This window comes from Pseudomonas sp. 8_5_2 (assembly GCF_059295255.1).
On the sequence record NZ_CM181238.1, the window covers coordinates 2,624,613 to 2,681,482 of the forward strand.

Here is a 56,870-nt window from a genome sequence, read left to right on the forward strand (position 1 = left end):
CGGCAAACAGGGGTTGGACGGTGATGTCCTGCGGCAGGTCGGGGAACAGCCCCAATGCCAGGTCCAGTTCACCGTCGAGCAACTGGGCCAGCATGCTGTCGCGGCTCGCCTGGCTGATGGCCAGGTCCACCCCTGGGGCAACCTGGCGCAGGTGGCGCAGCAGGGGTGGCAGGATGATGCGCGAGGAGTAGTCCGAAAGCGACAGCCTGAAACGGCGCTGGGCCTTGGCGGGTTCGAACTGCGGGGTGGCCAGCAGGCCGTTGAGGTTGCCCAGAGCGTCCTGCAGCGGTGTGGCCAGGGACTGTGCACGGGCGGTGAGTGCCATGCGGCCATTCTGACGCACCAGCAAAGGGTCGTCGAAATGTTTGCGCAACTGTGCCAGGGCGTGGCTTACCGCCGGTTGGCTGCGATGCAGGCGCAGGGCGGCGCGGGTCACATGCTTTTCGCTGAGCAGCGCGTGCAGGGCGAGCAGCAGGTTGAGGTCGATCTTGCGCAGTTCATCCATAGGGTGAATGGCCTTGGTCAGTTCTGGCTGGCTTGATCAGCTTATCAAATACCTCGGCTGCGCGCGGTCCTGCAACGACCGAGGCCGCCACAGGCGTTATACTCCCCACCCGTTTCACTGTTATCCGAGTACACCGATGGGTCTTTCCGCAACCGCCACACCCGAACCGCGTCGCCTGGGCGCACCCGTAATTGCCCTGGCCCTGCTGTTGGCCGGTGCCTGGTTTCTCAATCTCAACGCCGGCTTCAAACAGGTGTTGCTGCTACTTGTCGGCGCCGCGCTTGGCCTGACGTTGTATCACGCGGCTTTCGGCTTCACCTCGGCCTGGCGGGTGTTCATCAACGAGCGCCGTGGCGCGGGTCTGCGGGCGCAAATGGTCATGCTGGCCGTGGCGGTGCTGCTGTTCTTCCCGGCGCTGTCGGCTGGCAGCCTGTTCGGCAACCCGGTCACCGGCCTGGTGGCCCCGGCCGGGGTCTCGGTAGTGTTCGGCGCCTTCATCTTCGGCATCGGCATGCAACTGGGCGGCGGCTGCGCGTCCGGCACGTTGTTCACGGTAGGTGGCGGCAATGCACGCATGCTGGTGACTTTGCTGTTCTTCATCATCGGTTCGGTCACTGCCACCCACCACGCCGACTGGTGGTTTGCCTTGCCGTCGTTGCCGGCAACCTCGATTGTGCAGGCCTGGGGTGTCGGGCCGGCGCTGCTGGTCAGCCTGGCGGTGTTCGGGTTGATAGCCTGGGCCACCGTATTGCTGGAAAAACGCCGCCATGGCGCGCTGGAGGCACCCGTTGCCAGCAAGTACCAGGGCCTGCGTCGCTTCCTGCGCGGCCCGTGGCCTTTGCTGTGGGGTGCCATCGCGCTGGCCCTGCTCAACTACGCCACCCTGGCACTGGCCGGACGGCCGTGGGGTATTACCTCGGCCTTCGCCTTGTGGGGCGCCAAAGCCCTCGACGGCCTTGGCGTGGATGTCGGCAGCTGGGTGTTCTGGCAGGCCCCGGCCAATGCCAAGGCGCTGGCCTCGCCGCTGTGGCAGGACGTCACCACGGTCATGGACCTGGGCATCGTGCTGGGTGCCTTGCTGGCGGCTGGCCTGGCCGGGCGCTTTGCCCCAAGCCTGAAGATCCCGCTTGCGTCGCTGGTTGCTGCGGTAATCGGTGGCCTGCTGCTGGGCTACGGTTCGCGCCTGGCCTATGGCTGCAACATCGGTGCGTATTTCAGCGGCATCGCCTCGGGCAGCGTGCATGGCTGGCTGTGGCTGGTGGCGGCGTATACCGGCAACCTGATCGGCGTGCGCCTGCGCCCGTTGTTCTTCGCCGGCGAACGGCGCCCTGCGGTGCTGACCGGGTGCTGATGCACTGAGCGATCGCTGCAAGGGGTGCAGAAATCATCTGCACCCCGCCTGATTGTTCAATTTTGCCTGACCCAATAGCCTGACTCGAACTTCCATCCAACAGGATTCGATCATGGCTACCCGCATCATGCTCGACAGCACCGGCCCGGCCGATGTCATGCAGCTCGAACACTTGAACGTGCTACCACCAGCGGCAGGCGAGGTCTGGCTGGAACACAGTCAGGTGCGCGAGCTGACCCACGGGCAAGGCGTGGACGTGGCCTCGCAGCACGCGGCAGTTGCGCTTTACCGATGAGGGTGAGCGGCTGGTGGCCAAGGTGCGCGAGGCCAACCATCTGATTGCCGAGGCGGAACAGCAGGCTGCCGAAGGCGCGGCAAGCGTGCGTGGTCGCCTGCGCCTGGCGTTGCCGGCAGCCATGGGCCGGCGTTGGTTGAGCGCGATGGTGGCCGACTTTGTGCTGACGTATCCGCAGGTAATGGTCGAGGCCGAGTACGCCGACCGCTTCGTCGACCTGATCGGCGAGGGTTTCGACGCTGCCATCCGCATTGGGGAACTGGCGGACAATCGCCTGGTGGCGAGAAAACTGTGCGATCACCAGCGCATCCTGTGCGCATCACCCGACTATCTGGCGCGCCAGGGTGCGCCAGTGAATCCGCATCAGTTGACGGACCACAATTGTTTAGGTTTCAGTGGCTTGCGCTCATTTCCTGAATGGAGACTGATGAGTGGTGAACAGCAAGTAAGCGTGAAGGTCACCGGCAGCCTGCGCAGCAACGATAACGAAGCGCTGCTGCAAGCGGCTCGGCGTGGCGTGGGCATTCTTGCTGGCGGTGACTGGCTGATGGGCGAAGACCTGGCCAGCGGGCGCCTGGTGCGGGTGCTGCCGGATTGGCAGCTGGACGTGGCGGGCGCCAGTGAATTATTTCTCCTAAATAGCTTTATATTTATTTATTAACTAATTGATAAATATCAATTTATCTTTTTGCTACAGCATGCTGTACGCATTGCTCATAGTATGTCTGTTTGATCGCCGCAGGCTTCAGCCGAGAACGGCTGTTGTAGGTCTGCTCGGTAATGCCAAATGCGGTCATACGCATCCAGGGTTTGGCAAACTTACGCACCTGCAGCTTCTTGCGCGTGGCATACAGGGTTACCCCGGAAAGTTTGGCCTGCTGCGCCTCGGCGGCAATCTGTGCACCCCAGCCGCAGGTGTGGCGATCATTCTGGCTCAGGGCCCGCGCCTGGGCGCCCGAAGCGAGCGTGGCCAGCAGGCAGCCGGCCATCGTTGCTAGAAGTACTCGCATGTTGCTGTCCTAAGCATCTGAAGAAAAACGAAGTTTGCCTTCGCTTTCGGCAGTCGGGGGCCAGCAATTTGCCGTCAGATGACCGCCAGGCGCAACGGGTTGGCAGCTGGCTTGCGCAGGCTGGCCGATGCCAGGCCCACTACCCATAGCACCGACACAGCGTAGTTCAGGCGCTGGTACAGGCCGAACAGCTGGCCGCTCTCGACCGCCTGGCCCATCAACCCGGCAGTGACGATGGCAAGCACCAGACACGCCAGGGAAAACAACGCCAAGGCCCGCGAGCCGGCAAGCCGATTGCCCAGCCAGGCCCACAGGGCGCTGGCCAGGGTCAGCGAGAGAAACATCAGCAACCCGGACAGGTTGTGCAGTTGCTGGGAGGTGGACGGCTGCGCGGCTGCGCAACCCTGGTCGCAGGGGAACCAGCCGGTGCCGAGGCTGCCAACGCCATGCAGCAACACCAGGCCGGCGCTCAGCAGCGCAAGCTTCGAGCCACGCCAGCGCCGCGCCAGGCCCCAGGCGAACAGTGCAAACAGCGCGGCCAACGGGAAGTTGTTGACCAGCGGCGACCAGCTGCTGGTAGGCGAGCCAGCGGCGCCGAGCTGGCTCATGGCCTGTTGCAGGTGGTCGTAGCCGGGATACGCGCGTGCCGTGAGCCATACACCTGTCAGCAGCCACAAGGGGATCAGCAGGCCACTGGCGAGTAAAGCGCGGTCGACAGATTTCATGCTGCGTTTCCTTCCATGGATAAGTGAGCGTGAAGGCACACAGTACCGCGCAGTGCAGGCTCGGGGCCAGCACTTGTGCCGGGTTACCCAAACCGTGATCCCAAGGCTTGAGCAATAAATACCGCACCCGGTGTATGTGATCGTACAACTGCTTGCGCTATGATGAGCGCTGTCTTTCAAGGTGAAACACAGGGCAATGACAGAGCAGCAGGTACAGGCAAGGACCCGGCGCAAGCCGCGCAGTCTGGCCCAGGAACTGGTCACGGTGCTGACCGAGCGTATTCGCAGCGGCCAGCTCAAGCGCGGCGACAAGCTGCCGACCGAATCGCAGATCATGGCCGAAGAGGGCGTCAGCCGCACCGTGGTGCGTGAGGCGATCTCGCGGCTGCAGGCTGCCGGGCAGGTGGAGACCCGCCATGGCATCGGCACCTTTGTGCTGGACGCGCCATCCACCGGGGGCTTTCGTATCGACCCGGCGACCGTGGTGACCCTGCGCGAAGTGCTGGCGGTGCTGGAACTGCGCATCGCCCTGGAAATCGAGTCGGCAGGCCTGGCGGCGCAGCGGCGCAGCGATGAGGCGTTGGCGGGCATGCGTGCGGCGCTGGATGAACTCAACGAGGGGGCAGCCAATGCCACGGATGCCGTGTCGGCGGACTTCCAGTTCCACCTGCGCATTGCCCAGGCCAGCGGCAACCATTACTTCGCCGACATCATCAACCACCTGGGCACCAGCATCATCCCGCGGACCCGCCTGAATTCGGCGCGGCTGGCCCATGATGACCAGGCGCACTACATGAGCCGGCTGATGCACGAGCACGAGGCGATCTACGAAGCCATCGCCCGGCGTGACAGCGAAGGGGCCAAGATGGCGATGCGCATGCACCTGAGCAATAGCCGCGAACGCTTGCGCCAGGCGCATGAAGAGGCTGAGGCGCAAGGGGCTTGAGGCCCTATTCGCGGGTTAGCCCGCGAATAGGTCACAACCTCCAGTACAAAAGCCCTGCCTTGCGCAGGGCTTTGTGCTTTCAGGCAATCAATCAGACCGCCTCGTCACTCCACTGTCCATTCACCAGCCGGCGCAGCCCCAGCGGGTTGCCGTCGCGCAGCGCCTCGGGCAGCAGCGCCTGCGGGTAGTTCTGGTAGCACACCGGGCGCAGGAAGCGGTCGATGGCCAGGGTGCCCACAGACGTGCCGCGCGCATCGGAAGTGGCCGGGTATGGCCCGCCGTGCACCATTGCGTCACACACTTCGACACCGGTCGGGTAGCCGTTGACCAGTATCCGCCCGACTTTCTCTTCCAGCAGCGGCACCAGCCAGGCAAAGGCCTCGAAATCCTCGGGCTCGCCGATCAGGGTCGCGGTCAGCTGGCCGCGCAGGCCCAGCAGGGCAGCACGCAGCTGCTCGGTGTCCTGCACTTCCACGGCCACGGTGGTAGGGCCGAACACTTCTTCTTGCAGCAGCGGGTCGGACTCGACCAGCAGGCGGGCGTCGGCCTTGAACAGCTGGGCGCGAGCCTGGCTGCCTTCCTGCGGTTGCCCGGCCAGGTGCTGGATTCCGGCATGGGCGTGCAGGTGTTCCAGGCCGCCCGCGTAGCTGCGCAGGCCGCCCGCATTGAGCAGGGTCTGGCCGGCCTGCTGGCCGAGGTGTTGGCCAAGGTCCGTCAGCAGCTGGCTGTACTGCGGCGACTGCAGGCCGATCACCAGGCCTGGGTTGGTGCAGAACTGGCCGGCGCCAAGGCACACGGAACCCGCCAGCTCACGGGCGATGGCGTCGCCGCGCTTGGCCAGGGCGCCCGGTAGCACGATCACCGGGTTGATGCTGGACATTTCGGCGAACACCGGAATCGGCTGCGGGCGCTCGGCGGCCATGCGGCACAGGGCATCGCCGCCTTTCAGCGAACCGGTGAAGCCCACGGCCTGGATGGCCGGGTGCTTGACCAGCCACTCGCCCACGCCGCCACCGAAGACCATGTTGAACACACCCTTGGGCATGCCGGTGCGCTCTGCGGCGCGGACGATGGCGCAGCCGACCAGGTCGGCAGTGGCCATGTGGCCGCTGTGCGCCTTGAACACCACCGGGCAGCCGGCGGCAAGTGCAGCCGCGGTGTCGCCGCCCGCGGTGGAGAAGGCCAGCGGGAAGTTGCTGGCGCCGAACACGGCGACCGGCCCGACACCGATGCGCATCTGGCGCAGGTCTACCCGCGGCAGTGGCTGGCGCTCTGGCAGAGCCAGGTCGATGCGGGCACCGAGGAAGTCGCCGCGACGCAGCACCTGGGCGAACAGACGCATCTGGCCGCTGGTGCGGCCACGCTCACCCTGGATGCGGGCGGCGGGCAGGGCGGTTTCACGGCAGACGATGGCGACGAAGGCGTCGTCCAGTTCATCCAGTTCGGCGGCGATGGCATCAAGGAACTCGGCGCGGCGCGCCGGGGCCAGCTGGCGGAACTCGGCGAACGCGGCAGCAGCAGCGTTGGCCGCCTGGTCCACTTCGCTTTCGGTGGCCTGGGCAAAGCTGTAGGGCAGGGCCTCGCCGCTGCTGGCGTCCAGGCTCTGCAGGCGCTGTGAGCCAGCGGCGCTGCGCTGGCCGGCGATGAAGTTGTGGCCGAGGATTTCAGGCATGGGGTGCTCCTGTAGATAATAGTGAGGGAAGAGAACGTGCTTGAGGCGTTTGCTCCCACAGGGACGGCGTTGCAATGTTGAATTGGGCAAACCCGAACCATCAGGTGATGGGCGCCGGGTTGAACAGGGTGATGTCGTTGTGCAGGCGGTGCTGTTCGGCCCAGGTCTGCTTGCGGCCGCTGGCCACGTCCAGGTAGTAGTGGAACAGTTGCCATCCCAGCTCCTCGATGCTCGAGCGGCCCGTGGCGATACGCCCGGCGTCGATGTCGATCAGGTCGGGCCAGCGCTGCGCCAGTTCACTGCGGGTGCACACCTTCACCACTGGGGCCATGGCCAGGCCGTACGGGGTGCCGCGGCCGGTGGTGAACACGTGCAGGTTCATGCCGGCAGCCAGCTGCAGGGTGCCGCAGACAAAGTCGCTGGCCGGGGTGGCGCAGAAAATCAGGCCCTTGCGCTCAACCCGCTCGCCCGGGCCCAGCACGCCCTGGATGGCACCGCTGCCCGACTTGACGATCGAGCCCAGGGATTTCTCGACAATGTTGGACAGGCCGCCTTTCTTGTTGCCGGGTGTGGTATTGGCGCTGCGGTCGGCGGCGCCTTGCTGCAGGTAGCGGTCGTACCAGTCCATTTCACGTATCAGGGCATCGGCAACCTGCTGGTTTTCTGCCCGCGAGGTCAGCATGTAGATGGCATCACGCACCTCGGTCACTTCCGAGAACAGCACCGTGGCACCGGCGCGCACCAGCAGGTCGGATGCGTAGCCCAGCGCCGGGTTGGCAGTAACGCCCGAGAAGGCATCGCTGCCACCGCACTGCATGCCCAGGATCAGCTCGCTGGCCGGCACGGTTTCGCGGCGGCGTTGGTCGAGTTTCTTCAGGCGCGTTTCGGCCAGCGCCATGATCTGTTCGATCATTTCCACGAAGCCCAGGCTGGCGTCCTGCAAGCGGTACAGCCAAGGGTCGCTTAGGTCGACCGACGGGTCGTTGTCGTGCATCACCTGGCCGGCCTGGAGCTTTTCGCAACCCAGGCTGATGACCAGTGCCTCGCCGCCCAGGTTGGGGTTACGCGCCAGGTTGCGCACGGTACGGATCGGGATATAGGCGTCGCGGGCATTGATGGCTACGCCACAGCCATAGCTGTGGGTGATGGCCACTACATCATCGACGTTGGGGTACTTTGGCAGCAGCTCGTCACGAATGCGCTTGACGGCATGTTCCAGCACGCCGGTCACGCACTGCACGGTGGTGGTGATGCCGAGGATGTTGCGGGTGCCGACGGTGCCATCGGCATTGCGGTAGCCTTCGAAGGTGAAACCGTCGAGCGGCGGCAGCGGTTGCGGCACAGCATCGCAGCGCGGCAGGCTGTCCAGCGCTGGCGCGGCAGGCATGGCCAGTTGGCTTTCCTGTACCCAGCTGCCTTGGCGCAGGTCTTCCAGTGCGTAGCCGATGATTTGCCCGTAACGGCGTACCGGCTCGCCTTTGGCGATAGCCACGGCGGCCACCTTGTGGCTCTGCGGTACGCCTTCGACCAGGGTCAGGCCGTCGGCAAAGCGGGCACCTTCGCCCAGGCCGCCGTCGTTGACCACTACCACGACATTGTCGTCGTCGTGCAGGCGGACGTAGCGGGGCGAGTCGGAATGTTCGATCAACTGCATGTTTTGGCCCTACGTGTCAGGTTCTCAGGCTTTTTGTACAGCCGCCCGCACCGGTGTCCGGCGCGGGCGTGTTCACTCAGTGACGCGAGCTGGCCAGTTCGCCATTGGCGCCAGGCTCAGCCTGTGGCTTGGGGGCATCGTCGCGCAGTTCGATACGCTTGATCGGGCCGACGATCACCAGGTAGCTGAATACCGCCACCAAGGCATTGGCGCCCACATAGACCAGCGCCCATTTGAACGAGCCGGTGGCGCTGATGATGTAGCCAATGACGATGGGCGTGGTGATCGAGGCGATGTTGCCGAAGGTGTTGAACAGGCCGCCCGACAGCCCGGCAATCTGCTTGGGCGAGGTGTCGGCCACCACCGCCCAGCCCAGCGCGCCGATGCCTTTGCCAAAGAAGGCCAGGGTCATGAAACCGACCACCATCCACTCGGCGTCGACATAATTGCAGAACACCATGGTGGTCGACAGCAGCAGGCCACACACGATCGGCAGTTTGCGCGAGAAGGTCAGCGAGTTGCCACGGCGCAGCAGCCAGTCCGAGATCACCCCACCCAGTACACCGCCGATAAAGCCGCATACCGCCGGCAGCGAGGCGATGAAGCCGGCCTTGAGGATGGTCATGCCACGCTCCTGCACCAGGTACACCGGGAACCAGGTGAGGAAGAAGTAGGTGATGGCGTTGATGCAATACTGGCCCAGGTACACGCCCAGCAGCATGCGGCTGGTCAGCAGCTGCTTGATATAGCCCCATTTCGGGCCAGCGTTACCGCGCTTCTGGTCCATGTCCACCAGGCCGCCGTTCTGCTCGATGTGTGCAAGCTCGGCCGGGCTGATGCGGGGGTGCTGGCGTGGGTTGTAGATGGTCTTCAGCCACACCATCGAGAACACGATACCTAGCGCGCCCATGACCACGAACACGTGCTCCCAGCCGAAGCTGAACACGATCCAGCCCATGATCGGTGCGAACAACGCGGTAGCGAAGTATTGCGCCGAGTTGAAGATCGCCGAGGCGGTGCCGCGTTCCTGGGTCGGGAACCAGGCCGCGACGATGCGGGCGTTGCCCGGAAACGACGGGGCTTCGGCGAAGCCGACCAGAAAGCGCAGGGTGAACAGGGTGACCACTGCCCAGGCAACCGGCAGGCCGCCGACAAAACCCTGCAGCAGGGTGAACAGCGACCAGGTGAAAATGCTGAAGGCGTAGACGTTCTTGGAGCCGAAGCGATCGAGCAGCCAGCCACCAGGAATCTGGCCAGCCACGTAAGCCCATCCAAAGGCGGAAAAAACATAACCGAGGGTTACGGCGTCAATGCCGAGGTCTTTCTGCAGGCTGGAGCCTGCGATGGCGATGGTAGCGCGGTCGGCATAGTTGATCGTGGTCACCAGGAACAGCATGAACAGGATCAGGTAGCGCACATGCGTCTTCTTAGTCGCTTGCATGCTGGCAATACTCCCACTAGTTATTTTTGTGCGGGCTCACGAATTGTAACCGGAGTGGGCTTTTCCCACTCCGGATGCGGCAAGGGCAGGCCGCAGGGTCGCTTATTGCGGGCCCATCTTGTCCATCAGCGCGGCGAGCATTTCGTACTCTTCGCCGGTCAGGTCGGTCAGCGGCGTGCGCACCGGGCCTGCGTCGTAACCGGCGATTTTGGCACCGGCCTTGACGATACTCACGGCGTAACCGGCCTTGCGGTTGCGGATATCCAGGTACGGCAGGAAGAAGTCATCGATCAGCTTGCCAACGGCGGCGTGGTCGTCGCGGGCGATGGCGTTGTAGAAGTCCATGGCGGTTTTCGGCACGAAGTTGAACACGGCCGAGGAATACACCGGTACGCCCAATGCCTTGTAGGCGGCAGCATACACTTCGGCGGTCGGCAGGCCACCCAGGTAGCTGAAGCGGTCGCCCAGGCGGCGACGGATCGACACCATCAGCTCGATATCACCCAGGCCGTCCTTGTAGCCGATCAGGTTAGGGCAGCGCTCGGCCAGTTTTTCCAGGAGGTCGGCGTTCAGGCGGCAGACGTTGCGGTTGTACACCACCACACCGATGTTTACCGATTTGCACACGGCTTCGACGTGGGCGGCAACGCCGTCCTGGCTGGCTTCGGTCAGGTAGTGCGGCAGCAGCAGCAGGCCCTTGGCACCCAGGCGTTCGGCTTCCTGGGCGTATTCGATGGCCTGGCGGGTAGAACCACCGACGCCGGCGAGGATAGGTACCGAAGTGGCGCAGGTATCCACGGCGGTCTTGATCACCTGGCTGTATTCGCTGGCGGCCAGGGAGAAGAACTCACCGGTGCCACCGGCAGCGAACAGGGCGCTGGCGCCATACGGGGCCAGCCATTCCAGGCGCTTGATGTAGCCAGCCTGGTGGAAGTCGCCCTGGGCGTTGAAGTCGGTGACCGGGAAAGACAGCAGGCCGTGGGAGAGGATGGATTTGAGTTCTTGGGGATTCATTGTTGTTGGCATCCTGTGGCGCTTGGGTGATGGGTGTTGTGCTGCGTTAGAGGTAAGTTATCGTACAACCTGTTCGATGACTAGCCCCCTCGCAGGAAATTTTTTGTCAGGGCGCACAGGTGATCGGTTTAGGGTTTGTGTTGGTGCAGATATCGCGCGCCGCCCGCACGGCGCTCGATCTCACAGGCGCAGAAAATCTGAAGACTACCACTTGGCAGTCATCGTATCTCTTGGAGGAAAGGCAAAAAACGATCGCGGAGACAAGCACAAGCCCGCCGCCCGCATCCACGGGAAGTGTTCTGGGACCAGCAGAGGGTGACCGGGGAAGCGAGGGCGGCCTTGCGCCGCCCCGCGATCAAAGCAGAGGAAACTGAAGGTCAGGCAGCGTGCTGGCGCTTGATCTGCGCCTTGCGTACCTGGGCGCGGCAAGCATCGCCGAACGCCTGGAACATCTTGATCGAATCAGGGTTCTTCGCCGCTTGCCACTCCGGGTGCCATTGCACGGCGAACAGGAACGGCGAGATGCTCGGGCCATGAATGGCCTCGACCAGGCCATCTTCGGCGTGGGCGATGGCTTCGAGGCCGCTGCCAAGCGTGCGCAGGCCCTGACCATGCAGCGAGTTGACGCGAATCTCGTCGGTACCCAGGGTATCGCGCAACCAGCTGCCCGGCTGGACCTTCACGCTGTGCACCTGGGCGTACTGAACCTCGACCGGGTCTTCGGGGTTTTCCCGATGGTCGTTGAAACCAGGCTCGGCATAGACCTTCTGGTAGATGTCGCCGCCCAGGGCCACGTTGATTTCCTGCATGCCACGGCAGATGCCGAAGATAGGCAGGCCGCGCTTGAGCGCCGCCTTGACCAGCGGGATGTCGAACAGGTCGCGGTTCTGGTCCTGGCCCTTGCCCGGGGTCTGGTTTTCCTGGCCGTACAGGGCTGGGTCGATGTTGCTGCCAGCGCCGGTCAGGTACACGCCGTCGGCCATGTCCAGATAAGTCTCGAGGTCTTCGGTGCCGCAGCAGGTGGGCACAAGTACCGGGACGCAATCTGAAAACTCGACCAGCGGGGTGATGTATTTGTGGGTCATGACCTGGTAGTCATGGCCTTTGCGCTCTTGGCTGCCCATGGTCATCAGGACGACGGGTTTGCGCAGGGAAGGTTGCTTGTTGCCAATGTTGCTGTTGGACATATGTCACCTTGGGACAGGTTCGACCTGTCGTTGTTGTGCAGGCGCACGGCCCGGGGCCTTGAGTGCTGCCTGAAGCCCCGAGCACTGCCGGCTCGTCAGAGGCGACGATTCCGGTCGGGGCTTGTCTGTAGCTTGCCAGAGCCGTTCGATATGTCAAACGACAGCAGAGGGCTTTAACGCGGGGAATGCACCGGTTTTTGGGGGCTGAAACCGATGCGGGCCTGTGCCGGCGTGGGTTTGCCGGGGGTGGAGGTCAATAATATTTAACGATGCAGTTGGGTCTTTGCAGCGCTGCAATGAAGGTGGTTCTGTGGTTGTGCTACTGGGCCTCTCGCCGGCAAGCCAGCTCCCACAGGGTATCTGCAGCTTTCAAACCCGGTGCAGTACCCGTGGGAGCTGGCTTGCCGGCGACAGGGCCAACTCAATTTGCTCAGTGCAGAATCTGCGCCAGGAACCCCTTGGCCCGCTCGGTACGTGGCTGGTTGAAGAACACCTGCGGCGGGCTGTCCTCGAGGATCTGCCCGCCCTCCAGGAACAGCACCCGCTCGGCCACCTGCCGGGCAAAGCCCATTTCATGGGTCACGCACAACATGGTCATGCCGGTACCTGCCAGCTGCACCAGCACATCCAGCACCTCGGCGACCATTTCCGGGTCCAGCGCCGAGGTGGGCTCGTCGAACAGCATGATCCGCGGCTTCATGCACAGCGCCCGGGCAATCGCCACGCGCTGCTGCTGGCCGCCAGACAACTGGCTGGGGTATTTGTGCGCCTGGCTCTCGATGCCGACCTTGCTCAGGTACATGCGCGCCCGCTCTTCGGCCTCCTTGCGCGACAGACCGCGCACGCTGGTGGGGGCCAGCAGGCAGTTGTCGAGCACGCTCATGTGCGGGAACAGGTTGAAGTGCTGGAACACCATGCCAATTTCACTGCGCACCTGGGCAGCAGCGCGGGTGGTGGCGGCAAGGTCGGTACCGTCGACGTGGATGCTGCCCTGCTGGGCGATTTCAAGGCGGTTGATACAGCGGATCAGGGTCGACTTGCCCGAGCCGGACGGCCCGCACAGCACGATGCGTTCGCCTTCGCGCACCTGCAGGTCGATGTCGCGCAGCACGTGAAACGCGCCGTAGTGCTTGTTCAGGCCTTCGATGCGGATGAGCACCGGGCGCGGGTCGGGTTCAGGGGCAATGCTGGCAAGGCTCAGTGGTGCGGTCATCTTGTTGTTCTCCCGCGTGGGTTCAGTCGAAACGGGTCGCGCTGTAAGGCGCGGGGTCGGTGAAGGGGCGCTCGCCGGTGACCAGCTCTGCCACCAGCCTGCCGCTCACCGGGCCCAGGGTGAGGCCGTGGTGAGCGTGGCCGAAGTTGAACCACAGCCCCGGGTGGCGCGACGCCGGGCCGATCACCGGGCGCATGTCGGGCAGGCACGGGCGACGGCCCAGCCAGGGGCTGTCGTCGAGGCGCTCACCCAGGGCCGGGAACAGCTTGCGCGCCAGGGCTTCGCAGCGGCCCAGCTGGATCTGGTTGCCCGGGGCGCTGCTGGCGTCGAATTCGATGCCGGTGGTCAGGCGCACGCCGCGCGCCATTGGCGCCAGTACGTAGCCGCCCTGGGTGTCGCAGATGGAATGCTCCAGCTGCGCGCCGTCGCGGGTGCCGTAGTGCATGTGGTAGCCGCGCTTGATCGCCAGCGGGATCTGGTAGCCCAGCCCGCTGAACAGATCGGCCGACTGCGGCCCCAGGCAAGCCACCACTTCGTCGGCCGTGATCGGGCCGCGGCGGCTGTCCACGCGCCACTGGCCGTTGGCCTGGCGCAGGCTGCGCGCATCGCCATGCAGGAACTGCCCGCCGCGCTGCATGAACAGCGCCGCGTAGCCGCGGGTGAGGGCGCCGGGGTTGTTCACGGTCTTCGGGTCGAGCCAGTGAATACCGCCCACCACGGTGGCGTCCAGCTGGTGCTCACGGGCCTGCAGCTGGCCACATTCGAGGATCTCGAATTGCAGGCCGTAACGGCTCAACCCTTTGGCATCGGCCTTGGCCTGCTCGAACAGCGCCGGATCGCGGAATACCTCGATCCAGCCTTTGGCCTGCACCAGCCCTTCCAGGCCGGCGGCGGCAATCAGCGCGTCATGTTCTTCGACGCAGCGCTGCACCAGCGGCAGCATGTCGGCGGCGGCGCTGGCCAGGCGCCCAGGCGCCGACTGGCGCCAGTAACGCCACAGCCACGGCGCCACCTTGGGCAGGTGCGCCAGGCTGTAGCGCACATCAGGCTGGCGGTTCAGGCCGTAGCGCAGCAGCGCGCCCAGTTGCCGAGGGAAGGCGTAGGGGATGACGCTGGAGCGCTCGATCAGCCCGGCATTGCCGTGGCTGGTGCCGCTGCCCGGTTCGTCGCGGTCGATCAGGATCACCTGGCGCCCGCGGGCCTGCAGATGCAGGGCGGTGCTGACGCCGACGATGCCGGCGCCGAGGACAAGGGTCTGGCAATGCATGGAACGTATCCTTCGGTCAGTTCAGGTGGCGGCCCAGGCGGCCTTCCAGGTGTTTCAGCAAGCGGCGCACCACCTCGACGATCACCAGGTAGAGCACGGCAGCCCACAGGTAGATCTGGAAGTCGAAACTGCGCGAGAAGGCCAGTTTGGTCACGCCCATCAGGTCGTAGATGGTCACCAGCGAGGCGATTGCGCTGGCCTTGATCATCAGGATCAGCTCGTTGCCCAGCGGGCCGATGGCCACCAGCAGCGATTGCGGCAGGATCACCTTGAAGAAGGTGGTCGAGCGCTTCAGGTTCAGTGCCCGCGCCGCTTCGTGCTGGCCGGGTGCGACCGCCATCAGGCTGCCGCGGAAGATCTCTGCCTGGTATGCCGCCGTGTTCAGGGTGAACGCCAGCAAGGTGCAGAACCACGCCTCGCGGAAGAACCACCACAGGCCTACGTCCTGCCAGAAGCCCTTGAACGAGCCCAGGCCGTAGTAAAGCAGGAACAACTGGGCCAGCAGCGGCGAACCGCGGAAGAAGTACACGTAGCCTGCGGCCATGCGCTGCAGCAGCTGGCTGCGCGACATCCGCGCCAGGGCCAGCAGCAAGCCCAGCAAGGCGCCCAGGCTGAAGGAAATGGCCACCAGCTTGGCGGTGACCAGCAGGCCATCGATAAAGCGCGGCCCGTAGCGCTCCAGCAAATCAGGGTCGACAACCAGTGCCAGCAGTTGATCGAGGCTCATGCCCGTGCTCCTTGCAGGTGGCGGTTACTGCGTCGTTCGATGAAGGCGAACACCCGCCCGGACAGCGCCGCGAACAGCAGGTAGCCCAGACAGGCGACGCCATAGAAGAACATCGGCTCCTTGGTCACGCTGACCGCCAGGTTGGTCTGGCGCATCAGGTCGACCAGCGAGATGGTCGACACCAGCGAAGTATCCTTGAGCAGCGACAGCCAGTTGTTGGACAAACCGGGCAGGGCGATGCGGGTGAGTTGCGGCAGTACCACCTTGAAGAAGCCGGTGCGCTTGCTCAGGCCCAGCGCCGAGCAGGCCTCGAGTTGGCCTTTGGGCAAGGTCTTGAAGGCTGCCAGCCAGATCTCGCTGGAAAATGCGGCAAACACCAGGCTGAAGGCAATCATCGCAGCCAGGAAGGTGTTGATCAGGAACTCTCCCTCGTAGCCCATGGCCGCAAGGATTTTCTGCGCCGCGATCTGGCAGCCGTAATAGATGATCAGCAGTGTCAGCAGCTCGGGCAGGCCGCGGAATACTGTGGAAAAGGTCGTGGCCCAAGCCCGGGGCAGGCGCTTGCGCGAGCGCGCCGCCAAGGCTACCACCAGGCCCAGCGGCAGGCCGATGGGCAGGCAGGCCAGGGCCAGGGAAACGGTGACCAGCGCGCCGGCCAGCAGCGCCTGGCCCCAGCCTCCGCTGGCGAAGGACAGCAAGGACAATTGATCGAGCATGACGAACACCTTGTGTTGACCTGACCGGCCTCATCGCCGGCAAGCCAGCTCCCACAAGGGGCTGCGCATCCCTCAGGCCTTGTGCGGTCCTGTGGGAGCTGGCTTGCCGGCGATGGGGCCCGATCAGGCGAGACGGGCTCTGAGATCAGTTGTAGATATCGAAAGCAAAGTACTTGCTGGCGATCTTCTGGTAGGTGCCGTTGGCCACCAGCTGTTGCAGCGCGGTGTTCAGGCGCTGGCGCAGGGCCTCGTCATCCTTGCGCACGGCAATGGCGGCATCGGCCTTGGTATCGGCAACGTCTCCGAGGATCTTGCAGCAATCCCCACCGTTTTTGGTCATCCACTCGTGCAGCGGGAACTTGTCGGCAATCACCCCGTCCAGGCGCCCGGCGGCCAGGTCGGCGTTGGCTTCGTCCATGGTCGGGTACAGCTTCACATCGGCACCGGCCTTGCCGTACACGTCCTCGGCGTAGATAGCCTGGGTGGACGACGACTGGGCACCGACTGTGTAACCGACGAAGTCGGTCTGGGCGCTGTCGATCTTGCTGTCCTTGGCTACCGCGACAGTGAGCGGAGTGCGGTAGTAGTGGTCGGTGAAGGCAATTTTCTTGCGTCGCTCCTCGGTGTTGATCATCGACGCGACGACGGCGTCATACTTGCGCGCCATCAGGGCGGGGATAATGCCTTCCCAATCCTGGGCCACCAGCGTGCACTCGACTTTCATCTGTTCGCACAGGGCATGGGTGATGTCGATATCGAAGCCATGCAGCTTGTTATCGGCGTCTACATAGTTGAAGGGCGGGTAGGCACCCTCGGTGGCGAAGCGCAGGGTTTCGGCACTGGCGGCACCGGTCAGCAGCAGGGCGCACGCACCCACCAAGGCCATGGTCTTGTTCATCTCGCACCTCATTGCACTCTTGCTATTGTTGTTTGCTCGGCGGCCACGAGGTGTAGCCGACGAATTCGTTATGTAGAGCGGCAGTCGCTTCCAAGCGTTTTTCAACATCAGGTCCGAGCTTCTTGCAGACCTCGTTGACCATCAGGTGCACCCACGACAGCATTGTCGAGGTGGATTCCCAGAACAGGTTGAACTCCGTGGGGATGCGGAACACCTCGTCGGCGTTGGCATCGGCCCAGTCACAGAAAGTGTCGGTCACCAGCGTGACCGCGATGCCGGCCGCGCGCGCCTTCTGGCACAGCAGCAGGGCGTGGCGGGAATAACGGCGCGCCTCGAACACCACCAGGGCGCTGTCTTCGGCACGGCCCAGCAGCACTTCGCCGAAGTGCCCGGCGCTGATGTCTACCAGTTGCACGCCATCGCGCAGGTATTGCAGCAGGTGGCTCATGCACATGGCGATGCCGCGCTCGGTCTGGAAACCGGCGACGAACACCCGCGGCTTGGCCGCCAGGCGTTGCGCTACGCTGTGCCACGCCGGGCTCTGGCGGTACTCGTGCACACGCATCAGTGCGGCGATTTCCAGTTCCAGGCTGCCGGCGTTGTCGCTGGCGTCCTGGTTGTGGCGGTAATCCTGCAAACGGTCACCCACCAGCCAGGGGCCATCGCCCAGGTCGTTCTGCAGGTCTTGCTTAAGTGCCTTGAGGTGGGCATAACCCAAGGAGCGGCAGAAGCGCCCGACGCTGGATTCGCTGACGCCCAGCTTGGCAGCGATGCTGGCCGAGGTCTGGAACGGCAGTTCGTGCAGGTTGGCGAGCATGTAGGTGGCGATCTTGCGGCCCGAGGCAGCGGCCCCTTCCAGGCTGTTTTCCAGGCGTTGCTTGATCGGTTGGCTCATGCTGCGGCTCCAGGGGTGAGGCTTGCGACAGAAAATGAATGTTTTCTGTCATCAAGTCAACATTTGACAGATAGCTGTCACATGCAGGAAAGTTTTTGTCGTTGCAACGCTGTAGCCATTCCAATACCAACAAGGAGCTTCAGATGTCCGCACCTTCCACCGGCACCGACGTGCGTGTGCCTTTTACCGAGTTGCAGGACCTGTTGCAGGCCATTTTCCAGCGTCATGGCTGCAGCGAGAGGGTGGCCCGTGTGCTGGCCCACAACTGCGCCAGCGCCCAGCGCGATGGCGCGCACAGCCATGGGGTGTTCCGCATGCCGGGCTATGTTTCGACCCTGGCCAGCGGCTGGGTCGACGGCCAGGCCACGCCAGAGGTCAGTGATGTGGCGCCCGGTTATGTCAGCGTCGATGCGGCGGGGGGCTTCGCCCAGCCTGCGCTTGCAGCGGCCCGTGAGTTGTTGGTGGCCAAGGCGCGCACCGCCGGTATCGCCGTGCTGGCGATTCACAACTCGCACCACTTTGCCGCGCTATGGCCGGATGTGGAGCCATTCGCTGACGAGGGCCTGGTGGCCCTGAGCGTGGTCAACAGCATGACCTGCGTGGTGCCGCATGGCGCGCGCCAGCCCCTGTTCGGGACCAACCCCATCGCCTTTGCCGCGCCTTGCGCCGAACACGACCCGATCGTCTTCGACATGGCCACCAGCGCCATGGCCCATGGCGACGTGCAGATTGCCGCGCGTGCCGGGCAGCAATTGCCCGAGGGCATGGGCGTGGATGCCAGTGGCGAGCCGACTACCGAACCCAAGGCGATCCTCGAAGGTGGCGCCTTGCTGCCATTCGGCGGGCACAAGGGTTCGGCGCTGTCGATGATGGTCGAGTTGCTGGCGGCGGCGCTGACCGGCGGGAATTTCTCGTGGGAATTCGACTGGTCGGGGCACCCGGGGGCGAAAACGCCGTGGACCGGGCAGGTGATCATCGTGATCGACCCGAGCAAGACCGAGGGCGAGCGCTTCGCCCAGCGCAGTCGCGAACTGGTGGAGCAGATGAAGCACGCTGGGCTGACGCGCATGCCGGGTGAGCGACGTTACCGCGAGCGCGAGGTGGCCGAGGAGGAGGGGGTGGCAGTGACCGGGCAGGAGTTGCAAAGCCTGAGAGAGTTGCTTGGCTGATCCGGCCCTTTCGCCGGCAAGCCAGCTCCCACAGATACACCGCTAACCCTGAGCGTTGTGAAGTACCTGTGGGCGCTGGCTTGCTGGCGACAGGGACATCACCGCCAGCACAAATCCCCAGCCATGCAATGTTGCATAGACAACCTTGCACATTAGTGGATGTTCCTGAGCCTGCACTCCGGGTATGCTCAGGTCTGCCTTTTCGAACTGTCCTGATCCAAGGAGCTGCACGCTGTGTTCAAACATGTCGATGCCTATGCCGGCGACCCGATCCTCTCGTTGATGGAAACCTTCAAGGCCGACCCGCGCGCCGACAAGGTCAACCTGAGCATCGGCCTGTATTACGATGAGGCCGGTGTAGTGCCGCAACTGGCAGCGGTGGATGCGGTGGAAAAACGCATGGCCGGCCAGGACCACGAAGCCTCGCTTTACCTGCCGATGGAAGGCCTGGCCAGCTACCGCCAGGCCATCCAGGCGCTGCTGTTCGGGGCCGATCACCCCGCCGTGACCGGCAAGCGCGTAGCCACCGTCCAGACGGTTGGCGGTTCCGGCGCGCTGAAAGTCGGCGCCGACTTCCTCAAGCGCTACTTCCCGCAGTCCGAAGTCTGGGTCAGCAACCCGACCTGGGACAACCACCGCGCCATCTTCGAAGGCGCCGGTTTCAAGGTGAACACCTACCCGTACTTCGACCAGGCCACCCGTGGCGTGGACTTCGACGGCATGCTGGCCACCCTGCGCAACCTGCCGGCCAACAGCGTGGTCCTGCTGCACCCATGCTGCCACAACCCCACCGGTGCCGACCTTACGCAAAACCAGTGGCAACAAGTGGTCGAGGTGGTCAAGGCCCAGCAACTGATCCCGTTCCTCGATATCGCTTACCAGGGCTTCGCCGAAGGCCTGGTGGAAGACGCCTACGCCATCCGTGAAATGGCGCGTGCCGGCGTGCCGTGCCTGGTCAGCAACTCGTTCTCGAAAATCTTCTCGCTGTATGGCGAGCGGGTAGGGGGCCTGTCGGTGGTGTGCGATGACGCCGACACCACCCTGAGCGTGCTGGGCCAGCTCAAGGCCACCGTGCGCCGCAACTACTCCAGCCCGCCCAACTTCGGTGCCCAGCTGGTGGCTGGCGTGCTCGGCGATGCCGGCCTGAATGCCCAGTGGGCTGCCGAAGTCGAAGTGATGCGCAAGCGCATCCTCGACATGCGCCAGGCGCTGGTCGATGCCCTGGCCGTGCTGCTGCCAGGCCAGGACTTCCAGTTCTTCCTCCGCCAGCGCGGCATGTTCAGCTACACCGGCTTCAGCGTCGAGCAGGTACGCCGCCTGCGTGACGAGTTCGGCGTGTACCTGATCGACAGCGGCCGGGTTTGCATGTCCGGCCTGCGCCCCGCCAACCTGCAACGGGTTGCCGAAGCGTTCGCTGCCGTCCAGAAGTAACACCGCACGGGGCCGCTTTGCGGCCCGAGCGCCGGCAAGCAGGCTCCCACTGGTACAGCGCATGGCTGGGAGCCGGCTTGGCGGCAATCGGGCTGCAAAGCAGCCCTTGCTACAACCTGCTTGTAAAGACAAGTGCAACCGCTCCTCGGAAAAGGGCTTCGCAAGTGCAACCTTTGCGTGCACAATCGCGCCCCTCTTTCCCGGTTGAGTTGGGCGAATCGTCTATTTCGCCATTCTCAGCCTGTTGCAGTCTTGCGAGTGGAGCTTCACCCGGATGAATGAGCAGGCCCCAAGCGTTGAACAACGCTTTGCAGAATCGACCCCCGCCACCCTCGGCAGCTGGGCGCGTCAAGACACCACCTGGATGCTGGGCCTGTTCGGCACAGCCATCGGCGCCGGGACTCTGTTCCTGCCGATCAACGCCGGCCTCGGCGGCTTCTGGCCGCTGCTGATCCTGGCCGTGCTGGCCTTCCCGATGACCTACTACGCCCACCGCGGGCTGACCCGTTTCGTGCTGTCGGGGCGCAACGGCGGCGACATCACCGAGGTGGTCAAGGAGCACTTCGGCATCAGCGCCGGTGCGTCGATCACCGTGCTGTACTTCTTCGCCATCTTCCCCATCCTGCTTATCTATAGCGTGGCACTGACCAATACCGTTTCCAGCTTCATGGAACACCAGCTGCACATGGCGCCGCCACCACGGGCCATTTTGTCGTTCGTGCTGATCCTCGGCCTGCTGGCCATCGTGCGCTGTGGCGAGCAGGCCACGGTCAAGGTCATGAGCCTGCTGGTGTACCCGTTCATCGTCGCCCTGGCGCTGCTCGGCCTGTACCTGGTCCCGCACTGGACCGGCGGCATCCTCGACAGCGCCACCCAGGTACCGCCGCCTTCGGCCTTCCTGCACACCCTGTGGTTGGCCATCCCGGTGATGGTGTTCTCGTTCAACCACTCGCCGATCATCTCGGCCTTCGCGGTTGACCAGAAGCGCCGCTACGGCGAGCACGCCGATGAGCGCAGCGGCCAGATCCTGCGCCGTGCCCACCTGCTGATGGTGGTGATGGTGCTGTTCTTCGTGTTCAGCTGCGTGCTGACCCTGAGCAGCGCCCAGCTGGCCGAGGCCAAGGCTCAGAACCTGTCGATCCTGTCGTACCTGGCCAACCACTTCAGCAACCCCGCCATCGCCTTCGCTGCGCCGCTGATCGCCTTCGTGGCCATCGCCAAGTCGTTCCTCGGCCACTACATCGGTGCCAGCGAAGGCCTGAAGGGCATCATTGCCAAGACCGGCGCGCGCCCAGGTGCCAAGGCACTCGACCGCGTGGTTGCCGGGCTGATGCTGGTGGTGTGCTGGATCGTCGCCACCCTGAACCCGAGCATCCTCGGCATGATCGAGTCGCTGGGCGGCCCGATCCTGGCGGTGCTGCTGTTCCTGATGCCGATGTACGCGATTCGCCGGGTACCGTCCATGCGCAAGTACAGCGGCGCGGCCTCCAATGTGTTCGTCGTGGTGATCGGCCTGGTTGCGCTGACCTCGGTGGTCTACGGCCTGCTGAGCTGATTCGCTGCTTGCAGTAAAGGCTGCCCGGGTCGGCTATCGCCACCCGGGCATTTTTTTAAGCCTGACCAAGGTTTCAGCAGCGTTGCATTTCATCGTCCTTGGTGCACGCAAGCAGCCACCATCCACAGAGGCTGGCCACCACGAACAGCAGTCCCAAGCCTACCGGAAGTGTACTTTCGAAGCTTGCGACCACGCTGCCAGTCAAACCCGCCCAAGCGAACAGCAGTGTCGTGTTGAGCGAGGCTGCCGCACCTGCCTGGCGCGAATAGCGTGCCAGGGCCTGGGTCGTCGCAGCCGGGCGCACCAGGGTTGTCCCGGTGGTACAGACAATCATCGGTAGCAGAACACCCACCACAGACAACCCTGCTAGCTGCTCCCATATCAAAAGGGTGGCGCCCGCAGCACTTATCAGCAGGAAACCCGCTTTTATTTGAGCCTGCGGGCTTACGCGATGGTTCAAATAAGTTGCAGCTACTCCGCCAGCGATATAGGCCAACCCATAGCCGATAAATACAATGGAGAATTGATAGGTCGTCAGCTCCAGCCTGCCCATCAGCAGCAATGGCGCTATGACGATAAAGGAAAAATGGCAGGCAAAGGCGAGGCTGGACTGCATGGAATAGGCGAGATAGGGCGTGTCGCGCAGCATCATCAGATAACTGGAGAAGCCTGACGCCCGGTGGTGCAGCCCAGGTGCGTCCTGAAGCAGCACATACGACAAAAGTGAAACGATCGCAGCGATGCCCACGAATACTGTGAAGCTTGCCTCCCAGCCAAAGAGCTGCTGGAGAAAGGCACCTGCCAGCGGTGACAGAGAGATGAATAACCCACTTGCGCTGGTTAACAGGATTCGCATGCCATTGCGTTGTTTACCCCTATACAGATCCTGCACAAGCGCCTGACCGAGCACGAGGCTGCCGCAACCCAGGGCCTGCATTAAACGAAACGCCATGAACGTTTCATAGGTGGTTGAAAATATGCAACCGAGCGCCCCAGCAATGGCTACTCCCAACCCGGCGAGCAGCAAACGCTTGCGCCCGATGCTATCCGACAATGGGCCGATCACTAGTTGCGCCATGGCAACGCCAATAGCAAAAAAGCTCACGGAGTACGCTATCTGCTTTGAGTCGACCCGAAACTCATCTGAGAGCGCAGGGAATGATGGGAGGATCACATCCAGCGGAAATACACCTAACAGACACAACAGAATCAGCAACGTCGAGCACAGATGGCGCCGGAGCGAATCCGGTGGGCGGTTCATGCTACTAACCCCGCCGATTGGAAATGCAAGAAATAGCGTTCGTCATCCAGTAAATCAGTGCACTCAACTGCCCGAAGCGTCGGCCCGCAAATTTCCATCATTCGTACCGCCTGGTTCGCCAGTGCATGAGCGGAAACTTCGTCTCTGAGGGTTGGCCGAGTTTTGAAAACCATTCGCAAGAAGGGTAGATCGGGTTGGAAGATGTACAAGATTAACTTGGTGGCGAAACGTCCGATAAAGTTGTAGGTTTTTTTACCTTGATACTTGTCAGGGGTGGCTCAACTTTATCGTAAAGCGCTCTAGCTCAAGCCATGCAGCCATTATGAGGGTAGTATTGTGCAGCTCATATCAATCAAGAAACCAACTTTGTAGCAGGCTCGGAGTGGGAGGTCGGGATGGGCTCGGCAACTGGCCGTCACGGCAGGTATCGGCATTTTGTCCACAAAAATTCGTCTGTGATTAGAACAATTTCACTTGCCCCCATAGGCACCCGGTCGCCTTCATGCTTAACTCAGTGTCCTTTTCAAACCTCGCATAAGGATTTCGTCATGGCTCAAGTGACTCTCAAAGGCAACCCGGTCCAGGTCAACGGCAACCTGCCACAGGCCGGCGCCCAGGCTCCGGCTTTCTCCCTGGTAGGTGAAGGCCTGGCTGACAAGTCGCTGAAAGACTTCGCCGGCAAGCGCAAGGTGCTGAACATCTTCCCAAGCGTCGACACCCCGACCTGCGCCACCTCGGTGCGCAAGTTCAACGCCCAGGCCAACGACGTGGCCAACACCGTGGTGCTGTGCATCTCGGCTGACCTGCCGTTCGCCCAGGCCCGCTTCTGCGGCGCCGAAGGCCTGGAAAACGTGAAGAACCTGTCGACCCTGCGTGGCCGCGAGTTCCTCGAAAACTACGGCGTTGCCATCGCCGACGGCCCGCTGGCCGGCCTGGCCGCCCGCGCCGTGGTGGTGCTGGATGAAAACGACAAGGTGCTGCACAGCGAGCTGGTTGGCGAAATTGCTGACGAGCCGAACTACGATGCGGCACTGGCTGTACTGAAGTAAGGGTTGCGGGGGGGGCAGGGCAGGCATTTGTAGCCTGTACCGGCCCTATCGCCGGCAAGCCAGCTCCCACAGGTACAAGGCTGTTCTCAATGCCTGTGATGTGCTTGTGGGAGCTGGCTTGCCGGCGATAGGGCCAGCAAAGGCAACGGAAACCTTCAGGCCCATCTCCACTCCAAGCAAAACCCTGTAACGGCCCGGAACACGTTCCGGGCCGTTTTCATTTAAAATTCCGCGTTTTGGCAACGTCAGGCAAAGGTAAACCTCTGGTAAAGGGCCTTTGCTAAAACGATGCCAGTGCTTATCGTTCACCCTCCCAAGTCGTCATTCCGAACAAGGTTCGTTCAACCCATGCAAGCGTCCAATTCCCGTTCCCCCCGTCGCTGGCTCGTCGGCCTGCTGATCCTGCTGCTGGTGGCGGCCCTCGCCTGGTGGCTGTGGCCCGCAGCGGCGCCTGTGCATCAAGAAGCCGGCGGCGGGCGCGGTGGCAAGGGCATGGGCATGGGCGGCCGGCCGGGCTTCGGCGGCTCCACCGACCCGGTGCCGGTCCGTGTCGAACCGGTACGTGTGGGCGACTTCCCGCTGTACTACAAGGCACTGGGCACGGTCACTGCGACCAATACCGTGAACGTGCGCAGCCGCGTGGCGGGCGAGCTGGTGAAAATCCACTTCAAGGAAGGCCAGCAGGTCAAGGCCGGCGATCTGCTCGCCGAGATCGACCCGCGTTCCTACCGCATCGCCCTGCAGCAGGCCGAAGGCACCCTGGCCCAGAACCAGGCGCAGCTGAAAAATGCCCAGGTCGACGTGGCCCGTTATAAAGGCCTGTACGCCGAAGACAGCATCGCCAAGCAAACCCTCGATACCGCCGAAGCGCAGGTGGCGCAGTTCCAGGGGCTGGTCAAGACCAACCAGGCGCAGGTCAATGACGCCCGCCTGAACCTCGATTTCACCCAGATCCGCTCGCCAATCAACGGCCGGGTGGGCCTGCGCCAGCTCGACCTGGGCAACCTGGTGGCAGCCAACGATGCCACCGCGCTGGTGGTCATTACCCAGACCGAGCCGATCAACGTCGCCTTCACCCTGCCGGAAACCGAGCTGAGCACGGTGCTGGAGCGCTATCGCAGCGGCGCCAGCCTGCCGGTCGAGGCCTGGGACCGCAGTGACAGCAAGCTGCAGTCCACCGGCGTGCTAGGCAGCATCGACAACCAGATCGACACCACCACCGGCACCCTGAAGTTCAAAGGCCGCTTCGAGAACAAGGACCTGGCGCTATTCCCCAATCAGTTCGTCAACGTGCGCCTGCTGGCCGACACCCTCAAGCAGGTGGTCATGGCTCCGGCAGCGGCGATCCAGTTCGGCAACGACGGTACCTTCGCCTATGTGGTCAACGCCGAGAACACCGTGAACGTGCGCAAGCTCAAGGTCGGCGCCAGCGACGGCGACAACAGCGTCATCCTTGAAGGCCTGGCCGCTGGCGACCGCCTGGTGCTGGAAGGCACCGATCGCCTGCGCGAAGGCACCAAGGTCGAGGTGGTCGAAGACAGCTCGCAAGTGCCGACCACGCCTGGTCAGCACCTGCAGGGCCAGGACGCCAAAGGCTCGGCGCAAAGCGGTGCGCCGCAGCTTCCGCAACAGCCGGTTAAAGCAGCAGGCAAGGCGGGCGCATGAACCTCTCGCGCCTGTTCATCCTGCGGCCGGTCGCCACCACGCTGAGCATGCTGGCCATCGTCCTGGCCGGCCTGATCGCCTACAAGCTGCTGCCGGTGTCGGCGTTGCCGCAGGTGGATTACCCGACCATCCGGGTCATGACCCTGTACCCCGGCGCCAGTCCGCAGGTGATGACCAGCGCGGTAACCGCGCCACTGGAACGTCAGTTCGGGCAGATGCCGGGCCTGGAGCAAATGGCCTCGACCAGCTCCGGCGGTGCTTCGGTGCTGACCCTGCGCTTCAACCTCGACATGAACATGGACGTCGCCGAGCAACAGGTGCAGGCCGCGATCAACGCCGCCAGCAACCTCCTGCCCAGCGACCTGCCGGCACCACCGGTGTACAACAAGGTCAACCCGGCCGACACCCCGGTGCTGACCCTGGCCATCTCGTCCAAAACCATGCCGCTGCCCAAGCTCAATGACCTGGTCGACACTCGCGTGGCACAGAAGCTCGCGCAAATCAGTGGTGTGGGCATGGTCAGCATTGCTGGCGGCCAGCGTCAGGCGGTGCGGATCAAGGTCAACGTCGATGCGTTGGCGGCCAATGGCCTGAACCTGGAAGATGTGCGGACCCTTATCGGCGCTTCCAACGTCAACCAGCCCAAGGGCAACTTCGACGGCCCGACCCGGGTGTCGATGCTCGATGCCAACGACCAGCTGCGCACCCCGGCGGAGTACGCCAACCTGATCCTGGCCTACAACAATGGCGCGCCCCTACGGCTCAAGGATGTCGCTGAGATTGTCGATGGCGCCGAAAACGAGCGTCTGGCAGCCTGGGCCAACCAGAACCAGGCAGTGCTGCTGAATATCCAGCGCCAGCCCGGCGCCAACGTGATCAAGGTGGTCGACCGCATCAAGGAGCTGCTGCCGTCGATCACCGACAACCTGCCGGCCGGCCTTGATGTATCGGTGCTCACCGACCGTACCCAGACCATCCGCGCTGCGGTCAAGGACGTGCAGCATGAGTTGCTGATCGCCATCGTGCTGGTGGTGATGGTCACCTTCGTCTTCCTGCGTCGCTTCAGCGCCACCCTCATTCCCTCGATTGCCGTGCCGCTGTCGCTGATCGGCACCTTCGGCGTGATGTACCTGGCCGGCTTCTCGGTGAACAACCTGACCTTGATGGCCCTGACCATCGCTACCGGTTTCGTGGTCGATGATGCCATCGTCATGCTGGAGAACATTTCCCGGCACATCGAGGAGGGCGAGACCCCTTTGCAGGCGGCGCTCAAGGGTGCCCGGCAAATCGGCTTCACCCTGATCTCGCTGACCTTCTCGCTGATTGCGGTGTTGATCCCGCTGCTGTTCATGGCCGATGTGGTCGGCCGGCTGTTCCGCGAGTTCGCCATCACCCTGGCGGTGGCGATCCTGATCTCCCTGGTGGTTTCGCTGACACTGACGCCGATGATGTGCGCACGGCTGCTCAAGCGTGAGCCCAAGGAAGAGGAGCAGGGCCGCTTCTACCGCGCCAGTGGCGCCTGGATCGACTGGCTGATCAAGCACTATGGCCGCGGCTTGCAGTGGGTTCTGCGGCACCAGCCGCTGACCCTGCTGGTGGCAGTGGCTAGCCTGGTGCTGACCGTGTTCCTGTACATGATCGTACCCAAGGGATTCTTCCCGCTGCAGGACACCGGGGTGATCCAGGGTATTTCCGAAGCCCCGCAATCCACTTCGTTCGCCGCCATGAGCGACCGCCAGCAGGCCTTGAGCAAGGTGATCCTGCAGGACCCGGCGGTGCAGAGCCTGTCCTCGTACATTGGCGTGGACGGCGACAACGCCACGCTCAACAGTGGCCGCCTGCTGATCAACCTCAAGCCGCATGGCGAGCGCGATGCCACCGCCGCCGAGGTGATCAGCCGCCTGCAGCCGCAGGTCGACAAGCTGGTCGGTATCCGCCTGTTCATGCAGCCGGTGCAGGACCTGAGCATCGAAGACCGGGTCAGCCGTACCCAGTACCAGTTCAGCCTGTCTTCGCCGGATGCCGACCTGCTCGCGCTGTGGAGCGGCAAGCTGACCAATGCCCTGCAGCAGCGGCCCGAACTGCAGGACGTGGCCAGCGACCTGCAGGACAAGGGGCTGCAGGTGTACCTGGTGATTGACCGCGACATGGCCAGCCGCCTGGGGATCAACGTTTCGCAGATCACCAACGCCCTGTACGACGCCTTCGGCCAGCGGCAGATCTCGACCATCTACACCCAGGCCAGCCAGTACCGGGTGGTGCTGCAGTCGCGCGATGCGGCAAGCATCGGCCCGCAGGCGCTGGAGGCGGTCCACGTCAAGGCCAGCGACGGCGGCCAGGTGCGCCTGTCTGCGCTGGCACGTGTCGAGCAGCGCCAGGCGCAACTGGCGATCTCGCACATCGGCCAGTTCCCGGCGGTGATGATGTCGTTCAACCTGGCGCACGGCGCTTCGCTGGGCGAGGCGGTGAAGGTGATCGAGCAGGTGCAGCAGGACATCGGCATGCCGATTGGCGTGCAGACCAAATTCCAGGGCGCCGCCGAGGCGTTCCAGGCATCCTTGTCGAGCACCTTGCTGCTGATTCTGGCCGCTGTGGTGACCATGTACATCGTGCTGGGCGTGCTGTACGAGAGCTATATCCACCCGGTGACCATCCTCTCGACCCTGCCATCGGCAGCGGTCGGCGCATTGCTGGCGTTGATCCTCAGTGGCAACGACCTGGGCATGATCGCCATCATCGGCATCATCCTGCTGATCGGCATCGTCAAGAAAAACGCCATCATGATGATCGACTTCGCCCTGGAGGCCGAGCGACACCAGGGCATGAGCCCGCAGGATGCGATCTACCAGGCGGCGCTGCTGCGCTTCCGGCCGATCCTGATGACCACCCTGGCGGCGCTGTTCGGCGCTGTGCCGCTGATGCTGGCCACCGGTTCCGGTGCCGAACTGCGCCAGCCGCTGGGCCTGGTGATGGTCGGCGGGCTGCTGGTCAGCCAGGTGCTGACGCTGTTCACCACACCGGTCATCTACCTGTACTTCGACCGCCTGGCCCAGCGCTGGCGCCCGGCCACTGACGCGAAGCAGGCCGAGGCATGAACCTGTCCGCACCTTTTATTCGCCGGCCGGTGGCGACCATGCTGCTGAGCCTGGCGATCATGCTGCTGGGTGGCGTCAGCTTCGGCCTGCTGCCGGTGGCGCCGTTGCCGCAGATGGACTTCCCGGTGATCGTGGTGCAGGCCAACCTGGCGGGGGCCAGCCCGGAGGTCATGGCCTCTACCGTGGCCACGCCGCTGGAGCGCAAGCTTGGCAGCATCGCCGGCGTTACCACCCTGACCAGCAGCTCGAACCAGGGCTCGACGCGGGTCATCATCGGCTTCGAGCAGGGCCGGGACATCGACGGCGCTGCGCGTGAAGTGCAGGCGGCCATCAATGCTACCCGCAATCTGTTGCCCAGTGGCATGCGCAGCATGCCCACCTACAAGAAGATCAACCCGGCGCAGGCACCGATCATGGTGCTGTCACTGACTTCGGATGTGTTGCAGAAGGGTCAGCTGTACGACCTGGCCGATACCATCCTGTCGCAGAGCCTGGCCCAGGTGAGCGGGGTAGGGGAAGTGCAGATCGGTGGCAGTTCGTTGCCGGCGGTGCGCATTGCCGTCGAGCCGCAACTGCTCAACCAGTACAGCCTGTCGCTGGACGAAGTTCGCACCGCCGTGGCCAATGCCAACCAGCGCCGGCCCATGGGCTTTGTAGAGGACGGCGAGCGCAACTGGCAAGTGCGCGCCAACGACCAGCTGGAAAAGGCCAAGGACTACGAACCGATCGTGATCCGCCAGCAAAATGGCACCATCTTGCGTCTGGCCGATGTGGCGACCGTGACCGACGGCGTCGAAAACCGCTACAACAGCGGTTTCTTCAACGACCAGAGTGCGGTGCTGCTGGTGGTCAACCGCCAGACCGGCGCCAACATCATCGAGACCGTCGACCAGATCCACGCACAGCTGCCGGCCCTGCAGTCGCTGCTGCCGGCCAGCGTCCAGCTGAACGTGGCGATGGACCGCTCGCCAGTGATCAAGGCCACCCTGAAAGAGGCCGAGCACACCCTGCTGGTCGCCGTGGTGCTTGTGATTCTGGTGGTCTACCTGTTCCTCGGCAGTTTCCGTGCTTCGTTGATCCCCAGCCTGGCGGTGCCGGTGTCGCTGGTCGGCACCTTCGCGGTGATGTACCTGTGCGGGTTTTCCCTCAACAACCTGTCGCTGATGGCGCTGATTCTCGCCACCGGCCTGGTGGTGGACGATGCCATTGTGGTGCTGGAGAACATTTCGCGGCATATCGAGGACGGCCAGCCGCCGATGCGCGCGGCGTTTCTCGGCGCCAGGGAAGTCGGCTTCACCTTGCTGTCCATGAACGTCTCGCTGGTGGCAGTGTTCGTCTCGATCCTGTTCATGGGCGGCATCGTGCGCAACCTGTTCCAGGAATTCTCGATCACCCTGGCGGCGGCCATCATCGTCTCGCTTGTGGTCTCGCTGACCCTCACGCCGATGCTCTGCGCCCGCTGGCTGAAGCCGCACCGCGCCCAGCCGACGCGTCTGCAGCGCTACAGCGACAAACTGCACGAGCGCATGGTCGATGGCTATGACCGCAGCCTGGGCTGGGTGCTGCGCCACCGGCGCCTGACCTTGATCAGCCTGCTGGCGACCATCGGCCTGAACGTCGCCCTGTATGTGGTGGTGCCGAAAACGCTCATCCCGCAGCAGGATACCGGGCAGTTGATGGGCTTCATCCGTGGCGATGACGGGCTGTCGTTCGGGGTGATGCAGCCGAAGATGGAAATTTACCGCCGGGCGCTGCTGGCGGACCCGGCCGTGCAGAGCGTGGCCGGTTTCATCGGCGGCAACAGCGGTACCAACAACGCTATGGTACTTGTGCGCCTGAAGCCGATCAGCGAGCGCAAGATCGACGCGCAGAAGGTGATTGAACGGTTGCGCAAGGAAATGCCCAAGGTGCCCGGCGGGCGGCTGTTCCTGATGGCCGACCAGGACCTGCAACTGGGGGGTGGTGGCCGCGACCAGAGCTCGTCGCAGTACCTTTACACCTTGCAGAGCGGTGACCTGTCAGCCCTGCGCGAGTGGTTCCCCAAGGTAGTGGCGGCGATACGCGCGCTGCCCGAACTGACCGCCATCGATGCCCGCGACGGTTCTGGCACCCAGCAGGTGACCCTGGTGGTAGACCGTGACCAGGCCAAACGCCTGGGCATCGACATGAGCATGGTCACCACGGTGCTCAACAACGCCTACAGCCAGCGGCAGATCTCCACCATCTACGACAGCCTCAACCAGTACCAGGTGGTGCTGGAGATCAACCCCAAGTATGCCTGGGACCCTAGCACCCTCGAGCAAGTGCAGGTGATTACCGCCGACGGCGCTCGCGTGCCGCTGTCGACCATCGCCCACTACGAGAACAGCCTGGCCAACGACCGGGTCAGCCACGAGGGGCAGTTCGCCTCCGAGGACATCGCCTTCGATGTCGCCGAAGGTTACAGCACCGACCAGGCCATGGCAGCCGTGGAGCGTGCGGTGGCCAAGCTGGGCCTGCCTGAAGAGGTGATCGCCAAGCTCGGCGGCACGGCCAACGCCTTCGCCAAGACCCAGGAAGGCCAGCCGTTCATGATCCTCGGCGCTTTGGTGCTGGTTTACCTGGTGCTGGGTATTCTCTACGAGAGCTATATTCACCCGCTGACCATCCTCTCGACCTTGCCCTCGGCAGGGGTCGGTGCGTTGCTGGCGCTGTACGTCACCGGTGGCGAGTTCAGCCTGATCTCGCTGCTGGGGCTATTCCTGCTGATTGGCGTGGTGAAGAAGAACGCCATCCTGATGATCGACCTGGCCTTGCAGCTGGAGCGCCATCAGGGCCTGTCGCCGGAAGAGTCGATCCGCCGTGCCTGCCTGCTGCGCCTGAGGCCGATCCTGATGACCACCCTGGCGGCCATTCTTGGTGCCCTGCCGCTGTTGCTCAGCCGTGCCGAGGGTGCGGAGATGCGCCAGCCGCTGGGCCTGACCATCATTGGTGGCCTGGTGTTCAGCCAGGTCCTGACCCTTTATACGACGCCGGTGGTGTACTTGTACCTGGACCACCTGCGTCACCGTTTCAACCGTTGGCGCGGCGTGCGCACCGACGCCGCCCTGGATACCCCGCTATGACTTTTGCCCAGACCCCACTTCACCGTGCCCTGCAAGTGCTGACCCGTGGCCGCGGCTCGCGCCTGCTGGGTGCCGGATTGTGCGCGGCCTTGCTCAGTGCCTGTAGCTTGAGCCCGGACTACCACCGCCCCGAGCTGGACAGCCCGGCGGCGCAGTTCAAGCACGCCGAAGGCTGGACCCAGGCCACGCCGTCCGATGCCATCGCCCGCGGGGCCTGGTGGGAACTGTACGGCGATGCCGGGCTGAACGCGCTGGTCGAAGAGCTGAACCGCAGCAACCAGACCGTGGCGCAGTCCGAAGCCCAGTATCGCCAGGCCCAGGCACTGGTGCGCAGCAGCCGGGCAGGGTTGTTCCCCAGCCTGGACCTGACGGTCGGCAAGAACCGCTCTGCCCAGGGTACGGGCAGTTCCAGCTCGAGCCTGTCCAGCAGCAGCAGCGGCATCCGCGACACCTACAATGCACAGTTGGGCGTCAGCTGGGAGATCGACCTGTGGGGCAAGCTGCGCGAAACCCTGAACGCCAATGAAGCCAGTGCGCAAGCCAGCCTGGCCGACCTGGCCTCGATCCGCCTCAGCCAGCAGTCGGAGCTGGTGCAGAACTACCTGCAACTGCGGGTAATCGACGAGCAGAAGCGCTTGCTGGAAGCTACCGTGGCGGCCTATGAACGCTCGCTGCGAATGAACGAAAACCAGTACCGGGCCGGTGTCGCCGGCCCCGATGCGGTGGCCCAGGCGCGTACCCAGTTGAAGAGCACCCAGGCCGACCTGATCGACCTGATCTGGCAGCGCGCGCAGTTCGAGAACGCCATTGCCGTGCTGATGGGCAAGACGCCGGCCAACTTTGCCCTGGCCGACAGCAAGAACATTCCGGCTCTGCCGCAGATTCCGGTTTCATTGCCTTCGCAGTTGCTGGAGCGGCGGCCGGACATTGCCTCGGCCGAGCGTAACGTGATGGCGGCCAACGCCAATATCGGCGTGTCGCGGGCGGCGTATTTCCCGGACCTGAGCCTGAGCATGAGTGGCGGTTATTCCAGCAGCAGTTTCAACAACTGGATCGAGCTGCCCAACCGCTACTGGTCGGTGGGCCCGCAGCTGGCGCTGAACCTGTTCGACGCCGGCAAGCGCAGTGCCGAAGTGGACCGCACGGTGGCGGTATATGACCAGACCGTGGCGCAGTACCGCCAGACCGTGCTGGACGGTTTCAAGGAAGTGGAAAACCTGCTGGTGCAGCTGAAGGTGTATGGCGACGAAGCGGTGGTGCGCCAGGAGGCTCTGGATGCAGCCCGCGAGTCGCTGCGCCTGACCGAGAACCAGTACCGTGCCGGGCTGATCGGCTACCTGGATGTGGTGAATGTGCAGACCACGGCGCTGAGCAACGAGCGCAGTGTGTTGAACCTGCTGCAGGGGCGGTTGGTGGCCAGTGTGCAACTGGTTGCCGCGCTGGGTGGGGGCTGGGACGCCGATCAGGCGTTTGCCGAGCAGGATTGACTCGCTTTCCAAGCCTTATGATGCCTGTGACGGCCTCATCGCCGGCAAGCCAGCTCCCACAGGCACCACACACTGCTTGAGACAGTGCGGACCCTGTGGGAGCTGGCTTGCCGGCGATGGGCTGCACAGCAGCCCTGAAAGCACAGTGAAGGGCGCGATCTTTGGATCCATTCCCATTCGCAAAAACCCCGTGCGTTTCGGCAAAGCTTGAGTACAATCGTCAGCTTTTTCCGGGCCCCCCTGTCCCGCGCTGGAACTCCCCATGTTGACCGGTAGCTACTCCTCTTCGCTGGTGTTGATTTCGCTGTGCGTGGCGATCCTGGCGTCCTATACCGCCCTGGACCTTACCGGCCGTATCGCCACGGCCAAGGGCCGGGCTGCATACTTGTGGATGGGGGGTGGCGCATTGGCCATGGGCATCGGCGTATGGTCGATGCACTTTATCGGCATGCTCGCCTTCAGCCTGCCCATCGACCTGGGTTACGACCTGCCCCTGACCGCGTTCTCGCTGCTGATTGCCGTGTTGTCTTCAGGCTTTGCCTTGTGGCTGGTCAGCCAACCAAGTCTGCCCTGGCTGCAGCTGGGCTTTGGTGCGCTGATCATGGGGGCGGGCATCGCCTGCATGCACTACACCGGCATGGCCGCGCTGCGCATGCTGCCGGGAATCGACTATGACCCGGCCTTGTTCGGTGCCTCCTTGCTGATAGCGGTTGGGGCATCAGCAGCGGCCCTGTGGATCGCCTTCCGCCTGCGCAAGCACACGCCCTATGTCAGGCAGATCCGTGGTCTGGCGGCGGTGGTGATGGGCTTTGCCATCGTCGGCATGCACTACACCGGCATGGCGGCGGCGAATTTCCCCGAGGGCAGCTTTTGCGGCGCGCTGGGCAGCGGCCTGCAGGGTGACGGCCTGGTCTACCTGGTGCTGATCACCACCCTGGCGGTATTGGCGGTGGCCTTGCTGACCTCGGTGCTGGACGCCCGCCTGGAGGCACGCACCGCCGAGCTGGCCCGTTCGCTGACTCTGGCCAATCAGGAGCTCACGCAGCTTGCCCTGCACGATACTCTCACCGATCTGCCCAACCGCACCCTGTTGGCCGACCGCATCGAGCAAGCCATCGCCAAGGTGGCGGAGCAGGGCGGCTGTTTTGCCCTGATGTTCATCGACCTGGACGGCTTCAAGCCGGTCAACGATGCGTTCGGCCACCATATCGGCGACCTGCTGCTCAAGGCCGTGGCAGGGCGCCTGCGCGGGCATCTGCACAGCCAGGACACACTGGCGCGCATTGGCGGCGACGAATTTGTCCTGCTGGTGGAGTTGCAGGAACCGGACGATGCCATGGACGTGGCGGTCAAGCAGGTCAACCTGGTATCGCGGCCATTCCGCGTGGCCGAGCACGACCTGCAATTGTCAGCGAGCCTGGGCATCGTTCTTTACCCGGGCAATGGCCAGGACCAGCACGAGCTGCTGCGCAACGCCGACGCCGCCATGTACCACGCCAAAAGCGCCGGCAAGAACGGCTACAGCTTCTTCGACGTGTCGATGAACAGTAATGCCCGCCAGCAGCTGCAGCTGTTGCAGGACTTGCGCCAGGCCCTTGAGCAGCGCCAGTTCCGCCTGCACTACCAGCCCAAAATCGATGCCCAGGCGTGCCAGCCGATCGGTGCCGAGGCGTTGCTGCGCTGGGAGCATCCGCAGCAGGGTCTGTTGCTGCCCGACCGCTTTATTGGCCTGGCGGAAAAGACCGGGCTGATCATTCCAATCGGTGAGTGGGTGCTTGGCGAGGCATGCCGCCAGATGCGTGAATGGCTGGACCAGGGCCACCAGGGGTGGCGCATGGCGGTGAACCTGTCGGCTATCCAGTTCTGCCACGCAGGGCTGGTCGAGAGCGTGGCAAAGGCGCTTGAGCAGAACGGTCTGCCGGCCAACTGCCTGACCCTGGAAATCACCGAAACCACTGCCATGCACGACGCTGATGCCAGCCTGGCCGTGCTGCAGCGCCTGTCGGACATGGGCGTGGACCTGTCCATCGATGACTTTGGTACCGGTTATTCCAGCCTGATGTACCTCAAGCGCCTGCCGGCCAACGAGCTGAAGATCGATCGCGGTTTCGTCCGTGACCTGGAGCAGGACAGCGACGATGCGGCAATCGTCTCGGCAATCGTCGCCCTGGGCCAGGCGCTGGGGCTGCGGATTGTGGCCGAAGGGGTCGAGACCGACAGGCAACAGGCTTTCCTGACCCGCCTGGGCTGTGATTCGCTGCAGGGCTACCTGCTTGGGCAACCTGTGCCGGCCGAGCAGTTCATGGGCAGGTTGCAGGCCCTGGGCGAGAAAAATATGGCAGCAGTCTAGACCGCAGCGCGCAGGGTGAAGGCGGGTATGAAAGCATCCATCTCGGCCTCGACGGCCTCGATGATGCGTTCGACATCGGCGGCGGCCATGATGGCCGCGCAAGGGATGCCGGCAATGGCCAGTACGGTCTCCCCGGTAGCGCGGTCGAACAGCCGCGCGATCATGCTGCGTGGCGCATCCATGCTGGCCTCGAAACCCAGCGGGTGGAAATGCCAGCGCATCACCTGGCAGGCGTTGGGGAACGTCATCTTGTTCATGCCAGCCTCCTTGTCCGTACCTGGACGTGGTGAGCAAGTGGCCACATCGATGCGGCCGCCGGGAAGGTAAAGATAGCACCTGCCATGGGTGATTCTCGGCGGCAAATACGACAAATGTACTAATGCATGACAGAGATCACATAGCTTCGGGGGCATGCCGGGCGGCAACTGGCCAAGCAAACGTTTTCCTTGAGCTGTCGCGGTGCATATCTCCATGATAATGCTCTGATACTTTCGGACGAGCGGCGCGCTCAGCCCAGTAGGCCTGCCGCGATATTGATGGTGAATCCCAGAATCGCCGTATTGAACACGAACCCCACCAGCGAATGCGCCAGCACCACCCGCCGCAATCCCCGTCCGGCCACACCCACATCGGAAGTCTGCACCGCCACACTGATGGTGAAGGAGAAGTAGTGGAAGTCCCAGTAATCCGGGTTGCGCTCGCCATCGGCGAAGCGCAGCGGCGGTTCATGGTTCTGCCCTGTGTAGAACAGCCGCGCGTAGTGCAGGCTGAATATGCAGCCGATCAGTAGCCAGGACCCTGCCACGGTCAGGCCGGTGTACAGGTAATGCAGGGCCTGGTCAGCACCTTGCAGATCGCGGCTGGACACCAGTTGCAAGGTCACTGCGGCAAGGCTGGCGATGGCGGCAATGCACACGGTGAGCAGGACCAGGCCGGCGTTTTCGTCTTCGACCCGGGCGACCTTGCGGACCTTTTCCGGGCTGGCGTTCCAGCTCAGGTACAGCACCAGCAGCAGGTATAGCCATACGCCAAGGTTCCAGCCGGCGAGGATATGCTGCACGGTGTCGTCGGCGGGGATGAGCCACGCCCCGAGCAGGCCGACGGCGGCGGCGATGCTCAGGCGTGGGTGGGTGCGGGTCAGACGGTGGAAAGCCATGGGGCCTCGTATTCGATGGGTATGGCCTCTACTCTAGACCGGCATCCGCAAGATGAGCGGCATGCGCGGAGTCTGTAGGAGCGGCCTTGCGGCCCGATCGCGACGCAAGGCCGCTTCTACAAGGGGCGCGTCAGCTGTTCTTTTCTTTGCTACCGCCCATCGCACGGTATTGCAACTCTCAGTACACTGCACGCTCCAACACCAACATCCGTTGAACTCGAGGTTTTTGCATGACGCTCAGTCCTTTGGCAGGCAAGCCGGCTCCGGCCAGCGTGCTGGTCGATATTCCCCGCCTGCTTACCGCCTACTACACCGGCCGCCCGGACGCTGCCGTGGCGGCTCAGCGAGTGGCCTTCGGCACCTCTGGGCACCGGGGCACGTCGTTGGAGTTGAGTTTCAACGAGTACCACGTGCTGGCCATCACCCAGGCCATTTGCCTGTACCGCCAGAAAAAGGGCATCGATGGCCCGCTGTTCATCGGCGCCGACACCCATGCACTGTCGGCACCGGCCACCGCCAGCGCCCTGGAAGTGCTGGCGGCCAATGGCGTGCAGGTGATGTTGTCCAAGGATGACGAGTACACGCCGACGCCGGCCGTGTCCCACGCCATCCTCTGCTACAACCGTGGCCGCGAGCAGGGCCTGGCCGATGGCATCGTCATTACCCCGTCGCACAACCCGCCGCAAAGCGGTGGCTTCAAGTACAACCCGCCCAATGGCGGGCCGGCCGACAGCGACGTGACCAAGTGGGTCGAGGCCAAGGCCAACGAGCTGCTGGCGGCTGACCTGGCGGGCGTCAAGCGCATGGACCATGCCCAGGCGCTGCAGGCACCGACCACCCAGCGCCACGACTACGTAGGCAGCTATGTGGCCGACCTGGAAAACGTGATCGATTTCGACATCATCCGCAGCGCCAAGCTGCGCCTCGGTGTAGACCCGCTGGGCGGGGCAGGGGTGCGCTACTGGTCGGCCATCGCCGAGCACTACAAGCTTGACCTGGAAGTGGTGAACACCGAGGTCGACCCGACCTTCCGCTTCATGACCGTCGACTGGGATGGCCAGATCCGCATGGACCCGTCCTCGCCGTACGCCATGCAGGGCCTGATCGGCCTGCGCGAGCGCTTCGACGTGGCCTTCGCCTGCGACCCGGACCACGACCGCCACGGCATCGTCACCGCCGATGGCCTGCTGCAGCCGAACAACTACCTGGCCGTGGCCATCGACTACCTGTACCGCCATCGCCCGCAGTGGCGCAGCGACGCTGCCGTCGGCAAAACCGTGGTGTCCAGCGGCATGATCGACCGCGTCACCACGCGCCTTGGTCGCGACCTTTATGAAGTGCCGGTAGGCTTCAAGTTCTTTGCCCAAGGGCTGTTCGACGGTTCGCTGGGCTTTGGTGGCGAGGAGAGCGCCGGTGCGTCGTTCCTGCGCCGCGACGGCTCGGTGTGGGCCACCGACAAGGATGGCCTGATCCCCGCCTTGCTGGCTGCCGAGATGACCGCGCGTACCGGTCGCAACCCGAGCCAGGCCTATGCCGACCTCACCGAAGCGCTCGGTAAGCCGTACGCCACCCGCGTCGAGGCCAAGGCCGACGCCCGGCAGAAGGCCCTGCTGAGCAAGCTGGCGCCGGAGCAGGTGAAGTCGACCGAGCTGGCCGGTGAGCCGATCGTGAAGATCCTCAGCCATGCCCCGGGCAATGGCCAGGCCATCGGCGGGCTGAAGGTGATGACCGCCAATGGCTGGTTCGCCGCGCGCCCGTCGGGCACCGAGGACATCTACAAGATCTACGCCGAAAGCTTCATCGACGAGGCGCACCTGCAGCGCCTGGTGCAGGAAGCCCAGGTGCTGGTGGACGCGGCGATTGCCTGACGGGTAACAAAGCGCTTGGTGCTGCGGTGCAGTGTAAATTAGAATTAATCCTATTTACGCCACCGCAGGGCCTTCGCCATGATCGACGCCGCGCCGCCATCGCAACCCAGCCTGCCTGCCTTGTACCGTGAGCACCGCGGCTGGCTGGAAACCTGGCTGCGCCGGCGCATGGGCAATGCCTGGGACGCCGCCGACCTCAGCCAGGATACCTTCCTGCGCATCCTCGCCAGTGCCCAGCCGCTGGCAGACATCCGCGAGCCACGCGCCTACCTGCTGACCGTGGGCAAGCGCCTGCTCAGCAACTTCTACCAGCGGCGCAGCCTGGAACAAGCCTACCTCGAAGCATTGGCGCAGTTGCCCGAGCAGCACGTGCCTTCGCCAGAGCAGCGCTGGGTGCTGCTGGAAACCCTGCAAGCGCTGGATGAATTGCTCGATGGCCTGAAAGCCCCGGTGCGCAAGGCCTTTCTCTGGAGCCAGCTGGAAGGCCTGGGCTACGCCGAGATCAGCCAGCGGCTGGGCGTTTGCGAACGCTCGGTAAAGCGCTACATGGCGCAAGCCTATGAGCATTGCCTGCTGGCCGATTTGCAATGACTGACCATTCCCCTGGGCTTCGCGATGCGCTGCGAGCAGCCGCCGGCTGGCTGGCGCTGCTGGATTCTGGCGGCGCCAGCGAGGCGGACCTGACGCGCCTGGAACAATGGCGTGCCAGCAACGCCCTGCACGAAGGTGCCTGGCAGAAGGCGCTGTTGCTGCGTCAGCGTTTTTCGGGGCTGCCGGGTGCACTGGCCATGGCCACCCTCGACCGCCCGGATGCCGGCCGCCGGGCGCTGCTCAAGCAGGCATTGGGGGTGGCGGCGTTGCTGCCGGCGGCCTGGCTGGCGAGTCGCGAACTGCCGCTGGATGCCTGGACCGCCGACATGCGGACTGCGGCAGGGGAGCGCCGGCAGTTGATGCTCAGCGATGGCACCCTGGTGCAGCTGAACACCGACAGCGCAATCGACATCGACGCGGGCCGACGCCGGCTGACGCTGCTGCGCGGCGAGGTGGCAGTCAAGGTACCGGGCAACCTGACCCTGACCCTGCAGGTGCCCTATGGTCAGGTGGTACTGGGCGCTGGCGAGGTCTGTGCGCGACTGCTCGATCAGGCCTGCCGCGTGTCGGTGCTCAACGGTGCGGCGCGCCTGCAGCCGCTGCACGGCCCGGCATTGCTGCTGCAGGCCGGGCAGCAGGCTAGCCTGCAGGCGGCTGGCGTCGGCCCGGTTACAGGCCTGGACGAATGGCGGCTGGGCTGGCGCGAAGGCGTGCTGCGGCTGGATGATCGGCCTTTGGGCGAGCTGCTGCACGAGTTGCGCAGGTATCGCCCAGGGGTGCTGCGCTGGGCACCAGAGCTGGAGCGCCTGCGCGTGACCGGTACGTTCCGCCTGGACGACACCGACCGGGTGCTGGCCTTGCTCGCCGCCAGCCTGCCATTGCAGGTGCAGACGCGCACGCGCTATTGGGTCAGCCTGGCTGCGCGAGAAAATCGTGTTTGAGGCTGTCCCCTTTTTTTTCCTCACCGGTCATTACCGGTAGTAGAAAATAAAGGGGAGCCTTGTTCGATGCCTGCAGTGACTTATTGCCGCCTGCGCCCACTGGCGCGCGCAGCACATCCGTTGTTCGCCATGAGCCTGTTGTTGTGCGTCCCGGCGTGGGCCGATGAGCCGGCCCGGCGCACCTATGCAGTAGCACCCGCCAGCCTGGGTGCCGCATTGACCCGCTTTGCAGACCAGGCCGGGATCAGCCTTTCGCTGGACCCCGCACTGGTCCAGGGCCGGCAGAGCACTGGCCTGTCCGGCAGCTATAGTGTCGACGAAGGGTTCATGCAGTTGTTGCGCGGCAGTGGCCTGCAGCTGCTGCCAGTGGGCGAGGGTGCCTTCACACTGGTGCCGGCGCCCCAGGCCGGTGGCGCCCTGGAAATCGCCCCCACCAGCATTGTCGGTGGCCTGGCCGCCAGCGGCGATACGCAGCCCTATGCCGGTGGCCAGGTGGCGCGGCAGGGTGGGCAAGGCCTGCTTGGCTCGCGGGACTTCATGGATACCCCGTTCAGTATCACCAGCTACACCAGCGAATTGGCAAAGAACCAGCAGGCACGGACCCTGGGCGAGCTGATCGCCAGTGACCCGTCGGTACGCGCCACCAACCCGGCTGGTGGGCGCTTCGAGCAGTTCACCATCCGCGGTTTCAGCCTGTTCAACAGCGATGTGGCGTACAACGGCCTTTACGGCATTCTGCCTACCTACTCGATCGACATGGAAATGGCCGAGCGGGTCGACATCATCAAAGGCCCCAGCCAGTTGATCAACGGTATTTCGCCGCGTGGCAGTGTCGGCGGTGGTATCAACGTGCAGCCCAAGCGGGCAGGCGACAAACCGATCACCGAATTCACCGGCAGCTTCGCTTCGGGTAGCCAGGCAGGCGGCGCAGTGGACGTTGGCCGCCGTTTCGGCGAGGGCGACCAGTTTGGCGTGCGCTTCAATGGTGTGAAGCAGTCGGGTGACACCGAATGGGACCATCAGAGCGTCGATCGCGAAATGGCGGTGCTGGGCCTGGATTTTCGCGGCGAGCGGCTGCGCCTGTCGGCAGACCTGGGCCATACCGAGCGTGATACCGACGCGCCCCAGGAGCGGGTACTGATCGGTGCCAATGCCAAGGTGCCGGATGCCAACGACGTGCGCCACAACTATGCCCAGGCCTGGAGCAAGGCGCGCACCAACGACACCTTTGGTGCATTGCATGCCGAGTACGATATCAGCGAGTCGCTGCTGGCCTATGGCGCGGTCGGTGCACGCAAGAGCAACCACGACTTCCTGCGCCACAATGTGTCGATCCTCAACGATGCCGGTGACTTCACCGTGCAGCCACGGGATTTCACCCGGGATGAAAGCGTGCGTACCGCCATGGCCGGCTTGCGCAACTGGTTCCATACCGGGCCGGTCAGCCACGAACTGAACCTGGCCGCTACCTACTTCTACATGGACTTCACCAACGGCGGAGCGCGTTATGCCTCGGCGCCCAGCAACCTGTACAACCCGGTGGCGACACCGACGCCAGGTACACCGACCCGCATCGACCCCGAGGTCTACACGGAAAACCGCTTTTCCGGTGTGGCCCTGGCCGACACCCTCGGCTTTTTCGATGACCGTCTGCTGCTGACCCTGGGCGCGCGCTGGCAGCGGGTGCAAGTGGATGACTGGAGCGATGGGGTCAAGGGTGACACCGCCTACGACGAAGAAAAGGTCTCGCCTTCGGGCGGCGTGCTGCTCAAGGTCACTGACCAGCTATCGCTGTACGCCAACTACATGGAGGGCTTGAGCCAGGGCAAGATCGCGCCGTCGACCTCGATCAACGAAGACCAGATATTCCCGCCATTTACCAGCCGCCAGGTTGAGGTGGGGGCCAAGTATGACCTGGGCAAGGTCGCCTTCACGGCCAGTGCTTTCCGCATTCGCCAGCCGGCCTACGAGACCAATGCCACGTCACGGGTGTTCGGGCCCAATGGCAAGCGTGACAACCGCGGGATCGAGCTGAGCGTGTTCGGCGAGCCTGTGCAAGGTGTGCGGGTGCTGGGCGGTGTGATGTATATCGACAGCGAACTGACCGATACCGTTGGCGGCAACTTCGATGGCAATCGCGCGCCGGCCACGCCCGAGTACAACGTCAACCTTGGCGCCGAATGGGATATACCGGGGGTAAACGGCCTTACCCTGACGGCGCGCGGTATTCATTCGAGCTCGCAGTACCTGGACCAGAACAACAGCAAGCAGATCGATGGCTGGGAGCGTTACGATCTGGGGGCGCGTTATGCGTTCAAGGTAGACGCTACCGAGGTGACCTTGCGCGCCAGTGTCGAGAACGTGCTGGATGATCGTTACTGGAGTTCGGCGGGGGCTTCGGATGACAGCGAGCCGGGGCTGACGCTGTCGACCCCGCGGACTTATCTGCTCTCGGCGACGGTCGGCTTCTAGCCTGAATCGCCGGGGCCGCTACGCGGCCCATCGCCGGCAAGCCAGCTCCCACAGGGACAGCACAACGCTCGAGGTTCGCACCATTCCTGTGGGAGCTTGCTTTCTCGCCGCCTTGCCCAGGGACCTGTGTATCAGCGTTGAGGTGCCGTGTGCAGGTGTGCAGGCAGAACAACGCTTGCAAGCGGCGGCGCAGGCTACCCGAAGGTGGCTGCACGGCAGGCTGTGATCCGCCGCGCAGCTTGCCGGTCATTCCTGATCCGGCACCACGGCGATCACATCGATCTCCATCAGCCACTCCGGCTGGGCCAACCCGGCAACCACCAGCCCGGTGGAAATCGGGAACACCCCTTTGAGCCACTTGCCCACTTCCTTGTACACCGGCTCGCGGAAGCGCGGGTCGGTGATGTAGGTGGTGGTCTTGACGATGTGCGACAGGTCCGAGCCGGCTTCCTCAAGCAACTGCTTGACGTTCTTCATCGCCTGCTCGCTCTGTGCCCGGGGGTCGCCCAGGCCCACCAGCTTGCCCTCGAAGTCGGTACCCACCTGGCCGCGCACATAGATGGTGTTGCCGGCGCGCACCGCCTGGCACAGGTCGTTGTCCAGGGTCTGGTTGGGGTAGGTGGCCTTGGTGTTGAACATGCGGATGCGGGTATGGGTAGGCATCAGTGGGCTCCGAGGGTGCTGACGTTGCTGATCTTGGCGGGTTGCTGCTCATCCGCTGCGCGCTGGTCGCTGTCGCGGTAGGCGGTATAGGTGCGTTGCGTGGCGATATGGCCGGCGACGTGCTTGGCGTCGTGCCATACGCCCCAGATGAACGATGAGCCACGGCGCGAAAGCCACGGCAGGCCAAGGAAGTACACACCCGGCTCACGGGCCACGCCGCGCTGGTGCTGGGGCTTGCCGTTGGCATCGAAGGTGTCGACCTGCAGCCAGCCGAAGTCCACGCCGTAACCGGTGGCCCAGATGATGCTGGTGACGCCGGCCTCGGTCAGGTCCAGTTGCTGCAGCGGGTTGCGCATGCACTCCGGGTCGGCCAGGCGCGTGCGGGCTTCGGGCTCTTCCGGCAGGTCGAGGCCGTTGCGTTCGATGTAGGCGTCGGCGGCATCCAGCAGCGCCAGGTAGTTGTCGTCGCCACGGTTGATGTTGTCGACCAGGTTGTTCTGGAAGCGCGCCACGCCGTTTTCGAACGACTGGGTCAGGCCGACCAGGGTCATGCCCTGGTGGGCGAGGGCGCGGAAGTCTACGGTGTGGCCGCCACGGGCGCCGCTCACGGCGATGGTCACGTGTTCGCGGCCGGGCTTGGCGATTTCCGCATCCCATTCACCCAGCACCCCCAGCCACCAGCAGAAGTCGCGGTTGCGGTAGGCACGTGGCGGGCGGTCGTGGGCGCCGACCGACAGGTACACCTGGCGACCCGCGCGCATCAGCTCTTCGGCGATCTGTACGCCCGAGGAGCCGGCACCCACCACCAGCACCGCGCCTTGCGGCAGTTGCTCAGGGTTGTAGTACGCCGCCGAGTGGATCTGGTGCAGGCTTGCGTCTTTCGGCGCGATCGCCGGGATCACCGGCTTCTGGAACGGGCCGGTGGCGGCGACTACGCGGTTGGCACGAATCACACCCTCGTTGGTTTCGATGGTGAAGCCTGGGCGGTCGCTGTTGCGCACCACGCGCTTCACTTCTATGCCGGTGCGCACGGGCAGGTTGAACTTGCGTACGTACTGCTCGAAATAGTCGGCTACCTGGTCCTTGCCGGCGAAGGCGTCGGCGTCGAGGTTGAATTCCAGCCCCGGGAAGCGGTCGTGCCAGACCGGGCCGTTGGCCACCAGCGAATCCCAGCGGCCAGTGCGCCAGGCCTCGGCGATGCGGTTGCGTTCAAGCACCAGGTGCGGCACGCCAAGCTTGCTCAGGTGTTCGCTCATGGCCACGCCGGCCTGGCCGGCGCCGACGACGAGGGTGTCGATTTCGAAGTTGTTCAGTGTCATGTCCGAGCCCTTGTTCAGGCGGTTTTTGTCAGGTCGGTTTGGAGGACCGCCGTTGCCTGGGGCCAGACTAGGGATGCCGGGGAAATGGCGAAAATAGTATTTAGCTGGGGCTTGCCGATAAAACGGCGAACCCCTCGATTTTGTTGCTTTGCGGGGAGGGTGGGGCACGTGCATCCGGTGATTTCTGGCGGGCGGTGCTCGATGTCTGCCAGAGCACAGTTTTTTCCTGCCTAACCCCTCGGAAAAAGGTCGTTTCGCCCACTGCAAGGTTCGACCCAGAATGCCGTGTATCGCACAGCACAACAGGAACCATGACATGACGTTCTCCATCATCGGTCGTTGCCAGGAAACCGGCCAGGTCGGTATCGCCATCAGCTCGTCGAGCATCGCCGTAGGCGCACGCTGCCCGTGGGTGCGTGCAGGCGTGGGTGCGGTCTCTACCCAGAACATCACCTTGCCGGCGCTTGGCCCGCAGATTCTCGACGCACTGGAGCAAGGCCAATTGCCGCCCGCCGCAGCACTGGATCGGGTGCTGAGCGCCAATGGCTGGAGCGAGTACCGCCAGGTCACGGTGATCGACAGCCACGGTCAGGTGGCGGTGTTCACCGGCCGCGAAGCGTTGGGCACGCACCATGCCGTGGCAGGGGAGCAATGCGCGGCGGCAGGCAACCTGCTGGCCTCCACCCAGGTGATCGACGCCATGGTGCTGGCGTTCGAGCAGGCTGGCGGGCACCTGGCCGAGCGCCTGCTGGCGGCAATGCATGCGGCGATGGCCGCTGGCGGCGAGGCGGGGCCGGTACACTCGGCCGCATTGAAAATTGCTGGCGAGCTGACCTGGCCGCTGGTGGACCTTCGTGTCGACTGGGCCGATGCCGACCCGATCGGTGTGCTCGATGGCCTGTGGCAAGCTTATCGCCCGCAGATGCAGGACTACGTCACCCGCGCACTGGACCCCACCGCCGCGCCAAGCTACGGGGTGCCGGGCGATGAGTGAATTCGCCAGCCGCGCGCTGCTGGCCCGGCTGATCGGCTTTACCACGGTCAGCCGCGATTCCAACCTGGCGCTGATCGGATTCATCCGCGACTACCTGGCCGAGCAGGGTGTGCACAGCGAGCTGTTCCATAACCCCGAGGGCACCAAGGCCAACCTGTTCGCCACCATCGGCCCTAGCGACGTGGGGGGCGTGGTGCTGTCCGGGCATACCGACGTGGTGCCGGTGGACGGCCAGGCGTGGAGTGTCGAGCCGTTCGCCCTGACCGAGCGCGACGGGCGCCTGTATGGCCGTGGTACAGCCGACATGAAGGGCTTCATTGCCTCGGTGCTGGCGGCCGTCCCCGCATTCCTTGCCCAGCCGTTGCGCATGCCGGTGCACCTGGCGTTCTCCTACGATGAGGAAGTCGGCTGCCTGGGCGTGCGCTCGATGCTCGCTGCACTCGAACAGCGCCCGCACAAGCCGCAGCTGTGTCTGATTGGCGAGCCCACAGGGCTAAAGCCGGTGCTCGGGCACAAGGGCAAGCTGGCCATGCGCTGCCAGGTGCATGGCGCGGCCTGCCACTCGGCGTATGCGCCTTACGGGGTGAATGCCATCGAATACGCGGCGAAACTGATCGGCAAACTGGGTGAAATCGGCGCGGTGCTCGCACAACCAGAGCAGCATGATGAACGCTTCGACCCGCCGTTCTCCACGGTGCAGACCGGCGTGATCAAAGGCGGCAGGGCGCTGAATATCGTGCCGGCGGAATGCGAATTCGATTTCGAAGTGCGCGCCTTGCCAGGGTTCGAGGCGCAGGCAGTGGCCGACCAGTTGCAGACCTACGCCGAGGCCGAGCTGCTGCCGCGCATGCGCAAGGTCGATGCCGCCAGCGCCATTCGGCTGGAGCCGCTGAGCGCCTACCCGGGGCTGGCCACGCCGGCAGACAGCGAAGCGGCGCGGCTGGTGGCGTTGCTCAGCGGCTCTGACGAGTTCGGCACGGTGGCGTTTGGCACCGAGGGCGGGTTGTTCGACCAGGCCGGCATCCCGACCGTGGTGTGCGGGCCTGGCAGCATGGACCAGGGGCACAAGCCTGACGAGTTTGTCAGCGTCGAGCAGTTGCAGGGGTGTGATGCCATGCTGCTCAGGCTGGTGGATTACCTCAAGCAGGATTGATCGTGCTGGCCTCTTCGCGGGCAAGCCCGCCCCGGCAACCGGTTCAGAAGGTTGCTTTTACCTGCAGACCTACCACCAGTGCATTGTCGATGTCCTTGCCGGAAAACGCCCCCGGCTCGATGATGTACTGCACATCCGGGCGCAGGTTCAGCCACGGCGTGGCCTGATAGCCATAGCTCAGCTCGATCAGCTGCTCGGCGCTGTCGATATCGGGGAACTGCTGCCCAGTGTTGAACGCAGCATCTTCCAGCACATCGCGGCTACGCGGGTTGGGCACGGCGCGGCCGTACCCCAATGCCACGGTGTCCTTCGGGCGCCCCTCGAACGGCTTGTACAGCACCACGCCGGTGCCATACCACTTGGTGAACGGCGAGGCCGCCTTGCTCGATGCCGAGTACTGGCCGAACGCATGCAGGCTGCGACCTGGGGACGCAGGGTCGTTCCAGATCGCCTGGTCTACCAGCAGGTAGTGGCCGCCGCGACCGGATACCTCATCATCGCTGCCGACGCGTTTCACGTCGGAACTGTCGTAGTAGTAGCCCAGCTTGTACTCGCCCGGCAGGTCACCCTGCAGCTTGTACACCAGCTCCACCGGCACCACGGTGCCAGTCGTGTGCTTGGGGCCCAGGTGCCAGGCGCGGCTGGAGTTGCCGTTGCTCTCTGGGTCGACGTTGAACGCAGCCACGCGCAACTGCCAGGCCGGCGACAGGTCGTACTTCACGCGCACGCCCAGGTGGGCGTTGGGGTAGTTGGTCCAGCCGCTGCCGCCGGACATGTTCAGCGGGTGGCCGCAGAAGCCGGCGTTCATGAAGTTGCACAGGATGCCGCTGTCCAGGCCGCCAAGGTCGTTGCCCATTGCCATGTAGCCCAGTTTGACGTTGAGCGCCGGGGTGAACAGGGTACGCTCGTAGCTCAGCTCGGTCAGGCGGGTGTACAGGCCACCGTAGTTTTCCTGGATCGGCAAGCGGTTGCCGACCAGGTCTTCCGAGGCGCTGTTGCCGCGGCGGTCGTTGATGGTCAGCTGGACCTTGCCGCCGTTGTCCAGGCCGTACAGTTTCGACAGGTCGAACTGCACGCCCAGCTTCAGGTTCTGCGAATAGCGCGCCGAGCGGTGCAGGCCACCGTGGGCGTTGTAGGCGGTTTCGCCGCTGTAGTCGCCGGTAAACTTGACGCCGTCGTCTTCCAGCTGGTGGCGCAGGCCACCCCAGTCACCGGTGAGGGTGTTGCGGGTCATCAGGTCGCCGTCGGCGAGGGCGGTGGTGCTGGCCAGGGCCAGCAGCAGGGTAGGGGTGATGCGGATTGCGGATGGCATTGCTGTGTCTCGAAAAGTTCTTGAGGCAATTCGCGGGCGCGCCCGCTTCCACAAGGTTCAAGGCAGAACCTGTGGGAGCGGGCATGCCCGCGAAGCAGGCGACGCGGTCTTACGGCAGCGCGTAAGAAATCACGTAGTCGCCACGGTCAGTCGACTGGCGTGCACCGCCAGCGGTGATCACTACGTACTGCTTGCCGGTCTTCGGCGAGACGTAGGTCATCGGGCCGCCCTGGCTGCCCACTGGCAGGCGAGCCTTCCAGATTTCGTTACCGTTGCTGCTGTCGTAGGCGCGCAGGTAGAAGTCCTGGGTGCCTGCGATGAACACCAGGCCGCCTTGGGTCGACAGGGTGCCGCCGAGGGTTGGCAGGCCGATCTTGATCGGCAGGTGCATGCGGATACCGAGCGGGCCGGTATCTTCAACAGTACCGACCGGTACCTGCCAGGCTACCTGGCGGGTCTTCATGTCGATGGCGGTCAGGGTGCCGAACGGCGGCGCCTGGCACGGAATGCCGGCTACCGACAGGAAGCGGTTCTTGTTCACCGCATACGGGGTGCCCTTGAGCGGTACCGCGCCCATGCCGGTGTTCAGTGCTTCACCCCCGGAGGCCGCGTCACCCTTGTTCTGCGACGGGATCATCTGGATCCACAGACCAAGGCGCATGTCGTTGACGAAGATGAAACCATGTACCGGGTCGGTAGACAGGCTGCCCCAGTTCATGCCACCCAGCGAACCCGGGAAGCTCAGCGACAGGTCGGTGCCTGGTGCGGTGTACAGGCCGTCGTAGCGCATCTTCTTGAAGTCGATACGGCACAACAGCTGGTCATACGGGGTTGCGCCCCACATGTCAGATTCGGTCAGGGTCTGCGCGCCGATCTGAGGCATGCCAACCGACTTCGGCTGGGTGGGGGAGTACGGCTCGTTGGGGATGTTGCTTGGCTTGACCGGTACTTCGTCAACCTGGGTCAGCGGCTTGCCGGTGGCGCGGTCGAGCACGTAGATCTGCCCAGCCTTGGTGCCGATCACCACCGCAGGTACCGACTGGCCGTCGTCCTTGGTGAAGTCGATCAGGCTTGGCTGCATCGGCAGGTCGAAGTCCCACAGGTCGTTGTGCACGGTCTGGAACACCCACTTCTGGTTGCCGGTGGTGGCGTCCAGGGCCAGTACCGAAGCACCGTAGGTGTGGTCCAGCTTGTTGCGTTCAACGCCATAGATGTCGGTGGAGGACGAGCCCATCGGCAGGAATACCGTGTTCATCGCCGGGTCATAGGACATCGGTGCCCAGCTGTTCGGGGTGCTGCGCACGTAGGTGTTGTCACCCTGAGGCGCCTGGCGATCTTCCGGGTTGCCCGGGTCGAAAGCCCAGCGCATTTCCCCGGTGATCACGTCGAAACCACGGATCACGCCACCTGGCATGTCGGTCTGGACGTTGTCGGCGACCCGGCCGCCAACCACCACGGTAGTACCGGCCATCAATGGTGCGGAGGACAGCTGGTAGAAGGAGTCTGGCACGTTGCCCAGGCCTTCCATCAGGTTGACCTGGCCGTTGTTGCCGAAGCCCTGGCAGAACTCGCCATTGTCGGCGTCGACGGCAATCAGGCGGCCATCGATGGTGTTTGTCAGCAGGCGGCGCTGGCAGTTGGCGCCAGCCGCTACACTGCCGCCAGCGATCGGCGAGCTGTTCGGCTGGGTCGGCTGGGCGATGGCGGCTGTCGCATCGAAGTAAGCCATGCCGCGGCAACGCTGCCAGACCTTGGATTGCGCGTTGATCGCGTTTTTCCACAGCTCTTTGCCGGTGTCGGCGTCAAGGGCGATCAGGTTGTTGTGCGGCGTGCAGATGAACACCTTGTTGCCGATCTGCAGCGGGGTCAGCTGGTCTTCGGCGCCGTTGCCGTCGCTGATGGCCACGTCACCAGTGTGATAGGTCCAGGCCACTTTCAGCTTGTCGACGTTGTCACGGTTGATCTGGTCCAGCGCGGCGAAGCGGCTGCCACCCTCGGTGTTGCCGTAGTGGGCCCAGTCCTTCTGTTCCTTGCCGGCTTCGACCGGGGTCATGCCCGGGCCCTTGCCGGTGGGAGCGACGCTTGGGTGGGCAACGAACATGTTGCCGGCGGCGATCACCAGTACCACGGCCATCACCGCGGCAATGCCGTAGGCGCCACGGCCGCTGTTGGCACCGTTGGCGCGGGCCAGCAGCGGGTAGACCAGCGCCACCGCCATGCCGATCGCGCCGAACATGAACAGGCGCGAGAACAGCGGCCAGAACACCAGGCCGGCATCGACCAGCGCCCAGGCGGCAGTGCCGACCAGAAACGCCGCGTACAGCCAGGCACCGGCCTTTTTGCGGCGGGCGATGAGGATACCGGCAATGGCCATGGCCAGGCCGCCGATCAGGAAGTACCAGGAGCCGCCCAGGCCGGCCAGCTTGATGCCGCCAGCAGCCAGGAGGAGGCCGAGCAGGGCGATGATCACGCCCAGGCCGACAAGGATGATGTTTGTGGCGCCAGACGCGCGCGGTGTTTCTTTCATGCCAGGGATCTCAGCAGGTGGAATGGGCGCAGTTTAATCCCTTAGCTTGCTAATTAACAAGTTAGTACATAACTTTGTGAGGCTGATTGTCGCAGGGCTGAACTTGCCAAGGTGTGGCTAAAAGCTTAGATCAGGCGGTGAAAAAAGCATTAAACGGGGTGTTCATGCAGGTTATTAAATTTGCATTGATACTTTGGTCGAGTGGCGACCGCGTTTGTGCCAAGAGCAGCTTGGTGCTGCTCTTGCAGACACTACGGGCGGCCTTTCAGGTGGGCCACGGGGTGGCACTGGTATAGAACACGGCGAGCCAGACGGTCGGCATGCCAGGTGCCGTCCATTCCACCCGGTGGCGGCAGTGCGGTGGGATGTCCAGGCAATCGCCCGGCGCCAGCAGCCGGGTATGGTTTTCGAGCTCGAAACGCAGGCCGGCGGCGCCGCTGAGCAGCACGATCCATTCGCCCTCGGCCTGGTCGTACCAGTAACCTGGCGGACTGGCTTGGCCGCTGGAGACGATACGCTCGACGCGCACGCCCGGGCGGCTGAGCAGTTCGTCCACGCGTTCGGCGCAGGTTGGGTCGGCGGCGGGCAGGGCAGTCAGCAGGTTGGTCAGTGTCATGGAAAGCCTCATGGGAAGGATTTGATTCCACTATGAACGCTATTGCCCAGCAGCGCGCTTCTTGACCGGCCCGGCGGTTTGTAAGAACTTTCTGAGTTTTGGAGCGTGGGCGGCAAATGGACAAACTCCAGGCAATGAAGATGTTCGTGGCCACCATCGATGCCCAGGGTTTTTCTGCCGCTGCACGCAGGCTGGGGCTGGCGACATCGTCGGTGACGCGCCTGGTCGATGCTCTGGAGGCCGAACTGGGCGCCACCTTGCTCAACCGCTCGACCCGCCAGGTCAGCCTGACGGAAGCGGGCGCCCGTTATTACGAACGCGCACGGGGTATTTTCGAAGCCCTGGATGAAGCCGATGCCAGCGTTGCCGACCGTGGCGAGGCGCCGGTCGGCGTGTTGCGCCTGTGCCTGCCCGTGGAGTTCGGCAGGCGCGTCGTCGCCCCGCACCTGGGGCAGTTCCTGGCGCAGCACCCGGCGCTGGAGCTGGACATCGACCTCAGCGACCGCCTGGATGATCTGCTCGACGGGCGTTATGACCTGTCGATTCGTCTCGGCGACCCCTCGCCCAATGACGAGCTGGTGTGTCGTCAGCTGGGGCGCTTCGAGCGTTGGCTGGTAGCCAGCCCGGCCTACCTCGCCCGGGGTGAGCCGCCGCAGCACCCAAAGGCGTTGCTTGATCATGCCTGCCTGCGCTTTCGCTATGGGCAAAAAGCCCGTCCCTGGCGCCTGACCCAGGGCCAGGACAGCCTGGAACTGGACGTGCGCGGGCCATTGCGCAGCGCCAATGCCGACATGCTCCGCGAAGCTGCACTGGCGGGCAGTGGCATTGCGCTGCTGGCCGACTGGCTGGTGCGCGAGGATGTGCTTGCCGGGCGGCTGCAGCAATTGTTCCCCGCCTGGCGGGCAAGCCCTGGCACAGCCAATGACAGCATCAATGCGCTGTACCTGCCCAATCACCGAGGTTCGCGGCGGGTGAACGCGTTCATCGACTTTTGCGAAAATTTGCTGCAACCGCGCACCTAACGTTGCGCTGCACGCAAAGCCGCGTTGCGTCGTCGCCGGATTCTCGACCCACCCGCGACTGGGTAAGGTAGCCGACATATTCCACCCCCTCGCCGAGGACACCGCCATGAATCCCACCCTTGCCACCGCGCAGCCTGCAGCCGCCGGCCTCAGCCGCACGCTGGTCGTGCTGCTGGCTTTCTGCTGTGGCGCAATAGTCGCCAATATCTATTATGCCCAGCCAATCGTGGCGCTGATCGCCCCGGACCTGGGGCTGTCCACCGAGCATGCCAGCCTGATCGTTTCCCTCACGCAGCTGGGCTATGCGCTTGGTCTGCTGTTGCTGGTGCCGCTCGCCGACCTGCTGGAAAACCGCCGCCTGATGGTGGCCACCGCGGTGCTGGCCTGCGTCAGCCTGTTGCTGGCGGGCACCAGCAGCAGCGGCCAGGGCCGGTTGTTCCTGGGCTACGCGCTGCTGATCGGTTTCAGTTCGGTAGCGGTGCAAATGCTGATCCCGCTGGCCGCGCACCTGGCACCGGAGCAGCAGCGCGGGCGGGTGGTGGGCAATATCATGGGCGGCCTGCTGCTGGGTATCCTGCTGGCGCGGCCGTTGTCGAGCCTGGTGGCTGACCACTTCGGCTGGCGGGCGGTGTTCATTGGCGCTGCCGGGGTCATGCTGGCGATCATCCTGCTGCTGGGCCTGACCCTGCCGCAGCGGCGGCCTGAACACAAGGCCAGCTATGCCGAGCTGATGCTTTCGCTGCTTACGTTGCTGCGGCGGTATCCATTGCTGCGCCAGCGTTCGTTGTACCAGGCATTGATGTTTGCAGCGTTCAGCCTTTACTGGACAGCGGTGCCGATGGCCCTGGCAGGTGAGCATGGGCTGTCGCAAAGCCAGATCGCGGTGTTTGCCCTGGTGGGCGCGGTAGGGGCCGTAGCCGCGCCGCTGGCCGGCCGCCTGGCCGACGCCGGACATGCGCGGGCCGGCTCGCTGCTGGCATTGTTGCTGGCTCCGGCGGCATTGTTGCTGGGCCTGACCGCGCCGGGCTACAGCGTGATCGGTCTGGGGCTTACCGGAGTGCTGCTGGACTTCGCGGTGCAGATGAACATGGTCATTGGTCAGCGCGAGGTGTACGCGCTGGACCCGGCCAGCCGCGGGCGCTTGAACGCGGTTTACATGACCAGCATCTTCCTCGGTGGGGCGCTGGGTTCGGCGGTGGCCAGTGCGGTGTTCAGCCAGTTTGGCTGGCAAGGCATCACGTTGGTGGGGGCAGGGTTGCCGGGCATTGCCTTGCTGGTTTTCCTGGCCAGAGCGCATCGAGGCTGAGCGCCCCAGCCTGGGCATCAGCGGCCAAGCGGCAGGGCCACGCCAATCACGGCAAACAGGCTGCCGCAGCAGCGGTTGAAGCCCTTGCCGCCTTGGGCCAGCCAAGGGCGAATGCGAAATGCCAGGCGCGCCAGCAGGTACTCGACCAGAAACTCCACGCTGGCAAAGGTCGCCGCCATCACCACGAACTGCAGCAGCAACCCCCGCTGCGGGTCGATGAATTGCGGCAGGAACGCACCGTAAAACAGCAACACCTTGGGGTTGGCCAGGGCCGACAGCAGGCCTTGGCGGAACAGGCCGGCGTTGCCAAGACGGGCGCTGCGCTCGTTCAGTTCCAGGTGCAGACCGGGGCTGCGCCACAGCTGAATTCCCAGCCAGACCAGGTAAGCCCCGCCGACCCACTTCAGCACTTCCAGCAGCGAGGCCGAGGTCTGCAGCAACGCTGTCAGGCCGAACATGGCCAAGGCAATGAGCGCGCTGAAGCCGAATACGCCGCCAACGATGGTGAACAACGTTCGGCGCGCGCCATAAAGGGCCCCGTGAGTCAGCGCCAGCAGGCTGTTCGGGCCTGGCGTCAGCGACAGGCCGATGCTTGCCAGCAGGTAAATAATCCAGGTGTCGAGAGCCATGTCGGGAAACGCCTTGTTGGTCCGAAGAGCGCCAGTCTATGGCGCCAGGTCTTCTCTGTCAGGGTATGATTCGGACATTCGACGGTGATTTCTGGACACAGCTTCATGCAGCCTGACATCCGCTTGCTTATCCTGCCCTTGCCGGATTTTGCCCTGCTGCCGTTAGGTGCCTTTCTCGACAAGCTGCGCTTCGGGGCTTGCCGACATGCTCGTGGATGAAACCCGCGACAGCCGCCATGCCTTGCGCTCTTTGGAACTCGGCGGCGGGCCAGGACGGCAAGCGGAGCGGGCACAGGCATTGATGCGCCATCACCTGGGCACGCCAGTGGCGGTGGAGCAGTTGGCTGCGCAACTGGGCATCAGCCGGCGGCAACTGGACCGGCAGTTCCAGGCCAGCCACGGCGTGAGCGCCAAGGCCTGGTGGCTGGAGATGCGCTTGCAGCAGGCGCGCTGGCGCTTGTGCAACTCCAGCCACAGCCTGATGCAAATTGCCGATGAAGTGGGTTTTGCCGACGCCAGTCACTTGGGCAAGTGCGTGCGGCGGCGGTTTGGTTGTACCGCGCTGGCGCTCAGGCAGGCTTACTGCGGCGAGCCGAACAACCCTGTCCAGTAGATCCCTGCGTCGCTCTTCGGGTCTACTGCATAGGCAGCACCCAGCTCACGGAAGTCCGGATTCATCAGCGTTGCGCAATGCCCCGGGCTGTCCAGCCAGCCCTCGACTACCTTGTGCGCAGTGTCGCGCCCGGCCGCAATGTTCTCGCCGATCTGCTGATACAGGTAGCCAGCCAGCTCTGCACGGTCACCGGGGGTACGGCCATCCTTGTCGATATGGTCGAAGAAGTTCTGGTTGGCCATGGCCCGCGTGTGGTTGGCGGCGACGCCGGCCAGCGCAGTGCTCCAGGCCAGCGCGGGGGCGGCGGCGAAGGGCTGGCCGCCGCATTGGCGAGGCACCTTGCGCGCGTCGTTGATTGCCTGCAGCACCTTCTGCCCCTCGGCCTGCCAGTCGCCCAGGCGGCCACTGAGCAGCGGCCGCGCCAGCACGATGCGCCAGTCGCGGCCCTCCTGGCTGACGCCGATATCGACGAACTGCGGGTCGAGCACCACTTGGCAGAAGCTTTCTTCAATGGCATGCATTGCGGCGCGCGCATCGCGCGGCCCGGACAGGCTTATGGCCTGGACGTTGACCATGGGGTAGGCGGCGCGGGTCATGGCCTGCTGCAGGTCGCGGGTACCCTCTGGCGACAGCGCCAGGCGGGTATCGCTGTTGAGCGGCGGCAGCTCCAGCGATGCCTCGCCACCGCAGGGCTGGGCCTTGCTGCGGTAGACGTTGATCGAGTCGATCAGTTGCGCCTCTTCGCCGGTAACAGCCAGCGCCGCGGTCGAGACGACCAGGCCCAGTGACAAGGCGGCAAGTGATGGCAGGACGCGCATGTGGATCTCCCTGTGACTGGCAGCGTCGTGGTATGCGCTGCTCATCCTACACAAGCCCGGGGCTTTTGGCCCGGGGTCATGCAAAGCAATGAAAACGCCGGCGTGGGTTGCTGCCGGCACAAGAGGGAGTAGACCACTGGTCGCCGGAAAAGTGCGGCGGTTTGGTAATCATTCGTAACATCGACGCTTCACGGGAACGCTCGACTTCAGATCTAGCGTGCCAACGCCTGGTTCGGCTTGTAGAACAGGAAGTGCGTGGTCTGCGCGGTGCGTCGATAGGCCTTGGCCCAGTCCGGGCGCACCGTGCGGTCATGGAAGTACAGTGCACCCCCGGTGGGGTCCTTGAGTTGCTGGTTCAGCGCCTTGCGTGCGATCTCCTTGGCGACGTCGTAACGCTGCGCTTCCTCGACCTGGTCGGAGCGCCCGTCGCACCACCAGGAAAACTGGCAGGCCTTGGTCTCCACACCCTGCTTGACCACCCCGCAGATGGTGTCCGGGAAACCATCATGGCCCAGGCGGTTGAGCACCACGCTGGCAACGGCGGCCATGTCCTTGGCGTCGGCGCCCTTGGCCTCCCAGTAAATGGTGCGGGCCAGGCAGGTAATGCTGTCGTCCAGCGGCGCCTGGCCGGCAGGGTCGACGGCCTTCGCTTCGCTCGGTGTCAGGGTTTCCGCCTTTTTCGGCGCAGGCGCGTCGTTCGCCACTTTCTGCTCCAGCACTTCGGCCTTGTCCTCGGCAACCGCAGCCTTGGCCGGGTCAGCGGCCTGCAAGGAGCCTGCGAGCAGGGCCGAGGTCAAGCCAACTACCATCCACGATAGGCGCATGGTCCAAGCTTCCGAAGTGTGGGTTGAATCTGAGTCTAGCCAAGCGTAAGCATTAATACCAAAGGCAGTGTGGCGGCGGCGGCCACGGTCTGCAGGGCTATGATCGTCGCCATCAAGGGCGCATTGCCGCCCATTTGACGGGCCATCACATAGGATGACGAAGCGGTAGGCAAAGCCTGGAACAGCACCGCCACCACGGCGGCCTGGCCACTCAGGCCGAGCACCCGGCACAGGCCCCAGGTGGTCAGCGGCATGACCAGGAACTTGAACGCCGATGCCGCCATCAGCGGCCGCACCTGCTGGCCCAGGCGGGCGCCACCCAGGGCCGCGCCAACGCACAGCAGCCCAAGCGGCAGGGCAGCCT

Annotated in this window: 46 protein-coding genes and 2 pseudogenes (2 of these 48 cut by a window edge); 22 read left to right on the plus strand and 26 right to left on the minus strand. The window is 64.2% G+C overall.

Going from position 1 to position 56,870, the window contains the following annotated elements:
* On the minus strand, positions 1-505 hold the 5' portion of the coding sequence (locus AC5O5R_RS12095) for a LysR family transcriptional regulator (protein ID WP_172227886.1). The gene continues 404 nt to the left of window position 1, outside the view; the window shows 505 of its 909 coding nt (coding positions 1-505); it begins with the start codon at positions 503-505; the stop codon falls past the left edge of the window.
* A 136-nt stretch (positions 506-641) separates the two neighbouring features.
* Here AC5O5R_RS12095 and AC5O5R_RS12100 point away from each other — a divergent pair, with 136 nt between their 5' ends.
* From AC5O5R_RS12100 to AC5O5R_RS12110, 3 genes and pseudogenes are all read left to right on the plus strand, one after another.
* Positions 642-1,856, plus strand: coding sequence for a YeeE/YedE family protein (locus tag AC5O5R_RS12100; protein WP_172227888.1), 1,215 nt, complete (start codon positions 642-644; stop codon positions 1,854-1,856).
* Positions 1,857-1,968: 112 nt separating this feature from the next.
* Positions 1,969-2,151 carry a hypothetical protein gene (locus AC5O5R_RS12105; protein ID WP_172227890.1) on the plus strand — a complete coding sequence of 61 codons (183 nt, stop codon included), beginning with the start codon at positions 1,969-1,971 and terminating at the stop codon, positions 2,149-2,151.
* Positions 2,120-2,764 (plus strand): annotated as a pseudogene (locus AC5O5R_RS12110) (substrate binding domain-containing protein); the annotation flags it as partial. The gene AC5O5R_RS12105 and the pseudogene AC5O5R_RS12110, both read left to right, overlap by 32 nt.
* A 67-nt stretch (positions 2,765-2,831) precedes the next feature.
* Here AC5O5R_RS12110 and AC5O5R_RS12115 read toward each other — a convergent pair.
* A complete protein-coding gene (locus AC5O5R_RS12115; RefSeq protein ID WP_172227892.1) occupies positions 2,832-3,161 on the minus strand; it encodes a hypothetical protein in 330 nt (109 codons plus the stop codon).
* A 74-nt stretch (positions 3,162-3,235) separates the two neighbouring features.
* Positions 3,236-3,886 carry a DUF998 domain-containing protein gene (locus tag AC5O5R_RS12120; RefSeq protein WP_494515402.1) on the minus strand — a complete coding sequence of 217 codons (651 nt, stop codon included), beginning with the start codon at positions 3,884-3,886 and terminating at the stop codon, positions 3,236-3,238.
* A 196-nt stretch (positions 3,887-4,082) separates the two neighbouring features.
* On the opposite strand from AC5O5R_RS12120, the gene AC5O5R_RS12125 reads away from it, so the two are divergent.
* The gene (locus AC5O5R_RS12125; protein WP_172220107.1) at positions 4,083-4,832 is read left to right on the plus strand and encodes a FadR/GntR family transcriptional regulator; all 750 of its coding nucleotides are present in this window, start codon (positions 4,083-4,085) and stop codon (positions 4,830-4,832) included.
* 91 nt (positions 4,833-4,923) lie between these two features.
* Here AC5O5R_RS12125 and AC5O5R_RS12130 read toward each other — a convergent pair whose 3' ends face one another.
* From AC5O5R_RS12130 to AC5O5R_RS12180, 11 genes are all read right to left on the minus strand, one after another.
* Positions 4,924-6,504 carry an aldehyde dehydrogenase (NADP(+)) gene (locus AC5O5R_RS12130; protein ID WP_172220104.1) on the minus strand — a complete coding sequence of 527 codons (1,581 nt, stop codon included), beginning with the start codon at positions 6,502-6,504 and terminating at the stop codon, positions 4,924-4,926.
* Between the two features lie 100 nt (positions 6,505-6,604).
* On the minus strand, positions 6,605-8,158 hold the full coding sequence (gene garD / locus AC5O5R_RS12135; protein WP_172220101.1) for a galactarate dehydratase: 1,554 nt from the start codon (positions 8,156-8,158) through the stop codon (positions 6,605-6,607).
* Between the two features lie 76 nt (positions 8,159-8,234).
* Complete coding sequence (locus tag AC5O5R_RS12140) at positions 8,235-9,599, minus strand: MFS transporter (RefSeq protein WP_172220098.1); 1,365 nt, start codon at positions 9,597-9,599, stop codon at positions 8,235-8,237.
* A gap of 102 nt (positions 9,600-9,701) precedes the next feature.
* A complete protein-coding gene (gene kdgD, locus AC5O5R_RS12145; protein ID WP_172220096.1) occupies positions 9,702-10,613 on the minus strand; it encodes a 5-dehydro-4-deoxyglucarate dehydratase in 912 nt (303 codons plus the stop codon).
* A gap of 377 nt (positions 10,614-10,990) precedes the next feature.
* Positions 10,991-11,800, minus strand: coding sequence for a gamma-glutamyl-gamma-aminobutyrate hydrolase family protein (locus AC5O5R_RS12150; RefSeq protein WP_172220093.1), 810 nt, complete (start codon positions 11,798-11,800; stop codon positions 10,991-10,993).
* 430 nt (positions 11,801-12,230) lie between these two features.
* The gene (locus tag AC5O5R_RS12155; RefSeq protein WP_172220090.1) at positions 12,231-13,013 is read right to left on the minus strand and encodes an amino acid ABC transporter ATP-binding protein; all 783 of its coding nucleotides are present in this window, start codon (positions 13,011-13,013) and stop codon (positions 12,231-12,233) included.
* Between the two features lie 22 nt (positions 13,014-13,035).
* Positions 13,036-14,280: an NAD(P)/FAD-dependent oxidoreductase gene (locus AC5O5R_RS12160; protein WP_494515403.1), complete on the minus strand. Its 1,245-nt coding sequence runs from the start codon at positions 14,278-14,280 to the stop codon at positions 13,036-13,038.
* 16 nt (positions 14,281-14,296) lie between these two features.
* Positions 14,297-15,007, minus strand: a complete 711-nt coding sequence (locus tag AC5O5R_RS12165) for an ABC transporter permease (RefSeq protein WP_172220084.1) — start codon at positions 15,005-15,007, stop codon at positions 14,297-14,299.
* A complete protein-coding gene (locus tag AC5O5R_RS12170; RefSeq protein ID WP_172220081.1) occupies positions 15,004-15,723 on the minus strand; it encodes an ABC transporter permease in 720 nt (239 codons plus the stop codon). The genes AC5O5R_RS12165 and AC5O5R_RS12170 overlap by 4 nt, the downstream gene beginning before the upstream one ends.
* A 145-nt stretch (positions 15,724-15,868) precedes the next feature.
* Positions 15,869-16,621, minus strand: coding sequence for a transporter substrate-binding domain-containing protein (locus tag AC5O5R_RS12175; protein WP_172220078.1), 753 nt, complete (start codon positions 16,619-16,621; stop codon positions 15,869-15,871).
* Between the two features lie 22 nt (positions 16,622-16,643).
* Entirely contained in the window at positions 16,644-17,516 is an 873-nt protein-coding gene (locus AC5O5R_RS12180) for a MurR/RpiR family transcriptional regulator (RefSeq protein ID WP_172220075.1), read from the minus strand.
* 143 nt (positions 17,517-17,659) lie between these two features.
* Here AC5O5R_RS12180 and AC5O5R_RS12185 point away from each other — a divergent pair, with 143 nt between their 5' ends.
* The 3 genes from AC5O5R_RS12185 (at position 17,660) to AC5O5R_RS12195 (ending at position 21,671) form a co-directional block, all read left to right on the plus strand.
* Complete coding sequence (locus tag AC5O5R_RS12185) at positions 17,660-18,685, plus strand: Ldh family oxidoreductase (RefSeq protein ID WP_494515404.1); 1,026 nt, start codon at positions 17,660-17,662, stop codon at positions 18,683-18,685.
* A gap of 234 nt (positions 18,686-18,919) precedes the next feature.
* The gene (locus tag AC5O5R_RS12190; RefSeq protein WP_494515405.1) at positions 18,920-20,116 is read left to right on the plus strand and encodes an amino acid aminotransferase; all 1,197 of its coding nucleotides are present in this window, start codon (positions 18,920-18,922) and stop codon (positions 20,114-20,116) included.
* A 274-nt stretch (positions 20,117-20,390) separates the two neighbouring features.
* Complete coding sequence (locus AC5O5R_RS12195) at positions 20,391-21,671, plus strand: serine/threonine transporter (protein WP_172220066.1); 1,281 nt, start codon at positions 20,391-20,393, stop codon at positions 21,669-21,671.
* Between the two features lie 73 nt (positions 21,672-21,744).
* Here the strand turns inward: AC5O5R_RS12195 and AC5O5R_RS12200 are convergent, their stop codons facing one another.
* Positions 21,745-22,932 (minus strand): Bcr/CflA family efflux MFS transporter, encoded by a 1,188-nt coding sequence (locus AC5O5R_RS12200; protein WP_494515406.1) that lies wholly within the window; start codon positions 22,930-22,932, stop codon positions 21,745-21,747.
* Between the two features lie 548 nt (positions 22,933-23,480).
* On the opposite strand from AC5O5R_RS12200, the gene tpx reads away from it, so the two are divergent.
* From tpx to AC5O5R_RS12230, 6 genes are all read left to right on the plus strand, one after another.
* Complete coding sequence (tpx, locus tag AC5O5R_RS12205) at positions 23,481-23,981, plus strand: thiol peroxidase (protein WP_172220060.1); 501 nt, start codon at positions 23,481-23,483, stop codon at positions 23,979-23,981.
* Between the two features lie 348 nt (positions 23,982-24,329).
* Positions 24,330-25,646: an MdtA/MuxA family multidrug efflux RND transporter periplasmic adaptor subunit gene (locus AC5O5R_RS12210; RefSeq protein ID WP_172220057.1), complete on the plus strand. Its 1,317-nt coding sequence runs from the start codon at positions 24,330-24,332 to the stop codon at positions 25,644-25,646.
* On the plus strand, positions 25,643-28,741 hold the full coding sequence (locus AC5O5R_RS12215) for an MdtB/MuxB family multidrug efflux RND transporter permease subunit (RefSeq protein ID WP_494515407.1): 3,099 nt from the start codon (positions 25,643-25,645) through the stop codon (positions 28,739-28,741). The genes AC5O5R_RS12210 and AC5O5R_RS12215 overlap by 4 nt, the downstream gene beginning before the upstream one ends.
* Positions 28,738-31,845, plus strand: a complete 3,108-nt coding sequence (locus AC5O5R_RS12220; protein WP_172220051.1) for an efflux RND transporter permease subunit — start codon at positions 28,738-28,740, stop codon at positions 31,843-31,845. Before AC5O5R_RS12215 ends, AC5O5R_RS12220 begins: the two co-directional genes overlap by 4 nt.
* The gene (locus AC5O5R_RS12225) at positions 31,842-33,332 is read left to right on the plus strand and encodes an efflux transporter outer membrane subunit (protein WP_494515408.1); all 1,491 of its coding nucleotides are present in this window, start codon (positions 31,842-31,844) and stop codon (positions 33,330-33,332) included. The genes AC5O5R_RS12220 and AC5O5R_RS12225 overlap by 4 nt, the downstream gene beginning before the upstream one ends.
* A 262-nt stretch (positions 33,333-33,594) precedes the next feature.
* A complete protein-coding gene (locus tag AC5O5R_RS12230) occupies positions 33,595-35,682 on the plus strand; it encodes a putative bifunctional diguanylate cyclase/phosphodiesterase (RefSeq protein WP_172286622.1) in 2,088 nt (695 codons plus the stop codon).
* On the opposite strand, the gene AC5O5R_RS12235 is transcribed toward AC5O5R_RS12230, so the two are convergent.
* Together AC5O5R_RS12235 and AC5O5R_RS12240 are read right to left on the minus strand one after the other, a co-directional pair.
* The gene (locus AC5O5R_RS12235; RefSeq protein WP_172286621.1) at positions 35,679-35,939 is read right to left on the minus strand and encodes a DUF1652 domain-containing protein; all 261 of its coding nucleotides are present in this window, start codon (positions 35,937-35,939) and stop codon (positions 35,679-35,681) included. The genes AC5O5R_RS12230 and AC5O5R_RS12235 overlap by 4 nt on opposite strands.
* Positions 35,940-36,190: 251 nt before the next feature.
* On the minus strand, positions 36,191-36,838 hold the full coding sequence (locus tag AC5O5R_RS12240) for a DUF1345 domain-containing protein (RefSeq protein WP_172220039.1): 648 nt from the start codon (positions 36,836-36,838) through the stop codon (positions 36,191-36,193).
* A 230-nt stretch (positions 36,839-37,068) separates the two neighbouring features.
* Between AC5O5R_RS12240 and pgm the strand changes: the two genes are divergently transcribed.
* The 4 genes from pgm (at position 37,069) to AC5O5R_RS12260 (ending at position 42,710) form a co-directional block, all read left to right on the plus strand.
* Positions 37,069-38,706, plus strand: a complete 1,638-nt coding sequence (gene pgm / locus AC5O5R_RS12245; protein ID WP_494515409.1) for a phosphoglucomutase (alpha-D-glucose-1,6-bisphosphate-dependent) — start codon at positions 37,069-37,071, stop codon at positions 38,704-38,706.
* Between the two features lie 78 nt (positions 38,707-38,784).
* Positions 38,785-39,297 (plus strand): sigma-70 family RNA polymerase sigma factor, encoded by a 513-nt coding sequence (locus AC5O5R_RS12250; RefSeq protein ID WP_172226920.1) that lies wholly within the window; start codon positions 38,785-38,787, stop codon positions 39,295-39,297.
* A complete protein-coding gene (locus tag AC5O5R_RS12255; RefSeq protein WP_172286618.1) occupies positions 39,294-40,238 on the plus strand; it encodes a FecR domain-containing protein in 945 nt (314 codons plus the stop codon). Before AC5O5R_RS12250 ends, AC5O5R_RS12255 begins: the two co-directional genes overlap by 4 nt.
* Before the next feature lie 66 nt (positions 40,239-40,304).
* Positions 40,305-42,710 carry a TonB-dependent receptor gene (locus tag AC5O5R_RS12260; RefSeq protein ID WP_172226914.1) on the plus strand — a complete coding sequence of 802 codons (2,406 nt, stop codon included), beginning with the start codon at positions 40,305-40,307 and terminating at the stop codon, positions 42,708-42,710.
* A 246-nt stretch (positions 42,711-42,956) separates the two neighbouring features.
* Here AC5O5R_RS12260 and AC5O5R_RS12265 read toward each other — a convergent pair whose 3' ends face one another.
* Both AC5O5R_RS12265 and AC5O5R_RS12270 read right to left on the minus strand, forming a co-directional pair.
* Positions 42,957-43,373 carry a RidA family protein gene (locus tag AC5O5R_RS12265; protein WP_172226911.1) on the minus strand — a complete coding sequence of 139 codons (417 nt, stop codon included), beginning with the start codon at positions 43,371-43,373 and terminating at the stop codon, positions 42,957-42,959.
* A complete protein-coding gene (locus AC5O5R_RS12270; protein WP_172226908.1) occupies positions 43,373-44,692 on the minus strand; it encodes a flavin-containing monooxygenase in 1,320 nt (439 codons plus the stop codon). Before AC5O5R_RS12270 ends, AC5O5R_RS12265 begins: the two co-directional genes overlap by 1 nt.
* A gap of 316 nt (positions 44,693-45,008) precedes the next feature.
* On the opposite strand from AC5O5R_RS12270, the gene AC5O5R_RS12275 reads away from it, so the two are divergent.
* Together AC5O5R_RS12275 and argE are read left to right on the plus strand one after the other, a co-directional pair.
* A complete protein-coding gene (locus AC5O5R_RS12275) occupies positions 45,009-45,686 on the plus strand; it encodes a DUF1028 domain-containing protein (protein ID WP_172286615.1) in 678 nt (225 codons plus the stop codon).
* Complete coding sequence (gene argE, locus AC5O5R_RS12280) at positions 45,679-46,839, plus strand: acetylornithine deacetylase (RefSeq protein WP_172226903.1); 1,161 nt, start codon at positions 45,679-45,681, stop codon at positions 46,837-46,839. The genes AC5O5R_RS12275 and argE overlap by 8 nt, the downstream gene beginning before the upstream one ends.
* A 43-nt stretch (positions 46,840-46,882) precedes the next feature.
* Here argE and AC5O5R_RS12285 read toward each other — a convergent pair whose 3' ends face one another.
* The 3 genes from AC5O5R_RS12285 to AC5O5R_RS12295 form a co-directional block, all read right to left on the minus strand.
* On the minus strand, positions 46,883-48,151 hold the full coding sequence (locus AC5O5R_RS12285) for a carbohydrate porin (RefSeq protein WP_494515410.1): 1,269 nt from the start codon (positions 48,149-48,151) through the stop codon (positions 46,883-46,885).
* A gap of 109 nt (positions 48,152-48,260) precedes the next feature.
* Complete coding sequence (locus AC5O5R_RS12290) at positions 48,261-50,678, minus strand: glucose/quinate/shikimate family membrane-bound PQQ-dependent dehydrogenase (RefSeq protein WP_172226897.1); 2,418 nt, start codon at positions 50,676-50,678, stop codon at positions 48,261-48,263.
* 265 nt (positions 50,679-50,943) lie between these two features.
* A complete protein-coding gene (locus AC5O5R_RS12295) occupies positions 50,944-51,294 on the minus strand; it encodes a cupin domain-containing protein (protein WP_172226894.1) in 351 nt (116 codons plus the stop codon).
* 116 nt (positions 51,295-51,410) lie between these two features.
* Between AC5O5R_RS12295 and AC5O5R_RS12300 the strand changes: the two genes are divergently transcribed.
* Both AC5O5R_RS12300 and AC5O5R_RS12305 read left to right on the plus strand, forming a co-directional pair.
* Positions 51,411-52,316, plus strand: a complete 906-nt coding sequence (locus tag AC5O5R_RS12300; protein WP_172229620.1) for a LysR family transcriptional regulator — start codon at positions 51,411-51,413, stop codon at positions 52,314-52,316.
* Positions 52,317-52,422: 106 nt separating this feature from the next.
* A complete protein-coding gene (locus AC5O5R_RS12305) occupies positions 52,423-53,622 on the plus strand; it encodes an MFS transporter (protein WP_172229617.1) in 1,200 nt (399 codons plus the stop codon).
* A 17-nt stretch (positions 53,623-53,639) separates the two neighbouring features.
* Here AC5O5R_RS12305 and AC5O5R_RS12310 read toward each other — a convergent pair whose 3' ends face one another.
* Positions 53,640-54,251 (minus strand): LysE family translocator, encoded by a 612-nt coding sequence (locus AC5O5R_RS12310; protein WP_494515411.1) that lies wholly within the window; start codon positions 54,249-54,251, stop codon positions 53,640-53,642.
* 193 nt (positions 54,252-54,444) lie between these two features.
* Here AC5O5R_RS12310 and AC5O5R_RS12315 point away from each other — a divergent pair.
* Positions 54,445-54,864: pseudogene (locus tag AC5O5R_RS12315) on the plus strand (helix-turn-helix domain-containing protein); the annotation flags it as partial.
* Here the strand turns inward: AC5O5R_RS12315 and AC5O5R_RS12320 are convergent.
* The 3 genes from AC5O5R_RS12320 to AC5O5R_RS12330 all read right to left on the minus strand — a co-directional run.
* Positions 54,831-55,682 (minus strand): CAP domain-containing protein, encoded by an 852-nt coding sequence (locus AC5O5R_RS12320; protein WP_172229611.1) that lies wholly within the window; start codon positions 55,680-55,682, stop codon positions 54,831-54,833. The pseudogene AC5O5R_RS12315 and the gene AC5O5R_RS12320 sit on opposite strands and share 34 nt — an antisense overlap.
* 212 nt (positions 55,683-55,894) lie before the next feature.
* Entirely contained in the window at positions 55,895-56,506 is a 612-nt protein-coding gene (locus AC5O5R_RS12325; protein WP_172229608.1) for a cell wall hydrolase, read from the minus strand.
* Positions 56,507-56,541: 35 nt separating this feature from the next.
* Positions 56,542-56,870, minus strand: the 3' end of a protein-coding gene (locus tag AC5O5R_RS12330) for an AEC family transporter (RefSeq protein ID WP_172286260.1). It continues 589 nt past the right edge of the window; the window shows 329 of its 918 coding nt (coding positions 590-918); its start codon lies beyond the right edge, outside the window; it ends in the stop codon at positions 56,542-56,544.

Bases quoted from the DNA above. Each gene is read 5' to 3' on its own strand.
- AC5O5R_RS12140 (WP_172220098.1), bottom strand. From the start codon at position 9,599: ATGCAAGCGACTAAGAAGACGCATGTGCGCTACCTGATCCTGTTCATG.
- AC5O5R_RS12260 (WP_172226914.1), top strand. From the start codon at position 40,305: ATGCCTGCAGTGACTTATTGCCGCCTGCGCCCACTGGCGCGCGCAGCA.
- AC5O5R_RS12295 (WP_172226894.1), bottom strand. From the start codon at position 51,294: ATGACACTGACCAACCTGCTGACTGCCCTGCCCGCCGCCGACCCAACC.
- AC5O5R_RS12175 (WP_172220078.1), bottom strand. From the start codon at position 16,621: ATGAACAAGACCATGGCCTTGGTGGGTGCGTGCGCCCTGCTGCTGACC.
- AC5O5R_RS12270 (WP_172226908.1), bottom strand. From the start codon at position 44,692: ATGACACTGAACAACTTCGAAATCGACACCCTCGTCGTCGGCGCCGGC.
- AC5O5R_RS12200 (WP_494515406.1), bottom strand. From the start codon at position 22,932: ATGAACCGCCCACCGGATTCGCTCCGGCGCCATCTGTGCTCGACGTTG.
- AC5O5R_RS12325 (WP_172229608.1), bottom strand. From the start codon at position 56,506: ATGCGCCTATCGTGGATGGTAGTTGGCTTGACCTCGGCCCTGCTCGCA.
- AC5O5R_RS12285 (WP_494515410.1), bottom strand. From the start codon at position 48,151: ATGCCATCCGCAATCCGCATCACCCCTACCCTGCTGCTGGCCCTGGCC.
- AC5O5R_RS12185 (WP_494515404.1), top strand. From the start codon at position 17,660: ATGTCCGCACCTTCCACCGGCACCGACGTGCGTGTGCCTTTTACCGAG.
- AC5O5R_RS12115 (WP_172227892.1), bottom strand. From the start codon at position 3,161: ATGCGAGTACTTCTAGCAACGATGGCCGGCTGCCTGCTGGCCACGCTC.
- AC5O5R_RS12310 (WP_494515411.1), bottom strand. From the start codon at position 54,251: ATGGCTCTCGACACCTGGATTATTTACCTGCTGGCAAGCATCGGCCTG.
- AC5O5R_RS12300 (WP_172229620.1), top strand. From the start codon at position 51,411: ATGGACAAACTCCAGGCAATGAAGATGTTCGTGGCCACCATCGATGCC.
- AC5O5R_RS12265 (WP_172226911.1), bottom strand. From the start codon at position 43,373: ATGCCTACCCATACCCGCATCCGCATGTTCAACACCAAGGCCACCTAC.
- AC5O5R_RS12180 (WP_172220075.1), bottom strand. From the start codon at position 17,516: ATGAGCCAACCGATCAAGCAACGCCTGGAAAACAGCCTGGAAGGGGCC.
- argE (WP_172226903.1), top strand. From the start codon at position 45,679: ATGAGTGAATTCGCCAGCCGCGCGCTGCTGGCCCGGCTGATCGGCTTT.
- AC5O5R_RS12240 (WP_172220039.1), bottom strand. From the start codon at position 36,838: ATGGCTTTCCACCGTCTGACCCGCACCCACCCACGCCTGAGCATCGCC.
- AC5O5R_RS12150 (WP_172220093.1), bottom strand. From the start codon at position 11,800: ATGTCCAACAGCAACATTGGCAACAAGCAACCTTCCCTGCGCAAACCC.
- AC5O5R_RS12120 (WP_494515402.1), bottom strand. From the start codon at position 3,886: ATGAAATCTGTCGACCGCGCTTTACTCGCCAGTGGCCTGCTGATCCCC.
- AC5O5R_RS12255 (WP_172286618.1), top strand. From the start codon at position 39,294: ATGACTGACCATTCCCCTGGGCTTCGCGATGCGCTGCGAGCAGCCGCC.
- AC5O5R_RS12250 (WP_172226920.1), top strand. From the start codon at position 38,785: ATGATCGACGCCGCGCCGCCATCGCAACCCAGCCTGCCTGCCTTGTAC.
- AC5O5R_RS12105 (WP_172227890.1), top strand. From the start codon at position 1,969: ATGGCTACCCGCATCATGCTCGACAGCACCGGCCCGGCCGATGTCATG.
- AC5O5R_RS12275 (WP_172286615.1), top strand. From the start codon at position 45,009: ATGACGTTCTCCATCATCGGTCGTTGCCAGGAAACCGGCCAGGTCGGT.
- AC5O5R_RS12130 (WP_172220104.1), bottom strand. From the start codon at position 6,504: ATGCCTGAAATCCTCGGCCACAACTTCATCGCCGGCCAGCGCAGCGCC.
- tpx (WP_172220060.1), top strand. From the start codon at position 23,481: ATGGCTCAAGTGACTCTCAAAGGCAACCCGGTCCAGGTCAACGGCAAC.
- AC5O5R_RS12165 (WP_172220084.1), bottom strand. From the start codon at position 15,007: ATGAGCCTCGATCAACTGCTGGCACTGGTTGTCGACCCTGATTTGCTG.
- AC5O5R_RS12125 (WP_172220107.1), top strand. From the start codon at position 4,083: ATGACAGAGCAGCAGGTACAGGCAAGGACCCGGCGCAAGCCGCGCAGT.
- AC5O5R_RS12160 (WP_494515403.1), bottom strand. From the start codon at position 14,280: ATGCATTGCCAGACCCTTGTCCTCGGCGCCGGCATCGTCGGCGTCAGC.
- AC5O5R_RS12320 (WP_172229611.1), bottom strand. From the start codon at position 55,682: ATGCGCGTCCTGCCATCACTTGCCGCCTTGTCACTGGGCCTGGTCGTC.
- AC5O5R_RS12220 (WP_172220051.1), top strand. From the start codon at position 28,738: ATGAACCTGTCCGCACCTTTTATTCGCCGGCCGGTGGCGACCATGCTG.
- AC5O5R_RS12290 (WP_172226897.1), bottom strand. From the start codon at position 50,678: ATGAAAGAAACACCGCGCGCGTCTGGCGCCACAAACATCATCCTTGTC.
- AC5O5R_RS12235 (WP_172286621.1), bottom strand. From the start codon at position 35,939: ATGAACAAGATGACGTTCCCCAACGCCTGCCAGGTGATGCGCTGGCAT.
- kdgD (WP_172220096.1), bottom strand. From the start codon at position 10,613: ATGAATCCCCAAGAACTCAAATCCATCCTCTCCCACGGCCTGCTGTCT.
- AC5O5R_RS12155 (WP_172220090.1), bottom strand. From the start codon at position 13,013: ATGACCGCACCACTGAGCCTTGCCAGCATTGCCCCTGAACCCGACCCG.
- pgm (WP_494515409.1), top strand. From the start codon at position 37,069: ATGACGCTCAGTCCTTTGGCAGGCAAGCCGGCTCCGGCCAGCGTGCTG.
- AC5O5R_RS12170 (WP_172220081.1), bottom strand. From the start codon at position 15,723: ATGCTCGATCAATTGTCCTTGCTGTCCTTCGCCAGCGGAGGCTGGGGC.
- AC5O5R_RS12225 (WP_494515408.1), top strand. From the start codon at position 31,842: ATGACTTTTGCCCAGACCCCACTTCACCGTGCCCTGCAAGTGCTGACC.
- garD (WP_172220101.1), bottom strand. From the start codon at position 8,158: ATGCAGTTGATCGAACATTCCGACTCGCCCCGCTACGTCCGCCTGCAC.
- AC5O5R_RS12210 (WP_172220057.1), top strand. From the start codon at position 24,330: ATGCAAGCGTCCAATTCCCGTTCCCCCCGTCGCTGGCTCGTCGGCCTG.
- AC5O5R_RS12230 (WP_172286622.1), top strand. From the start codon at position 33,595: ATGTTGACCGGTAGCTACTCCTCTTCGCTGGTGTTGATTTCGCTGTGC.
- AC5O5R_RS12100 (WP_172227888.1), top strand. From the start codon at position 642: ATGGGTCTTTCCGCAACCGCCACACCCGAACCGCGTCGCCTGGGCGCA.
- AC5O5R_RS12305 (WP_172229617.1), top strand. From the start codon at position 52,423: ATGAATCCCACCCTTGCCACCGCGCAGCCTGCAGCCGCCGGCCTCAGC.
- AC5O5R_RS12195 (WP_172220066.1), top strand. From the start codon at position 20,391: ATGAATGAGCAGGCCCCAAGCGTTGAACAACGCTTTGCAGAATCGACC.
- AC5O5R_RS12215 (WP_494515407.1), top strand. From the start codon at position 25,643: ATGAACCTCTCGCGCCTGTTCATCCTGCGGCCGGTCGCCACCACGCTG.